A 48,211-nucleotide genomic window follows, 5' to 3' on the forward strand; every position below is an offset into this window, starting at 1 on the left:
TTCAACACCGAGACCGACATCGAGCAGCTCATCCGCACCGTCGCGTCGCTGGCCTAACTTTTCAGCGAAAAGTTACTCACCCACTTTGAGCACGACTTTTCCGGTGTGGGCGCCGGAATCGAGGTACTCGTGGGCCTCAGATGCCTGGGCGAGCGGGAAGGTCTTGGTCACGTTCGGCGCGATTTGGCCGGACTCGATGAGCGGCCAAACGTGCTCGACGGTGTCGGCGACGATGCGTGCCTTCATCGGGCGCGGGCGGGCGCGCAGCGTGGTGGCGTGGACGGACTGGCGGCGCGGCATCATCCGCCCCAGCGACAGGGTGCCCTTGGCACCGCCCTGCAGGGCGATGACGACGAGGTGGCCGTCGACAGCCAGCGACTTGATGTTCTGCTCCAGGTACGCGCCACCGACGACGTCCAGGATGATGTCGGCCCAGCCCTTGAGCTCCTCGGCGAAGTCCTGGGTGCGGTAGTTGATGCCGATGTCGGCGCCCAGCTCCCGGCAGTAGGCGAGCTTCTCCTCGCTGCCCGCGGTCACGGCGACTTCTGCGCCGAGCGCCTTGCACAGCTGGATGGCGAAGGAGCCGATGCCGCCGGCACCGCCGTGGATGAGCACCTTGTCGCCAGCCTGCAGCCCAGCGACCATGCCCAAGTTGGACCACACGGTGCAGGCGACCTCGACGACCGCGGCGGTCTCCTCCAGGCTCAAGTTCTTTGGCTTCGGTGTGAGCTGGCCTTCCGGGACGGCGACGTACTCGGCGTAGCCGCCACCGGCGAGCAGGCAGCCGACCTCCTCGCCTTGTCTGCGGTCCGTGGTGCCTGGGTCCACGATCACGCCCGCGCACTCCAGGCCGATGGTTTCCGGCTCGCCCTTCGGCGGCGGGTACTTACCTTGCGCCTGGACGAGGTCGGCGCGGTTGACGCCGGCGGCGGTGACGCGGACGAGCACGCTGCCGTCGTCAAGCGAAGGCTCTGGCGTGTCAAAGAGCGCGAGCGAGCGGGGATTATCTGGGTCTGTCAGTGCAATTGCTTTCATGCCCACCCAGGATAACGGAGTCGGTGGGCCTATACGGTAGACTTTGCTCCCGTTGGAGACGTGGCAGAGCGGCCGAATGCACCGGTCTTGAAAACCGGCGAGGGTCACACCTCCAGGGGTTCAAATCCCCTCGTCTCCGCCAACTACTTTAAAGCGCATCCAGCACGTCGATGAAGCGCTGGGCCGCGGCCTGCGGGTCGGCCCACTTATCCAGGCCGAACAGGCCGATGCGGAAGGTGGAAAAGTCCTCCGCCTCCCCAATCTTCAGTGGTACGCCCGAGGCGATCTGCAGGCCGTGGGGCTTGAACGCCGCGCCCGACTGCTGCTCAGGGTTGTTCGCGTACAGCACGACCACGCCGTTGGACTCGAAGCCCTCCGCGGCCACGGAGCGGTACCCGCGTTCGTAGGCGGCCTCGCGGACAAGGCGGCCGAGCGTCTCCTGGTTCTTCGCCAGCGTGTCTAGGCCGACCTCCACCGACTCCTTCATGACCTCCAGGTTGTGCAGGATCGTGTCGGTCGGCAGGGTGGAGTGGTAGCCGGCCTGGCCTGCGCGGTAGCCGTCGAAAATTGCGAGCCACTTCTTTAAATCCAGGGTAAAAGAGTCCGATTCGCTGCCCAGCACCGCCTCGCGGCCCTTCGGCGAGAGCATGACGTAACCGGTCGCGGGAGAGCCGGACCAGGACTTCTGCGGCGCGGACACCAGCACGTCGATGTGTTGCGCCGCCATGTCGGGGAAGGCCGCGCCCGCCGCGATGCAGTCGAGCACGAACAGCGCGCCGTGGTTGTGCGCAATGCGGCCCAGACCCGCGATGTAGTCATCCGGCAGGCTTAAGCCCGCGGCGGTCTCCGTGTGCGCGGTGACAATCACGTCGGGTGCATGCTTATCGACGGCACGCTGCACCTCCTCAAGCGCCGGCGGCGCAAAAGAAGGCTGCGCATCCTCGCTGGTCGGCTGGGCGTTGAGTACGTGGACGGTGTCGGTGAGGTGGCCGGCTTCGATGATCTGGCTCCACCGGAAGGTAAACAGGCCGGAGCGCAGGATGAGCACCTTCTTGCCGTGGAAGAGCTGGCGGGCCACCGCCTCCATCGCGCCGGTGCCGCCCGCGGGGACGAGTGTGGCCGAATCGGCACCGTAGGTAGAGGTCAGCAGCGTGAGCATCTCCTGGGCGGCGGAGATGAACTTCTGCGACATGTGGTTCAGGGAGCGGTCAGTAAAGACGACCGAGTACTCGAGCAGGCCGTCGGCGTCAATGTCAGGGCGGGGCAGATGTGTCATGCCCCACAGTCTAGCCGGGCTGAGAAGAGCTCTGGGGTGGTATGGAACTGAGGTGACAGCTCGGTGCCGCGTAGTTCGTCCTGCGCGCGCTTCACGGCTGCGCGCTCGACGCCGACGACGAACGCGACGTTTGTGAGTTTCAGCGGCGTGGCAGGGGTGATCGAGGCGTCGCCTGGGTGGCGCGGGTCGACGCCTTCTAGATCTGTGCCGGGGATCTGCCCGAGCGGGACGCCGAGCAGTAACGTGCCTGTGTGCAGGCGCTCGGGTGCGGCGTGTTTGGGGGAGAGGTACAAGGGAGCGTCGAGAAGCATGTGGGGCGAAAAGGACGCGATGTCGGCGAGGGCCCACACGATCCAATCGGCGCGGTTAGCGGCGGCGGGGCCCAGGTCACTGCGGGTAGCGACACCGGCGTTGAGGTCTGTGTTGAGCTTCATGCGGCCCACTATACGGGCCCTATTTGGAAGTCGCGGGCGCACTGGGTAGGATGAGCAAAGGCCTGGAGACGTGCCAGAGCGGCCGAATGGGGCTCCCTGCTAAGGAGTTGCCCTCTTTGCGGAGGGCCGCAGGTTCAAATCCTGTCGTCTCCGCCACTGCGCCCGTAGCTCAACGGATAGAGCATCTGACTACGGATCAGAAGGTTGGGGGTTCGAATCCCTCCGGGCGCACCAAACAAAACCCCAGCTCACAGTGTGTGAGCTGGGGTTTGTCGTCTCTTCGGACTACTGCTCCTCGGTGGGGGTAGCCTCTACGGTTGTTTCAGTCGGCACAACCGGGGCAGGCTTTGCCGAGCCGAGAGAGACCGCGGCACTGTCGACGTTCGGGATGCAGTTGCGTCCGCCTGCGATCGCGACGACCGCTGCGAACAGGCCAAGCACGCCGCCGCCGATGCCTGCGAGGGCCTCCGGAGTGGTGCCGGCGGAGCGAGCGACGTCGTTAAGCGCGCGGCTCAGCTGGTTGCCCGCAGCACCAAGGCCAGGCGTTCCGAGCTGGGTGGACAGTGCGAGCGGGATGAGAGCCAGCAGCGGCAGGCCCACGCCGATCAGCGTGGCGATGCAACGCGGGTCGGAAGAGCCGCCCTTAAGGCCAACGTTCGCGTCCACGGTCGGGCCGCCCTGACCGCCCTGGCCGCCCGGCTTGGAGGAGCCGCCGGAGGAGCCCGGGATGCCCTCGACCTGCACGTCCGGGTTGCCGTTGTTGTTGGCGTTGTCCTTGATTTCTGCCTTGGCGTTGTCGGTGATGACGACGGTGGCCTTGGCGTTGTCGGAGATCTTCACATCAGGGTTGCCGTTGTTGTTGGCATTGTCCTTGATCTCTGCCTTGGCATTGTCGGAGATCTTGACGTTTTCCGAAATCTTGACATCAGGATTGCCGTTGTTGGACAGATTGTCCTTGACCTCGACGGTCGCTTTAGCGTTGTCGGAAATCTTGACATCGGGGTTACCGTTGTTGGACAGGTTGTCCTTAATGTCGACGGTCGCTTTAGCGTTGTCGGAGATCTTGACGTTTTCCGAAATCTTGACATCAGGATTGCCGTTGTTGGACAGGTTGTCTTTGATGTCTACCTTGGCATTGTCCGTAATGATCGGGTTGCCGTTGTTCGACAGGTTGTCTTTGATCTCGGCCTTCGCATTGTCTGTGATGACGACGTTCGGGTTGCCGTTGTTGGACAAAATATTGATGCCCCCGCCGCCAGCGCCGCCGAGCGCACCGCCAGTGAGGCCACCAAGCAGCCCGCCGCCAATCTTGCCGATGAAGTCGGCCGCAATGTCCGCGATTGCGCCGCTCGGGGTTGCCGGGTTCTTCGCGCTGATGCGCAGAGTACGTTCAACTTCCGAGGTGCCGTCGCTGAAGACAACCGGAATAGTAAAGGTGCCGGGGATGAAGTTGTTGGGCGCGGAAACCTGAACCTTGCCACCCTGGGTAGCTACGCCCCAACCTGGCGAGCCGATCCCCTTCTTCTTCACCGATACGCCTTCGGGGAGCGTGAGTTCTTCGACGACCTTGGTCACATTGCCTTCAAAGTCCACGTCATAGATGCCGCCGAAGTCGGGCAATGCGTCTTCCCACTCAGCCTTCGGCATCTCATCAATCACCGAAAGGTTCAAGGTAGAGGTGTAGGACGAACCGTCACCGCGGGTGATCTTTACGGGGATGGAAACATCGCCCTTCTTAAATGCCGTTGCGGACTGCGGACGCTTCACCTTCAGGGTGCCATCTTCATTCTCAAAGTCCCAATTGAAGATGGTGTTTGAGGTGGGGGCAAAGGTGTAGCTCGGATCAACTTCCAAGTCCTTAACTGCAGCGGCGTCCTGGTTCCAGAAGTTTTCTGTCTCGTAGCGACGTGCGAGGTTGGGATCCGTTTCCCGAGCGTCCGCTGGGAGCTTGGCGACGTTGATCTTCAGCGTGTTTTTGATCTCCTGCCCATCTGGCATGGTGGCCGTCACCGCGACGTCCTTTTCCCCTTCGGTGAAGGAGACATCTGCTGATGGGCGGGACAGCACCACCGAGCCGTCCTCGTTCGCTTCAACCCCCCAGTTGAAGATGGTAGATATGTTCGCCACGATGGTTGAACCCGCTGGAAGCATGAAGCCCTCGACTACGGTCGGGGCATCGCCGGTAAACGTCACCTGGTGGCGCGAGTTCCAGTCGATGACAGTAGGCTCGGCGACCGGGCTGGTCGTCGTGGTGGTTTCAGTGGTGCTCAGATCCTCAGCAATGCCCTGCGGCACCACGATCGACGGAGCCACAAGGGCGAGGGCGAGAGCGCTTGCGGCGATGCCGCGAGAAAAAGTGGTCATGTGACCTTCCTTTAAGTGCCAATAAACGTAGGTGGGCAGCGAATGATGAACTAATGCCAACGTTCAATTTCGCTTACCTCAATGTTTTTATCACCTTATTGCCAATTTCAGTAGATGGATTGTGAGAAAATTTCTTCTCACGGTGCTCCTTGCCGAGCATCCTCTATGTGCGACTTGTTCTGCCCAAATCCATGTTGGGCTGGGGTTTTGGCGCATCTGTGGTTGCAGTGTAAAGTAACTCTTCGTTGTCAACGCAAGACATTGATGGCAAGCGCCCGTAGCTCAACGGATAGAGCATCTGACTACGGATCAGAAGGTTGGGGGTTCGAATCCCTCCGGGCGCACCGATTGAAACCCCGCTTCGGCGGGGTTTTCGCATGCTGGGGGCATTTCGGGTGGTGGAAAGTATATTAGCGCAGCCTAAGAGTGGACTTACGTACAAAAGTTGGCATACGCCTGTCTACGGCATTAGGCTCTATAGGGATTCTAAAGATTTTTCCCAGCTCTCATAAAAACCCTGAGTACAACCTTACGTATTGGAGAAAACTATGCGCGGAAACCCCAAGCCATCACGCGGGCTGTTTTCCGGAATGAAGAGGACCGTCATTGCTTCGGCGACGGCACTTTCGCTCGCAGTTGGCGGCATGGCCGTCCCTGCGCTTCCGACGCCGACAGGGGAGAGTGTTCTGCCTGTCGCGGCGGCGCAGGAGCTGGCTGCCAATGAGATGGAATACAAGGCAAATTGGAGACGTCCGCTCAATACCTGGCCCAGTAGGGATATCAATGCCTCCACTACTCCGGATGTGCTTCGGGAAATGCACCGGAGTGGGAAGATGGGCTGGAAAGCGGTGACGGTCACTGCGACAAAGACTTACACCGCCGACGAACTTATCTTCACAGCTACTACGGACGAAAGCAATAGTTTTCCCGAGGATAAGAAATACTTTGTTTGGGTTGAGAGGCATTACAGGGAGAGACACATTGCCCGCCGTGAAGTGAAAGATGGCAAACTTTACGAGATTGCGAAAGGGCACAGCGACGGAAGGTCCTTGAAGCTCACGCTTCCCGAGACCATTACGGTAGAGAGCGGTGACACGCTTGTTGTTTTTGGTGAAGGAGTTAGGGCCCCCGGGTCGAGTGGTTCGAGACCTGATGGCTCTGTGACTTTTGAAGTCACGCCAAAGCTGGGCACCGTAACGGGCAAGCTGAACGCACCCGTGAGCTTTGTAGGCGAGGCGCTAGTTGATCTCCTGGATGCAAACGGCAACGTCGTTGAAACTAAGACCGTGCGTCGCGGTCAGACGTTTACTTTCGCTGACACGCCAATCGGAGACTACAAGCTCAAAGTCCGCGACACCCGCGGCTTTACCGGGCAGACGACTTCGACATTTACGCTGAAGAACGATGCAACTGAGAACCGTGATCTTTCGCTGACTGCCCAAAAGGCATCGGCGTACGGCTGGGTGAAGGATGAGAACGGAGACGCAGTTCCCAACGCAAGGGTAACCATTCCGGGGGCCAACCTTGAGGGACGGACGAATTCCAATGGCTATTTCAGCATCACCAACATCCCTGACGGGCAGTACACCGTCGAGGTAGCGGCGACTGATCGGACTGTTGGCACCAATGCATCGGTGACCTTGAAGCCGGGTGACAACAAGAACCTGGATCAGATTTTTGTAAACCTTCACCGCCGCAACGCGACGGGCCGAGTGCTGGATGAGCAGAACAATCCAGTTAGCGGCGCGGAGCTGAAGCTCAGCGGTAATGGGCAGGCCGAAAAGACTGTGAAAACTGATGCGGAAGGCAACTACCGTTTCGAGGGTCTGAAGCCGGGTACCTACACCGTTGAGGTGAAGGGGTCTACGGCGTACGGATCCGGTGGCGGTCAGCTGAATGTCCAGCCGGAACGCGACGCCAATCAAGACTTCAAGGTAAGCAAGAACAAGGCGACCCTCTCTGGGTGGGGTTCCGTCGTAGGCTCCGATGAAAAACCTGCAAATGTCGAGCTTAAGCTTTGGGGTAAGGACGCGGACGGCAAGGAGAGGGTCGTCAGTACAGCGACGACCTCCGAGGACGGTACTTTCAGTTTTGCTGGCGTAGAGGCCGGAACGTACGCCATCGAAGTTGTCGAGAGCGACCGCTTCCAGGGCGGCCGGACAGACGCGAACATCGACGTCAAACCGGGTGAATCCAAGCGTTTCGGCCTGCAGATGGTCTACAAAACGGTGACGGCAACCGGCCTGGTGACGTTGGACAGGGAACAGCTCAAGAACGTCGACGTCACGGTGACGCAAAAGGCGACCGGGAAGACTTTCAGCACGAGGACCGATGGCCAGGGGCGCTTCACGATCATGGGCCTCGACCACGGTGCGTATACGGCTTCCATCGCAGCCAAGCCAGGTTCGTACAAGGAGAAGCAGTCCGCCGAGGTCAACATTGAGCCGGGCAAGACCGGCGACCTGAGCATCTCCCTGGCCAGCGAGCCTGGCAACGTAGAGGGCACGGTCACCGACAACTTTGGCAAGCCGGTTGCTGGCGCCAAGGTCACGGCGGGCAACAAGAGCGCGACCACTGGCAAGGACGGCAAGTACCGAATTGAGGGCCTGAGCAAGGGCAATGTGACGGTTACCGTCGCCCGCAGCGACCAGGAAAAGTACTCGAGTGCCTCGAAGTCAGTCGAGATCCAGCCTGAAAAGACTCGGACCGTCGACCTCCAGGTTGCTCGTGACAGCGGCACGATTATCGGCACCGTGAAGGACGATGGTGGCACGGTGCTTGCTGACGGCAAGGCCCGCGTCACCGGTCCCAACGGGTTCAACAAGGAAGTCACCATTTCCGGTGGCAAGTACGAGCTCGGCGACCTTGTCGCAGGCAAGTACACGGTGACGGTCGCGAAGACTGCGCTCACTGATGCGAAGAGCGAAGAGGTCAACGTTGCCCCGGGCCAGACGGCCACGAAGGACATCGAGGTGCGTCGCTTCCAGGGCGCATATCAGATCCGTGTCTTTGACGACCTGGGCAAACCCATCCAGGGTGCCACTGTCGAGGTCACTGGCAAGGGCTTCAAGCAGCAAAAGCAGACTAACGCCAACGGCGAGGTCAGCATAGAGAACGTCCCGCCGGGCCGCTACGCCTACAAGGTGCTCGCTGCCGACGAGTACGGCCAGGCATCCGGCGACCTCAACTCGATCGTGGAGGACAGCCGGGAAGCGCTGAACGTCGGCGTGCCGCCGACCGATGGCCGCGTCGAGGGCACTGTGCTTGACGACGCCGGCGCTCCGGTCGTTGGCGCGACCGTCAAGCTCGACGGCAACCGCCGCAGCGGTAACAAGGAAGTGTGGTCCGCAACCGCCACCACTGATGACAACGGTAAGTACGCTATTCCTGGGGTCCCACCGGGAACCTTCACTGCGAAGGTCGATGCGACCGATACTCGCGGTGGCGACTCCACCGAGGTGACGGTGCGTCCGAACGCAGCGTCGACAGGCGATCTGGAGCTGAAGCGCAACGACGGTTCCCTCGGTGGCCAAGTCACCGACGACACCGGCACGGCCGTTTCCGGCGCGAAGGTTGTGCTGAAGGACGCCGCAGGCAAGGAGATCGGCTCCACCGACACAAACGATGACGGCGTGTACGAGTTTGCGGGCATTCGCCCCGGCGAGTACCTCGTCGAGGTAGTCGGGACCGAGAAGTACGGTGCGGCGTCGGAAAACGCGCAGGTCGAACCTGCTGCGAAGGGTAACCGTGACCTCCGTGTCAGCCGCGCTGACGGCAGCGTGGAGGGCAAGGTTGTCGACGAAGAAGGTGTGGCTGTCGAAGGCGCGAGCGTGACCATCTACGGCGACGGCGTTGAGGAGAAGGTCACCACGAACGCTGAGGGCACCTTTACGGTTTCCAACCTGCGCCCGGGCAGCTACCGGGTCGAAGTTGCCCCGACCAAGGAGTACGGTGCCGCGGCCAGCGCGTTTACGGTCGAGCCGGGCGCGACGGCAACCGCGCAGCTCGAAGTGAACCGAAGCAAGAGCACGGTGACTGGCCAGGTGTCGGACGATGCCCACCAGGTCATCGAGGGCGTTGAGGTTAAAATCACCGACGCGCAGGGCACCGTAATTGCGACGGAGACCACGGGCGGGGACGGCACGTTCTCGGTGACGGATGTTAAGCCTGGCACGTACACCGCCGCCGTCGAGAAGACCGACACCCACGCAGGTGACTCCCAGGAATTCACGGTCGTGGCTGGCGAGTTCCCGGACCCGGTCACGCTGACCATGGGCCGCATGGCAGGCACGCTGCGCGGCCAAGTGGTGGATGCCGATACTGGCAAGGCCATCACCAACGCCACGCTGACGCTTGTCGCTGCCGGTGAGACAGAGGGCACGCCCCTTACGGTTAACGGCAAGGGCGAATTCCAGGTGTCGGTAGACGCAGGTGAACACACACTGCGCGTCCAGTCGCCGGAGTTCTACGAGCCGTACTCGGGCCAGATCTTCGAGGTTGGTGCGGCAGAGCGCGTCGACCTGGGCAAGATCGAGCTGACCTCCACCGTTGGCTCCATCGAGGGCACCGTGACCGATGGCGAAGGCAACGCGCTCGAGGGCGTCGAGCTGAGCATCCGCAACCTGGAAAATGGTGCGGAAACTCCCGCGACCACCAACGCAGAGGGTAAGTACCGCGCAGGTAACCGCACTGTTGGCCGCTACGAGGTCGCGGTGACCACGGTGCCGCAGGGCTACGACGCACCGGAGACGCAGGAGGTTCCTGTCGAGCGCAGCAAGACAGCAACCGCAGACTTTAAGGTCAACAAGACGCCGGAGGCACCGCAGGTCGGATCCGTGTCCGGTGCGGTGCTGGATACCGCCGGCGAGGTCGTCGACGGAGCGACGGTAGCGCTGAAGCACCGTGAGTCCGGCGAGGCCTACCCGGCGACCGTGAATGCGAAGGGGCGCTTCTCCGCGAAGGAGCTGCCCGCCGGCGAGTACTCCGTGATCGCCAGTGCTGACGGCTACAAGGCCGAAGGCCAGCCGCGCGTGAAGGTCGAGGTTGGAAAGAACCGCGACATTGGCCGGATCAACCTGGTCAAGGATGAGGCCCCACAGGGCACCTTCCGCGTGGTTGTCCGTTCCAAGGATCAGCAGAAGCCCGTCGCTAAGGCGGTCGTTGTGGTATCGCAGGGCGAGGATCAGCGCTCCTACGTCACGGACGAAAACGGTGAGGCCAGGGGCCAGCTGGCGGAGGGCACCTACTCGGTGCGCACCACGCCGCCTGCTGGTAGCGCCTTCATCGCACCGGAGCAGGACGCGACGGTCACGATCAAGCGCAACGAGCAGACGGATGCGTTTATTGACCTGGATCGACAGACAGACGCTCCGGAGGACGCGCCGACCGGGCGTGTCACCGGCAGCATCGCCGATGAAAACGGCGAGCCGGTAGAGGGCACGACCGCGAAGCTGTGCGGCGAGGACGGCACCATCATCGACATCAACGTTGATGAGAACGGCAACTTCGTCGTCGAGGACGTGCCGGAGGGCAAGTACACCCTCATCGTCACGCCTGGCGAGGGCCATCGCACCCCGCGTTACAAGACGGTTGAGGTCAACCGTGGTGAAACCACAGACGTCGGGCGCATTACGACCCCGTCGTCGGTGAAGAAGCTCGACGAGAGCGACAAGGGCGAGCCGGGCACGATCAACGGCTGGCTTGTCGACGAGAAGAACGAGCCGATCCCGGGCGCTACCGTGATCGTTCGCGGCAAGGGTACGGACACGGATCCGGACGGTAACCCGATCGATACCCTGCCTGCCGTGACCGTGGACGAGAACGGCCGCTTTACCACCGATGTGCTGCCGGAGGGCGACTACGAGATTGATCTCGAGCTGCCCGAGGGCTGGGACAAGCCGGAGGGCTGGCCGAAGAACGTCAACGTGACGAAGGACAAGCCGGAACACCAGGGCGTGATTAACGTCGTGGCTCCGCGCTCGGAGATCAAGGGTGCCGTCGTTGATGGCAACGGCAATCCGATCGATGGCGTGGTTGTGACGGTCACCGACTCCCACGGTGATACCAAGGAAGTTCCGGTGGACGAGAACGGCAACTACAAGCTCGATGTCATTCCGGGCGACGCTGTCGTCGAGGTCTTCACCCCGGAGGGCGTCCAAGAGGTGGATCCGATGTACATTCCGGTCCGCCCGAAGAACGACGTCGCACTGCCGACGGTGAACCTGACGGAGAAGACCCTGGACCTGAAGAAGCGCGTGCTGGGTTGGGACGCGGATACGCCGGAGGATGCTCCGGGTCTGCCGACGAACGAGGACCTGATCTACGGCTTCGTGGTGACCAACGACTCCGATGAGCCGGTGCACAACGTGAAGATTGAGGACCCCTTTGCAGGTCCTGCGATCAAGGCACCGGAGAACTGGGACGGCACGCTGCAGCCGGGCGAGACCAAGGTCTTTACCGCGGTGATGAAGCCGCCGTACGGCAGTGGCGCGTTCGCAAACATCGCAGTTGCCCGCGGCTTCCTCAAGAACGAGGACGGCTCCGAAGGTGCCATGGTCGCCTCCACCCCGGACGAGGCATACCTCACCTTTATGGACATGTCGCTGATGAAGAAGGTCAACGCGCAGATCGCGAACGACCCGAAGAAGGCAGTCCGCATGGCGGCTGAACGCGACCTCTACTTCACCTACGAGGTGGTCAACACCGGCTCCACCCGCATGGAGAACGTGAAGGTCACCGACATGATCTACGAGGGTGACAAGGATGACTTTGACCCGGACAACCCGGGCAAGGGCCGTCCGATGAAGATCATCCCGCCGAAGGGCTTCACCGGCACCCTGCTGCCGGGCGAGCGCGCCGTGTTCAAGGGTGTGCTGCCCCCGCTGAAGCCGGGCACCCGCCACCACAACGCGGCGGAGGCCTCCGGTGAGGCACCGCCGGCACCGAAGCGCTCCCGGATCTTCGAGGAGGAGCCGGACTACGGCGACGATCCTTCCGGCCTGCTGGTGATCTCCCCGAAGGAGAACATCGACGGCAACGCTCACATCGTGGTCGAGGAGGGCGCGGCTCTGCCTGCGGTCTCCGATCTCCTGGGCAAGCTGTACATCGACTCCAACAAGAACGGCAAGCTCGATGACGGCGACGCACCGTACGGCGGCATGGATATCACCCTGCAGTCGCGCGACGGCCAGCCATCGGTTGGCACCACGAGCCTGAGCGATGGCAGCTTCGAGTTCAAGGGCGTGCGCGAGGGTGCCTACATCCTGCAGATGCGCAACCCGGGTGGCGTGATTCTTGCGGAACCGCTGGATCCGGAGAAGAACGACAACAGCATCGGCGCGCTGCTGGAGACGAAGGAACTCAAGATCAGCGGCGACAACGATACGGAGAACGTCGAGTACCTCCTGCTCGATCGCCCGCTTGAGTTCCCGGAGGAGTCGCCGGCCGACGGCAGCTCGCTAGGCAAGTGCATCAGCGAGACCTCCTCGGTGTCCAACCCGGCGACCTGGTTGATCCCGATCGGCATCCTGATCGCGGCGATGGGCGGCGCGGCAGTGCTGTTCGAGGACCAGTTCAACGCTGCGGCAGCCGAGTTCAACAAGGCGATGCCGAGCCTGAACATCCAGCGTCCGGCGTGGATGAACCAGATCTCCCGCCAGCTGGCGGAGATCGACCCGGCCGTCCCGGCCGCAGTGCTGGCAGTCGGCATCATCGGCCTCGGTGCCCTGGCGCTCGGCCTGACCTACGCCGCCTGCGAGTCCGGCAAGGACCTGAGCAGCAGCAAGGGTGGCGGCAGCTCGGACAAGGACAGCAAGGACAAGGCCAGCAAGGACGAGGATAAGGACGGCGAGAAGAGCCAGGAGCTGACGACAGCGGCTGAGCCTTCCCCGGCCAACGCCTAGTTCTGTCCAGCCAGGGAGCACGTCTGAAAGCCCGTCGCTAAGCGGCGGGCTTTTAGCGTTTGTACAGCTTGAAAATTGGCGGCGTTGTGTATTGAGAACAGCTGCCAACACGGATACATTAGTAATGGTTTGGGCTGGATGCGCCCGATTGAGCCGTGCAAGAAAATTGCAGATCGTTGAGAGGTACCACATGACATTGAGCAAGCACACCGGCAAGCTGAGTTGCGTCGCGCTCGCGGCGGCGGTCGCTGGCACGTTCGCCATCACCCCCGTCGCTACCGCGCAGCAGCCGTCGTTGCTCTCTCAACTGGCGGACCTCGCGCCGAAGTCCGCGCCGCAGGACCCGGCCGGTTCTGGCTCGTACGCCGCGCACTTCGCCTCGGCGGGCTGGGCGTACACTGCACTCGCGCTCAACCCGGTCAACGACCGCGTCTACGCCCTGTCCAAGGGCGGTGCCGGTAAGCCCGCCGGCCACCTGCTGCGCATCCACCCGATCACGGGTGAGCTGCGTGATTTGGGCAAGGTGCTTGTCGACGGGGCGCTGGACCCCTCCACCACCTCCGCCGCCTTCACCCGCACCGGCACCCTCGTGCTGGACGCTGGCGATACGCTGCACACGCTCGATCTGTCGAGGGACGCATCCGGTACCCCCTTCGACGGCCCACTGAAGTTCGACTCCCAGGAGCTTGCGGTCAACGGCAAGACCGATGCGGAGTTGCCGCGCGCATGGGGCTCGATTAGCGACGGCGACGCGGACACCCTCTACGCGGTCAGCTCCGACGAGGCTAAGGGCGAGCCTTACCTGTGGACCCTGGACGTCGATTCCGGCCGCATGAGTGCCGCCCCGCTGAAGGTGGCGCGCGGCGTGGACGCCTCCAAGCTGGGCGAGCTGCACTACGCCTACACCAACCGCGCAGGCAACCTCGTCTTCGCGGACGATCAGGCTGGCACCGTCGAGGTCAAGGACGTAGACACCAACCCGCTGCTCGTGGCTACGGCCAAGGGAAAGAGCATTACGGAGAACTACCTCAACCTCGCGGGTCTGCGCGCGGGTGCCTGGTACCGCCCGTCCTCGCAGCCGCAGACCACGACCGCGGAGGCGAAGACGCCTGCCGCAGAGCCGTCCAAGGCCGCTGAGCCGAAGTCTCCGAGCGTGCAGACCAAGCCCGCAGAGGCCACCGAGCCGAGCGTGCAGCAGGCACCTGCTGCGCCGGCCGCTCCCGTTGCGCCGGTTGAGACCACTGAGGCCACCGAGGATACAGAGACGACTGCGGCCGCAGCCCCGCGCGACGTGCTCGTCACCGTTGCCGACGAGGAAGGCCGCGCCGTGCGCGACTACGACGTCATCGTGGACGAGGATCCGTCCATCTACGCCAAGACGGACCGCGAGGGCCAGGCGCGCCTGTCCCTGCCTGCAGAGCTCGGCGACGTGCAGGTTGCCGCCGGCGGCGAGCTGCACCCGGTCAGCGCGGGCGAGACCACGCTGCGCGTGCAGTTCCACGCGGACGAGGAGGGGACGTCGACGGAGACGCCGACGGATTCCACCGAGACCACTGATCCAACTGAGCCCACTGAGCCGACCGAGCCGACTGGGGCAACGACCACCACCACAACGCCATCCGGGACAACCCCGCCCACCGCAACCGATCTCGCGGCCGTGAAAGTCAAGATCAAGCTGGTGGACGCGGACTTCAAGGACCTGCGTGGCATCGCCGTGATGGACCAGAACAACGACAAGATCGGCGAGACCAACAGCAAGGGCGAAGTGCGCCTGACTATTCCGGAGGGCGAAGAGTCCATCCGCGTGAAGGCGAATGAGAAGGACTTGCCGTCTGGTTACGAGGCCGCTTACTTCACCGTGGATCGCTCCATGGACGGTGAAGAGATCCGCCTGCGCAAGGAGACCTCCAACGCCACCGAGTACCCGCGGAAGGACGTGCGCATCACCGTCGTGACCGAAGGCGGTAGCCCGGTCGGAGGTGCGGTGCTGATGGCGGACAAGAAGATCATCGGCATCACGGATGCGGACGGTGTCGCCACCGCGGAGCTGCCGCAGAGCACGGACCGTTACGTCTCCATCACCCTGGAGGAGGCACCGGATGGCTACAACAACGGTCGCCTGGTGTTTGACCGTTCGAACAACTCCGGCGAGCTCGTGTTGGGCCGCTCCAATTCCAACAAGGAGAAGACGAAGCCGCAGCAGATCCTCGAGGTGATGAAGGAGGTCGAGCCGATGCTGAAGACGTTCCTCGGCCCGGTTGCCGCCCTCGCAGGTGCTGGTGGCGCGCTCGGCGGCGCAGCGAAACCGGGCGGTGCGAAGAGCACGGGCACCAGCACCAGCGCCACGTCCAGCACGCCTGGCCCGAGCTACAGCCGCGCCAACATGACCGGCGGCGTGTCCACCGGCCGTTCCACCAGCGCTGCGGCGAAGAAGTCTTCCGTGGTTAAGCGGACGGTGAGCAACGAGTCGGGCGGCTCGGACTCCACGTCCGAGTCCAGCCGCGATGGTGATCTCGCCGAGACCGGTACGCCGATGACCACGGTAATCACCCTGGGCATCCTGCTGCTGCTCGCCGGCGGCGCCTACATCTTCCTCGGCCGCCGCCGCGAGAACGAGTAGGTTAGAACACCTCGACGCGGCCGCCGAGCGACTCAATCTGCTTGAGCTGCTGCACCCACCCCGGTGCGCCGGGGTGCAGGCGCATTACCGGGCGCGAGGAGATCTTGATGGGGGAGACCGACTCGCGTCGCGCGCCCGAGCGGGCATTCATACGCGTGAAGGCGCGGTGCCCGTTCTCGGAAAGCTGCTTCATTGAAGGTGCTGGGCCGGAAAGGTCCTGGCGCGCGGCTTCGAGTAGCTCGATGTACTCGTCAAGCACACGGACCAGGGATTCGGCGTTGGTCTCGCACATGTTGCGCACCAGGGCCGGGTCGGTGCCCGCGACGCGGGTGGCGCTCTTGAAAGAACCCGCCGCCAACGACTGGGCGAGCGTGCCGCCCTTATCGCCAACTAACGCCAGCGACTCGGCGAGCACGTGCGGCAGGTGGGAAACCCGGGCAACGGCCTCGTCGTGGGGGGTGACACGCACCGGGACGGCCTCCGCGCCGGTGGCGGCGGCGAGCTTGCACACCTGGGCGAACAGCGCGGACCAGCAGTCGGGCACGCGGTCGACGTCCAGGGCGTAGTCGTAGGTGACTACCCACGCGGCGTGAGAAAACAGGCCCTCCTTGGAGGCGACCCAGCCAGAGTGCTCGGTGCCTGCCATCGGGTGGCCGCCCACGTAGCGCTCGCCCATGCCGCGGGCAAGCACGAGCTCGTAGACAGGCTTCTTCACCGAGACCACGTCGGTGATGCCGCAGTCAGGCGCGTGGAGCTGGATCGCGTCGAGGATCTCGGCGACTGCGTCGAAGGGGACGGCGATGACGATCAGGGCGTCGTCGGTTTGGGCGCGCGTAAGGACGTCGACAAGCGAATTGCTCGCGTCGAAGCCATCACGCTGCGCGGCGCGGGTGCCGTTGCGCGAGTGGGTGTAGCCGTAGGCGGTGTGCCCCTGGGCGACGAGATCGCGCAGCATGGAGCCGCCGATCAGCCCGAGGCCGATGATGCAGACTGGTTTGAGGCGGGTGCTTTGGTTCACACGCTTCATTCTAATGACATTGTCTCCGCGTGCCGACTACTGTGGGCGAGCATGAGCGAGGATTACGCGGGCGGCTGGGCCGTCACAGTGGCGCGGCGCGAGGGCGCGTGGCAGGTCCGGGAGTATGAGGACAGGTTTGGGGACGTGGGGGCGTCGATAAGCGCGGTGCGCGCCCTGCGCAACGAGGGGCCCGCGTTCGCGATGCTCAACGTGGAGGACGACTATCTGGTGGTGGTGCGGCCCGGGCCTGCGCGGGCGCTGGTGCTGCTTTCCGACGCCACGATGGCCGTCGACGACGACTTCGCCGAAGAAGTGCTCGCCGAGGCGGGCCTGGACGTGCCGGACATCGACCCGGACGAGCTGGACATGGTGGACGCGTGGGCCGACGGCGACTTCGACCTCTTTGAGGACCTCGGCCTGTCCAGCGAGCGCCTCAGCGTGCTGCTCGACGAGGACGCGGACCCGGAGGATCTCGCCTTCATGCTGGCCGATGAGCTGGGCTTCGGCGACGAGCTGGCCGACGCGCTCGGCGATGACGACTAGCGCGCCGCAGCGTCGGGCCGAGGCGCGCATGCGTGCCGCGCTCGAGCTGGCCGCCGAGACCTCGCCGGGCGATGTGCCGGTCGCCGCGCTCGTCTACGCCCCCGACGGCCGGGTGGTGGGCCGCGGCGTGAACCGGCGCGACGCAGACGGCGACCCCACCGCCCACGCGGAGGTCGAGGCGATCCGGGCGGCGGCGCGCGAGCTCGGCACGTGGCGCCTCGACGGCTGCGAGCTGGTGGTCACGCTCGAGCCGTGCACGATGTGCGCCGGGGCGATCCTCGGGGCGCGCGTGAAATCGCTGGTCTTCGGCGCGTGGGAGCCGAAAACGGGTGCCGTCGGCTCGCTTTTCGACGCCCTGCGCACCCCCCGCCACCTCCACACCGTCGAAGTCCGCGGCGGGGTGTTGGCAGATGAGGCTGCCACACTGCTCGGCGACTTCTTCGCCGAGCTGCGGTAATTACGGATGCCAAATCGTTACACACGGCGAGCGTTGGCGTAGGTAGGGTGGGGCAAAGAACGAACTTTCTAATGCAAAGGAGCATTGACATGGGTTTTGATGAGAAGGCAGACCAGCTCAAGGGCAAGGCCAAGGAGGCCGCAGGCGAGGTAACCGATAACGAGAAGCTCTCCAACGAGGGCAAGGCTGACCAGCTCTCCGGCGATGTCCGCGAGAAGCTCGAGGACGCAGGCGAGGCGGTCAAGGACAAGTTCAACGAGGTCGCTGGCAAGGTCCAGGACAAGCTGGACGAGGACAAGTAAACCGGCCAAGGATTTGGTGCCGGGCGCGCCTAACCGTTATTCTGTTTGGCGGTAGCGTGTCCGAGCGGCCGAAGGTACTCGCCTCGAAAGCGAGTGAGGGTAAAACCTCCGCGGGTTCAAATCCCGCCGCTACCGCCAAATGCAGTGGCGCACCCCGGATGCCCGGGGTGCGCCACTTTTTCTTTAGCCTGCGTGCGCCGCCCACTATGATGGGCCGAGTACCTGCACGTGTTTTTAAACCTCAACACTCGAAGGGCCGTGTGATCTGTGGCGAAGCTTCTCTTCCGTCTGGGACGATGGTCGTTCCTGCACAAGTGGCGGGTCATTGTGGCCTGGCTGCTCATCCTCGGTGCCACCGCGGGCGGAGCGCTCTCGCTCATGCGCCCCTTTACCTCCGAGTTTGCGATCTCCGGCACCCCGGCGATCTCCGCGCTCGACACCCTGGAGGAGAACTTCCCCGGTGAGGGCAACGTCGCGACCGCGCCGGGCGTGAACCTTGTGTTTGCCGCCCCGGACGGCCGCACGCTGGATGAGCCGGAGTACATGGAGGCGATGGATCACACCGTCGGCTACATCCGCGACCACCTCGAAGGCCTGACCGGCACAGACCGCTTCGGCAACCCGGTGGAGGTCAACAAAGAGCTGCAGGACATGATCGTCGGCCAGAAGACGGAGATGGGCCTGCCGGAGGAAACCGCGCAGGTGGACGCGTACAACCTGCGCATGGTCTCGGACGACGGTCGGATCGGCTACACCACCTTCGAGTTCGGCGCGGAGTCCTCCATGTCGGTGGACCAGGCGGACCGCGACGTGGTCAATGAGGCGATGGAGCTCGGCCGCGAGGCGGGCCTCCAGGTCGAGGCGGGTGGCGCCGGCTTCGGCGACCCGATTGAGATCAACACGACCTCAGAGCTCATCGGCATCGGCGTGGCGTTCTTGGTCCTGCTGGTCACGTTCGGGTCGTTTGCAGCGTCGACAATGCCGATCGTCACCGCGATTGTGGGCGTGGGCATCGGCGCGCTGACGATCGTGCTGACCACCCACTGGGTGGAGCTCAACGACGTCACCCCGGTGCTGGCCGTGATGATCGGGCTGGCAGTTGGGATCGACTACGCCCTGTTCATCCTGTCGCGCTACCGGCAGGAACGACATACACTCCCAGGTCCGGAGGCCGCCGGCATGGCGGTCGGTACCGCGGGCTCCTCCGTGGTCTTCGCCGGCACGACCGTCTTCGTCGCACTCGTGGCACTCGTGCTCGCCGGGATCGAGTTCTTGTCCTGGATGGGCCTGGCTGCAGCCTTTACCGTTTTGGTTTCCGTGCTGGTGGCGCTTACGCTGCTGCCCGCGCTGCTCGGCCTGTGGGGCGATCGTGCCTTCGCCGGGCGCATCCCCGGTATCGCGGGGCACGCGGGCCCGGGCACACGCCCCGCCAAGGATTTGGACGCCAAATCCATGGGCCGCAGCTGGGTCAACCTCGTGCGCCGCTTCCCGGCCGCTGTCATGGCGCTCGTCGTGCTCGGCCTCGGTGCGCTTTCCGCCCCGGTGCTCAACCTGGAGATGGCGCTGCCGTCGGATAGCACCTCCAACGTGGACACCACGCAGCGCAAATCCGCCGACCTCATGGCGGAGGGTTTCGGCCCGGGCGTGAACGCCCCGTTTTTGATTGTGGTGGACGCGCATGCGGCCGACCCGGCGTCGGAAAGCTTGCAGCCCTACATGGACGCGATCCCCGACGACACGGGCGGCGCGGAGAAAGCGGCGCTGGCCTCGTTCATGTACGCGGTTGGGCAGGCGAATACGGTCAACGGGATCGAGCACGCGCAGCTCATCGGCGCCAACGAGGACATGACTGCCGCGCAGATCGTCGCCCACCCGCAGGGCGGCCCGGAGGAGGAGTACACCCTGGATGTGGCCCACGGCCTGCGGCAGACGCTGCACGAGGTCGAGGACGCCACCGGCGTGACGATCGGGCTGACCGGCCTGACCGCAGTGCAGATGGACATCACCGAGGAGCTCAGCGGGGCCATGCCGCTCTACCTGGCGATCGTGGTGGGCCTGGCGATCCTGCTACTGATGATCGTGTTCCGCTCGATCATGGTGCCGCTGGTCGCAGGCCTAGGCTTCTTGCTCTCGGTCGGCGCGGCCTTCGGCGTGACCGTCCTGTTCTGGCAGGAAGGGCTGTTCGGCCTGGTGAACACGCCAGGCCCCATCCTGTCGTTCCTGCCCATCTTCCTCATCGGCGTGACCTTCGGCCTGGCCATGGACTACCAGGTCTTCCTGGTCACCCGCATGCGCGAGCACTACCTTAAGCTGCGTCGCGCCGGCGACCCGGAAGCAGAAATCCGGGCCGTCCACGAGTCCGCCGTCGAGGGCTTCGCGCAGGGCGCGCGCGTGGTCACCGCCGCCGCAATCATCATGATCGCGGTGTTCGTCGCCTTTATTAACCAGCCGTTGCCGTTCATTCAGATCTTCGGCTTCGCGCTCGGAGCCGCCGTGCTTTTCGACGCCTTCTTCATACGCATGTCCCTCGTCCCCGCCACCATGTTCCTCTTGGGCCGCTCCACCTGGTGGATGCCGCGCTGGCTCGACCGGATCCTGCCGCACGTGGACGTGGAGGGCACCGGCCTGGAGCGCGAGTTCGAAGACAAAAGAGACACCCCCGAGACCGAAGTATTGGAGCCCGCCCGATGAGTACAGACCTTTCCTTTGACGTCGGCACCGAGCTGGGCCGCGCCCGCACCGGCACGATTCACACCCCGCACGGCGACATCCAGACGCCCGCGTTCATCCCGGTAGCCACGAAGGCGACGGTGAAGACGCTCACCCCGGAGCAGATCCGCGGCACCGGCGCCCAGGCCATCCTGTCCAACGCCTACCACCTGTACCTGCAGCCGGGGCCGGAGATCGTCGACGAGGCAGGCGGGGTCGCTGCCTTCGAAAACTGGCACGGCCCCACCTACACCGACTCCGGTGGCTTCCAGGTGATGAGCCTGGGCGTGGGATTCAAGAAGGTGCTCGCGATGGACGTCGCCGACCTGCACGAGAGCGACATCCGCGCCGCGAACAAGGACCGCATGGCCCGCGTCGACGACGACGGGGTCGACTTCAAGTCTTTCATCGACGGCTCCCTGCACCGCTTCACCCCGGAGGTGAGCATGCAGATCCAGCACCAGCTCGGCGCCGACATCATGTTCGCCTTCGACGAGCTGACCACCCTGGTGGACACCCGCGAGTACCAGGAGCACTCAGTGGAGCGCACCCGCCGCTGGGCGAAGCGCTGCCTGGACGAACACGACCGGCTCACCCGCGCCCGCACCGGCAAACCGCTGCAGTCGCTGTGGGGCGTGGTCCAGGGCGCGCAATACGAGGACTTGCGCCGCCAGGCGACCCGCGGCCTGCTCGAGCTGGACCGCGTCGCGCGCGAGGAGGGCAAGCGCGGCTTCGGCGGCTTCGGCATCGGCGGGGCGCTGGAGAAGGAAAACCTAGGCACCATCGTCGGCTGGGTCACCGACGAGCTGCCTGCGGACAAGCCCCGCCATCTGCTTGGCATCTCTGAGCCGGACGACATCTTCACTGCCGTCGAGGCCGGCGCCGACACCTTCGACTGCGTGGCCCCGACCCGGCTCGGGCGCCGCGGCGGCGTCTACACCCTCGACGGGCGCATGAACCTCGCCGGGGCCCGCTTCAAGCGCGACTTCTCCGGCGTGGACGAGGAGTTTGGCGGCTACGTCTCCGAGAACTACTCCCGCGCCTACATCCACCACCTGCTCAAGGCGAAGGAGTTTTTGGCAGGCACGCTGTGCACGATCCACAACCTGGAGTTCATGATCCGGCTCGTGGACAACATCCGTGCGGCCATCGACGCCGGCGACTATGAGGCGTACCGCGACGAGTTCATGGGGCGGTACTACGCTAACCAGCGTTAATAAACTTTTCGCCGAAAAGTTAGTCGGCGATTGCCTCCAGCGGCCCGGTGGCAGCGGCGCGCCGGGCCGGCCAGAGCGCGGCGAGCACGCCCACGACCAATGAGCCGAAAAGCACGATGCCGATCATGCGCGTCGGCACGATGATTGCGGACATGCCCTGACTCTCCAGCACGGTGAGGAACGCCCAGCCGAGTCCCAGCCCGAGGAGCACGCCGAGGACCGCGCCGAAGACGGACATCTGCACCGACTCGAGCGTGATCATGGTGCGCACCTGCCTGCGCTGCGTGCCGACTGCGCGCAGCATGCCGATCTCCTGGCGGCGCTCGATGACAGAGAGCGTGAGCGTGTTGATGATGCCCAGCACCGCGATGATTACGGCAAGTGAGAGCAGTGCGTAGAGGATGAACAGCATTTGGTCGATGAGCGCTCCGACTTCGCCGGCCGCATCCTCGGCGGAGCGGACCTGCACCACGATGTCGTGGCGCACTGCGTCCTCGAGGTTCGCGCGCAGCTTCTCAACGTCCACAGTGCCGTCACCGCCGACACCCACCATCAGGATCGTCTCCGCTCGCCACGTCGCCACCTTGGCGGCGGCCTGCGCGGACACGACGAAGGTCTGCAGCACGTTGGAGTCCTCGGAGATGCCGCCCACGGTCACCGTCGTCGTTTCGGTAGAGACGCCGGGCGCGGCGATCTCAACAGTGTCGCCGACGTGCCAACCGCGCTCGGCGGCGATGCGGGAAGGCGCGATCAGCGTGTCGCCGGTGAGATCCGCAGAGCCTTCCACCATGTTGAGCTGGAGCAGGTCGGCGGCGTCGCCGTGGATCAGGTCGGTGGCACCGACCTGTCCGAGCTGGTGGCCGTACTCACCATCCACCGTCACCGGTGCTTGGCTGTAGCTGGTGATGGTGCCGACTCCGTGGACGTCGGCAAGCCGCTCCGGCAGATCGCTGGGCACGGGGAAGGAGCCGAGGTCGGGGCCGTAGAGGACGTAGTCGGCGCTGAACTCGCTTTTCGCCATGTCGTCGAGCGAGTGCTTCATGCTCGCGCCCAGCATGCCGATCACCGTGACCAGCGCGATGCCCAGCATGAGCGCGAAGGCGGTGGTCGCGGTGCGGCGCGGGTTGCGGCTGGTGTTTGTCGACGCCAGCTTGCCGACGGCTCCGAAAGGCAGCCCGATCGCCCGCCCGAACGGCGGCACCACCGGCAGGCTGAGCGCGGGCCCAGCGAGGAACAGGCCGCTAATCGCGCCGAGCGCGGCCACCCCGACGAGCGCGGCGCGGCGCCCGGCGGAGCCGTCCTCCCAGCTCATGCCGACGGCCGCCGCGGCCACCCCGAGGACGACGAGGATGAGGCCGGCGATCGTGCGTGCCTTGAGCGGCTGCGGGGTGGCGGACTCGCTGGCGCGCATCGCCTCGACCGGGCGGACCTTGCCTGCGCGGCGGGCGGGCGTGAGCGCGGAGACGATGGTGACCGCGGTGCCGACGACCAGGGGCACAAGCACTGCTTGCCAGGAAAGGCCGAGGCCGGTATCGGGAAGCTCCATGCCGTGGGCGCGCATCGCCACCTTGATCGCGGCGACGAGCCCCACGCCGCCGGCCACACCGAGGGCGGAGCCGAGCACGCCGACGAGCGCGGACTCCAGCGCCACCGAGCGTGTGATCTGGCCGCGGGTCGCGCCGATCGCGCGCAGCAGCGCGAACTCCTTGGTGCGCTGCGCCACGATCATGGAGAAGGTATTGGCAATCAGGAAGGTGCCCACCAAAAGCCCCACCAGCGCGAAAGCGATGAGGAAGTAGCTGACAAAGCTCAACGCGTCGCGGATCTGCTTGCTGGTCTCCTCCGCGACCGATTCGCCGGTGTTGATATCTAAGTCGGGGTGCGCCGCACGCAGCTTCTCGACGAGCGCTTCCGGCTCAGTATCTCGCCCCGCGACCGTCAGCGCGGGCACCGTGTCGCCCTGCGTGTAGTACTCCGTATACGTCTCCGGGCTGACCCGGAACAGCAGGGAGGACTGCTGGGCGAGTTCGTGGTCGTAAAAGCCGGTGACGGTGATGTCCTGGCGGCCGTCCCTGTCGACGACGATGAGGCGCTCGCCGAGTTCGATGCCGTAGTTCTCCGCGCCGTTGCGGTTGACTACAGCCTCGCCGACCTGCTCCGGCGCGTTGCCGTCGACAAGCTCGGTAGGCGCGCCGACAGCCTCGTCTGGGCCGTAGTAGAGGCCCAGGCGGGAGGCACCCATCTTCATTTGGATGGCGGTTTCGTCCTCGTGAGCTGCGACAATGGACTTTTCGGCGAAAAGATTGGTCCGCGCCACCGCCGGGTCGTCGGCAATGGCTTCGGCTTCCTCTCGCGACATGGGGCCCTTGACTACCGCGTCAGTGCCGTCGAGGACCGTGCCCACCGCCGAGTCGAAGGTGGAGGAGAGCATGGAGGTAAACATCAGCGCTCCGGACAGGAACGCGGTGCCGAGCACGACCGAGAGGACGGTCAGGGCGAGCCGGAGTTTGTGGGCCGCAACGTTGCGCAGCGACACTTTCGTCATCGGGCGCATGCGTTAAACCTCAATCCCGGCCATGACCTGCAGGATGGTGTCCATGGTGGGGTGCGTGAGTTCGTCGATAATCGCGCCGTCGCGCAGGAAGATTACGCGGTCGGCGAAGGAGGCGGCGCGCGCGTCGTGGGTGACGATGACGACGGTCTGGTCATCGCTGTCCACCGCGGTGCGCAGGATGCGCAGGACCTCGGTAGAGGAGTTGGAGTCGAGGTTGCCGGTTGGCTCGTCGCCGAAGATGATCTCCGGGCGCGAGACTAATGCGCGGGCGCAGGCCACGCGCTGCTGCTGGCCGCCGGAGAGCTCGGCGGGGCGGTGCGTGAGCCGCTCGTCCAGGCCGAGTCGGCGCGTGATCTGCGCGAACCACTCCTGGTCGATGGTGCCACCGGCGATATCCGTGGGCAGCGTGATGTTTTCCGCCGCGGTCAGGGTGGGGACCAGGTTGAAGGACTGGAAGATGAAGCCGAGGCGGTCGCGGCGCAGGGTGGTCAACGCCCCGTCGTGAAGCGAGGAGAGCTCCGTGTCGCCGAGGAAGACCTCGCCGGAGGTGGCCGAGTCGAGCCCGGCCATCACGTGCATCAGTGTGGACTTGCCGGAGCCGGAAGGGCCCATGATGGCGGTGAACTCACCGCGGCGAAACTCCACGTTGACCCCGTCGAGCGCGCGCACCTGCGTGTCGCCCTCGCCGTAGGTTTTGACCAAGTCGACCGCCCGGGCGGCGGGCACTGCTGCACGATCCATGCTGCCCATTGTGTCATGGCGCAGTTAGTTCGGGCGCAACTCCAGCACGTTGATCATGCCGCGCAGGCCGATGTCCATGATGCGGGAGCTGACCTGGAAGCAGAACTCAGGGGTGTGATAGCGCAGCGCGCCGACCGTGACGAGCTGGGCGATGCCGTGCACGGCGGCCCACAGCGCCATCATCTGGGTGTAGAGGACCCAGGTGGAGCGCGGGCCCTCGGACTCGGAGATCGCGTCGCGCACGATGTTCATCAGGAAGGTGAAGGCCTTGCCCATGTCGAAAGGCTGGGACATCCCGCCCTCGTCGTCGAAGGAGACGGGGACGATCGAGCGGCTCGAGATCTCGATCAGCGCGACAAAGCCGACCGGGTCACTCAGCGCATACTCGACGTAGCCGAAGCCAGCGGCCTTGATGTAGGTCAGGCTCGGCGAGCCGTCGGGGACGCACGCCGCCTGGCGCATGATGGCCTGGGTGTTCGCCTCGTCGAGGTAGATCTCCAGTTCGCGGAGGAGGGCCTGGTCGCCGTCGAAAAGCTGGGTGGCAGTTTTCAGCGGAATGTCCGCGCGCTGTGCTGCGTCCTTCAGAGAGAAGTTGGTCAGGCCATCCGCCACAACCTCTTCGGCGGCACCGCGCAGGATGGCCTCGCGGATCTCGTCCTTGGTGCCGCGTGGCATGTCCTTGGCCAGGGTGGTCCAGGTTTCGGAGGCCGGGCCGGGGATGGTGCCCGGGTCGAAGCGGAGAATGTTGCCCTCGCTCATGGTGTTGCACATGCCGGAGAGCATGGAGTTCATGGCGGCCTGGAAGGTCTGGCGCTTCGCGGTCGGGGAGAGGTGGCGCATGATGCCGAAGGTGGCCAGGTGCGCCAGGCCGTGTGCCTCGGAAAGCAGGGCGAGCGTGCCGGTGATCAGGAGTTCTTCCTGGATCGGGTGGCCCAGCTCGTTGATCGCCTCGACGAGGAGGTTGAGCACGCGCGCGCTGACCTCGGGGAACGCGTCCGGCTTGAGGGGGCGTGTAATCTCGTCCTCGATGTTGGGGAAGTCCTCGGTGACCTTCGAGTGGCTGTAGGCCGCAAAGTAAGTCGGGTTGTCCAGCGCGGCGTTGAAGTAGCCGGTGGCGTTTGCCAGTACGCGCTTGATGATCGGCGTATCCTCCGGGAGCTTCGCCAGCTCGCGGTCGGCGTAGTCGCGCAGGCGGTCGTTGAGGAACTCGGTGACCCCGGCGAAGAGGGCGGCATCATCTGCGTAGAGCGCGCGGGCCTCGTCCAGCGGGATGTCGGCCTGGTTAGCGGCGCGCTCTAGCGTGAGCGCCTCTTTGTCGCCGCGGCCCAGAATCTGTGCGGCCGTGTCCAGGAGCCTGTGCTCGACTGAACCGGCGGCGGGCGCGGAAGTATCTTGTGCAGTCACGTCTATAAGTCTAGCTGCACTGAGAGTGATCTCCCAGCGCAGCGGGCATGTCTTGGGTCGTTCTGAAGCGGCGCTCAGCGCCGATTTATTGGGGGCTCAGCTCCGGGGCGAAAATCGTAAAAATCCCATAAATGCGCCGAACGGGTCCCACACTGTGGAAAGCGTGAGACCCGTTCGGGGGGAGAAGTTGGACGAGTGCTTACTCGTTCCCCAGCTTCTTATCCGCAGCTTCGCGGACCTGGTCAACCTTGTCGTGCTTGTCCTCGCCCAGCTTGTCCTTTGCGGCGTCAGCGGCCTTGTCCAGGCCCTGGTCCGTAACCTGCTCGGCCTTGTCGGAGTTCAGTGCATCCTTTGCCTTATCAAAAACGCCCATTGTGCTAATCCTTTCGTTGCGTATCTACTAATCGTTCGCCCCCTCGCGGGAACCAACGTGCCCCAACATAACGACGCATCGCGGCCGTGTCGACCAATCGCAGTGAGTTGTAAGGGAATCGTTATTTTGCCAGCTGGGCATTTCGCTTCTCGACGCCACGCACCCACGCAATCGTCGGATAGGTAACAGGCAACAAGATGACCTCCATTAGCGTCTTCCACACAAAGCCGACCAGGACATAGTTGATGAAGTCGCCCGGGGTGGCGATCCCGATCACGCTAGCGGCGATGGCGCAGAACAGCAGCGTGTCCAAGAATTCGCCGACCACGGTCGAGCCGATCAGCCGCGCCCACAGGTGCCCTGTGCCGAAGCGATCCTTCATCTTCTGCAGCACCCACGCATTCGACAGCTGCCCCACCACGTAACCGGCAAGCGAAGCCAGCACGATCTGCGGTACCAGGCCAAGTACGGCGGCGAAGGTGTCCTGCATATCGTAGAAACCGGCCGGAGGCAGCCAGATCGCAATGTAGAAGGAGACCACCGCCAGCACGGCGATGCCGAAGCCGGTGAAGATGGCGCGGCGGGCCGCCTTGAAGCCGTAGACTTCCGCGATCACGTCGCCGATGATGTAGGAGATGGGGAAGAGGAAGAACGCGCCGTCGGTAATCAAAGGCCCCAACTCCACGCCCTTCTGGGCCGTGATGTTGGAGATGAGAAAGACGGCGCAGAACACCGCGAGCAGCACCGAATACGGCGAGCGGGTGGCGGGCGGTGGGGTGGAAGGAAGTGTCACGAGTGAGTATTCAACCACAGGGGAAGTAGTCTCGGGGCATGCCTGCTGGAAGATACGCGCCCTCGCCGAGCGGCGACCTGCACTTTGGCAACCTGCGCACCGCGGTGCTCGCGTGGCTGTTCGCCCGCCAGACCGATCGGGCGTGCTACCTGCGCGTCGAGGACATCGACTCGGAGCGCTCCAGCATGGAATCCGCCGCGCGCCAGATCGCAGACCTGGAGGCGCTGGGCCTGGCTTTCGATCCGCCGGTGACCTACCAGTCCGACAACGACGAGCGCTACCGCGCCGCGCTGGCCACGCTCGACGTCTACGAGTGCTACTGCACCCGCCGCGACATCCGCGAAGCCGCCAGCGCCCCGCACGCCCAGCCCGGCATGTACCCCGGGACCTGCCGCGATCTTTCCGAGGCGCAACGGGAGGCCAAACGCGCGGAACTTGCCGAGCAGGGGCGCATGCCCGCCCTGCGGCTGCGCGCCGAATCTGCGGAGTGGAGCGTGCGCGACTTCTACGCCGGTGAGGTGGTCGGGGCGATTGACGACGTCATCCTCCGACGCGGCGGCAACCTCAACCAAGCGCAGGCCGGCGACTGGGCGTACAACCTCGCCGTGGTTGTCGACGACGGCGAGCAAGGCATCGACCAAGTCGTTCGCGGCGACGACCTGATGTTCTCCGCCCCCGCGCAGGCGTACCTGGCGCACTTGCTGGGATATGCACAGCCCGAGTATGTGCACGTCCCGCTCGTGGTCAATGCGGAAGGCCGCAGGCTGGCCAAGCGCGACGGGGCCGTCACGCTGCGGGAGATGCTGCGCGAGCAGGAGATCGGGGAGGTCGTCGGCCAGCTTGCTGCCTCCATTGGTTGCCCTGGTGTGGAGACCGTGGACGCGCTGCTGGCAGACTTCGACCCAGGGGCGCTGCCGCGCGAACCCTGGGTCTGGTCTGGCTAGTTGTGTCTGGCTAGTTGCTCGAGTCGCGAGCGCCGAGAGCGGAGTCGATGCGCAGGATGCCGGAGCCGTCCGTGCCGACGAGCTCGAGCTGGTCGATGATCTCGCTGACCGAGGACTCCTCGCTGATCTGCTCATCGAGGAACCAGGTCAGCAGGCTGCGGGACTCCAGGTCGCCCACCTCGTCGGCGACGCGGGTGAGCTGGCGAATCGACTCAGAGACCTTCTTCTCGTGCTCCAGCGCCGCCTTGAACGCCTCGACTGGCGAGGAGATCCGCAGTGCCTCGATCTCGATGCTCTTCAGCTCGACGCGCTCGCCGCGGTCCAGGAGGTGCTGGGTGAACTTCATAGCGTGGTCGCACTCCTCCCGTGCCTGCTCAGCGAACCAGGCGCTCATGCCCGGGAATGACAGAGCGTCCATCTCGTTGGCCAGGTGGCGGTAGAGGTACGCGGCCAGGTACTCGTCGGTGACCTGGTTGTTCATGACGTCACGAAGTTTTGCGTCCATGGTGGTTGTGCCTTTCGTTCGATGTAGTTGGGCGTTGGGACGTTGGGAACTAAGCCTACTCTAAGTCTAGTCCGCGAAGATTCGGAGTGCATGTGAGGTTGGCGTGAAAAATTTTACGTCTACACCTTTAGTGACCTGGGGGAATGGCTGCGGTTCGTCATTTGCATGTTGGATTTCTCACGGCTTTGGGGTTAAGCGACAAAATGTGTGCTTTTGTGCCGGGGTTCCCGGTGGCTTGCCGTGCGGTTGGTCGGTCTAGATGGAGCTAGCTCCATTTGGCTCTGGCGCGGTTGGAAAACGCCAGGTCGCGTGTCGGCGGTTCCTCTAAATGGAGCTAGCTCCATTTGGGTCGCGGCGTGGGCAACGGCCAGCAACGGCCAGAACATGCATCTTGGTTCGCCAAAAGAGGCGCGGAAATTACACACATCTAAACCCCGATCCCGATAAACCCCCACAAAAACTAAGGGGACCCCACGCACCTGCCAGAGCTCGCTGACCCTTGCTGCGTTCCCGCCCTGGGGGAGTTCACAAGATAAGCACCGCGTGGGATCCTGCCCAACACTGTAGCGAACGGGCCGCGCAAGCTCCAAACCTCTCAGGCGCGCACGCCTATGTGCTGCGGTTTTGGTGCGGTAGGGTGCATGCGCTAAAGTATTGCACCGACGCTGTGAGCGTTACTCATTGGAGGATTCGACTAGCGGCCTATGTCACACGCCTGGAACGCGTGCGGGTAGCAATACCCTCGTGGGTTCAAATCCCACATCCTCCGCCAAATCACCGGCACTCCGCAATCCTGCGGGGTGCCGGTTTTTGCGTCGTCCACGGTATGATCGCGGTCAAAACGTTATCGCCGACCCATGATTGGATGCGTGAATCGCACATGGCACACACGCCGCTGACCGAGCTTACCCAGGAACAACTTGCTGAACTGGCAAAAGACGTCCGCGAGCAGTACGCCGAGCTGCAGGCGAAGGGGCTGAAGCTGGATCTGACGCGCGGTAAGCCGTCGTCCGAGCAGCTCGATTTTGCCAACGAGCTCCTCGACCTGCCGGGGAAGGACAACTACACGGACAGCGCTGGCACCGATGTGCGCAACTACGGCGGGGCAGTGGGGATTCCGGACATCCGCAACCTGTGGGCGGAGGTGCTCGGCGTGGATCCGTCGCTGGTGATCGCGGGCGATGCGTCCTCGCTGAACATCATGTTTGACCTGGTGTCCTTCTCCTACATGTTCGGCAACAATGATTCGCCGCGCCCGTGGAAGGACGAGGAGAAGCTGAAGTGGATCTGCCCGGTGCCGGGCTACGACCGCCACTTCGCCATCACCGAGCTCTTCGGCTTCGAGATGCTCACTGTGCCCATGGGCGAGCACGGTCCGGACATGGACGCAGTCGAGGAACTGGCGAAGGACCCGCAGGTCAAGGGTATGTGGACTGTGCCGGTTTTCAGTAACCCCACCGGCTCTGTCTACTCGCGCGAGACCATCGAGCGCCTCGCGAAGATGGAAACTGCTGCGCCGGACTTCCGCATCGTGTGGGATAACGCCTACGCCGTCCACACGCTGACCGACGAGTTCCCGGAGAACCCGAACGTGCTGGAAATCGCCGCGGCGGCGGGCAACCCGAACCGTTTCTGGTACATGAGCTCGACCTCCAAGATCACCCACGCGGGCTCGGGCGTCGCCTTCTTCGCCTCCTCGGCTGAGAACCTTAACTGGTACAAGAAATTCGCCGGTGTGCGCGGGATCGGCCCGAACAAGGTCAACCAGCTCGCCCACGCCCGCTACTTCCACGACGCGGAGGGCGTGCGCCTGGTGATGCGCAAGCACGCCGGCTCGCTCGCCCCGAAGTTTGAGGCGGTCAACAAGGCACTTGAGGAGCGTCTGGGTGGCTACGACATCGCGACTTGGACCAGGCCCGAGGGCGGCTACTTCGTCTCCCTCGATGTGCCGGAGGGTACCGCGACCCGCGTGTGGGAGCTGGCCAAGGAGGCGGGCATCAACCTCACGCAGGCCGGCTCGCCCTTCCCGCTGCACAAGGATCCGCAGGATCGCACCCTGCGCCTGGCTCCCTCGATGCCGCCGCTGGACGAGGTCGCTGAGGCCATGGACGGTGTCGCACTCTGCGTCCTGCTCGCCGCGATCGAGCAGCGTGAGGCCTAACCAGGCCGCCGAGTGGCTCGGCTCGTTCTTTCCCGCCGAGCCCTCGCTTATCGACGCCCCACCAGCCCCCTTCCCAGCCCTCACCGCGCAAGGTATCGCCGCCACCTGTGGGTTCTCCGAGGTGGATACCGGCCTGGCTCTCGAGGGGGACACAGGCATGGATGTGCGGTGCGAGCTGGTGGTGCGTGGTGGCGTCGAGAAGCAACTGCTCGGCGCCACTTTGGGCGCGGCGGCGACGATGCTGCTTGAGCTCGGCGTGCCTGCACAGCCTGGGGTGGGGCTGGAGCACCTGCTCGACCGGGTGGAACTACCGGAGGGGGTGAGCGTGCGGCACGGGTTTCTGCGTGAGCCACGCCTGTTTGACCAGGGCACGCCGCTTGTGCGCGAGCCCGGACGGCTGACTTTGTTGCTGGAGCTGGCGCTGCTTACCGACGACGAGTTCGACATCGTCTCCGAACAAGGCGGGGACGTCCTCGAGCGGCGGATGCGCCGGCGAGGAGCCGCAATGGCCGACTGGCACCGCGATGCCTAGACTTAGACGGCGTGGCTCTATACCGGAAATATCGTCCCGCGACCTTTGGTGAAGTGATCGGCCAAGAACAGGTCACCGTCCCGCTGTCCACCGCCCTGGACAACGGGCGCATCAACCACGCCTACCTGTTTTCCGGGCCGCGCGGCTGCGGCAAGACCTCGTCCGCGCGCATCCTTGCGCGCTCGCTGAACTGCGTGGAGGGGCCGACCTCGACCCCGTGCGGGGTGTGCGAGTCCTGCCGCTCGCTCGCGCCGGGCGGCTCCGGAAACTTGGATGTGATGGAGCTGGACGCGGCCTCACATGGCGGCGTCGACGATATGCGTGACCTGCGCGAGCGCGCCATGTTCGCACCCGCGGAGTCGCGCTACCGCGTCTTCATCATCGATGAGGCGCACATGATCTCCCAGTCCGGTAACAACGCGCTGCTGAAGATTGTGGAGGAGCCGCCGGAGCACCTCATCTTCATCTTCGCCACCACCGAGCCGGAAAAGATGCTCGGCACGATCCGCTCGCGCACCCACAACTACCCGTTCCGCCTGCTCACCCCGCAGGCGATGCGCGAGTTACTCGAGGGCGTGGTGGCCGAAGAAGGCGCGAAGGTGGAAGACACCGTCTACCCGCTGATCATTCGCGCGGGCGGCGGCTCCCCGCGCGACACGCTGTCCGTGTTGGACCAGCTGCTCGCCGGCGCGGGCCCCGACGGGCTGACCTACGACTTGGCGCTGCCGCTTCTGGGCGTCACCGACCTCTCGCTTCTCGACGGCGCCATCGACGCCCTCGCCGCACGCGACGCCTCCGCGATCTTCCACACCATCGACAACGTCATCGAGTCCGGCCACGAGCCGCGCCGCTTCGCCCTCGACCTGCTCGACCGGCTCCGCGACCTGCTCGTGGTGCGTACCGTGCCCGACGCCTTTGGGCAAGGGCTTGTCGACGCCCCCGTGGACCGCGCCGACGTCCTCCGCGCCGAAGCCGAACAGTTCAGCCCCGCGCAGCTGTCCGCCCTGGCCACGGAGGTCAACGACCGCATCGCGGACCTGCGCGGTGCGACCTCCCCGCGCCTGCTGCTCGAGGTGATGATGGCGCACCTGCTTACCCTGGGCGAGAGCGTCGCAGCGCAGTCGAGTGCTGGCGCTGCTGGAGCTGCGTCGGGTGGAACTTCTGGCGGGGGCGCTGCAGCAGCTGCTGCGGCGGCCGCTGCAGCAGCCGCGGCTTCGGGCCAGGTACGCAGCAAGTCGACCCCGCCGCCGCAGCCGGCACCGCCGGTACGGAAGCCGGAGCCAGCTCAACCTGCTCAGCCAGCTCAACCTGCTCAGCCAGCTCAACCTGCGCAACCTGCACAGCCTGAGCCCGAGCAGCCGAAGCCAGCTGAACCGCAGCCGGAGCCAGTGCAGCCTGAATCTGAACGCGCACAGCCCGAGCCCGCTGCAAGTCAAGAGAGCACAGAAGGTACAGACCTGGACGCGCTCTACGACCGTGTGGTGCGCGACTGGACCACCCTGCGGCAGTCGGTGGGCGAGCGCAACAAGGTCGCCGAGATCATGCTCACCGAGGCGAAACCCCTTGGGATGGACGGCGAGACGCTCGTGATCGGCCACAACACCGGCGCGCTTGCCGAGCGCATCAACTCCGAGCGCAACAACGTCGACATCGTGGCGGTGTTTGAAGAAAAGCTAGGCCACCGGGTCGCGGTGCGCTGCGTAGTGGGCACCAGCCCGGAGGCGGCGAACGTGCAGCCTCGGCAGCAACCGCGCGCGGAGCAGGTGTGGAACCCGAACAAGGGCGCGGGATCGAACGAGCCCACGCCCGAGGAGCCTGCGGGGGCCAAACCTGAGGCACCTGCTCCACCTACAACGCCGCGGCCCAACCCCGGTGCGCAAGCCCGTGCCGAGGCCAACGATTGGAAGGCTGCGGCGCAGGCCGCAAGCCGAAAGGCTGCGGAGAAGGCGCAGCGCGAACGCGACGAGATTCCGCTGCCGCCCGAGCCGATGGACGACGAGCCCGACTACGACCCCTATGCCTCCGGGGCCGCACCCCTGCCGCAGGACCCGGCGGCTGCGCCGTACACGCGGGAGGAAGAGGAGCGCGATATGGCGGAGCAGGCCATCTCGGAGGAGGGCACGCTCGACCACCGCGACGCCACCGAGGTCGCCATGGAACTGCTGAGTAAAGAGCTTGGCGCGAAGCCGCTGTAACGCGGCGTTCGCTGTCAGCAAGCAGGGGCTTAATGGCGCGGAGATGCGGGTACACTAGTGCCTAAACATCGCCCGCGAGGAAAAACAAACGTAGAAAGGTTGCTCAACATGACTGAGCCGAACATGCCGACCGATATGCAGGACCTCATCCGCCAGGCAGCGGAGGTCCAGGCACAGCTGCAGCAGGCACAGCAGGAGCTGCTGGCCGCTGAGGTCACCGGTACCGCCGGTGGCGAGCTGGTGAAGGTCACCATGACCGGTGGCGCGGAGATCACCAACCTGGAGATCAAGCCGGAGGCCGTGGACCCGGAGGACGTGGAGTCCCTGCAGGACCTCATCCTCGCCGCGTACCGCGATGCGCACAACAAGGCTGGCCAGCTCGCGCAGGAGAAGATCGGCCCGCTGACCGGCGGCTCCGGCCTGGGCCAGCAGGGCGGCCCGACCGGCGGCCAGCCCGCAGGTGAGGGCGAGATCCCCTTCGGCGGCATTTTCTAAACCCGCGTAAAGCTCGTATAAGCGCCTGGCCGTGGGCCGGGCGCTTTGGCGTGTAAAGAGTCAAGGAGGCACCCGCCATGTTTGAAGGCCCGCTGCAGGACCTTATCGACGAGTTCTCGCGCCTACCCGGCGTCGGGCCCAAATCAGCCCAGCGCATTGCCTTCCACCTGCTCAAAACCGAGCCGGAGGATATCGACCGGCTGCGCGCAGCGCTGGCCGCGGTGCGCGACGGAGTGACGTTCTGCCGGATCTGTAACAACGTCTCCCGCGAGGAGGTCTGCCGCATCTGCGCCGACTCCGGCCGCGATGCCACGACCGTGTGTGTGGTGGAGGACGCCAAGGATATCCAGGTCATCGAGCGCACCGGCGAGTACTCCGGGCACTATCACGTGCTCGGTGGGGCGCTTGACCCGCTGGCGAACGTCGGCCCGAAGGACCTGGCGATCGCGCCGCTCCTCAAGCGCATTGGCGGCGTTCTGCCGGACCTCGAGGGGGAGGAGTCCCCGCAGGTCAACGAAGTGATCCTGGCGACCGACCCAGACACCGAGGGCGAGGCGACTGCCTCCTACCTGGTGCGCCTGCTCAAGGACTTCCCGGAGCTGACGATCTCTCGCCTGGCCTCCGGCATGCCGCTGGGCGGGGACTTGGAGTTCGTCGACGAGCTCACGCTCTCGCGCGCACTCAGCGGCCGGTTGAAGCTCTAAGCTACTTCAGCCGCTCGGCGCGCAGCCTGTCCACCACGTCCAGCTCGAGCGGTGCGAGCTCGGCCGGGTCCACGTCGAGAGCGCGGGCGAGCAGCAGGTCCGCCAGCTCCGGGTTGCGGGCCAGCACGGGACCGTGCATGTAGGTGGCGATCACGCTGCCCTGGACCACGCCTTCTGCCGTGCCGTCCAGGTTGCCGATGCCGCGGGTGACACGCCCGAGGGGCTGGGCGTCGAGGCCGAGCACGGTGCCGCCCATGTGGTTTTCAAACCCGGTCAGGGCGGCGGTAAGCGGTCCTTGTGGGGTGGTTGTGACTTCGCCGATGGCGCGGGAGGAAAGGGGGGTGGTGGTGGCGTCGAGAAGCGAGATGCCCTTGACCTCGCGGCCGCCGGCGTTGAAGGAGTGGCCGAGCACCTGCAGGCCCGCGCAGATTGCCAGGATCGGGGTGCCTTTGTCGGCGGCGCGCTGCAGGCCGGGGGAGGACGAAAGGCGCTCAGCGGCGAGGATCTGGGCGGAGTCCTCGCCGCCGCCGAGAGTGTAGACGTCGCAGTCGTCGGTGATCTCGTCGGTGAGCAGGAATGGGCGGATTTCGGCGTCGATGTCGCGCATGCGGGCGCGCTGGCGCAGCACGAGCGCGTTGCCGTCGTCGCCGTAGGTGCCCAAAACGTCCGGCAGAATCAGGCCGATTGTCAGTTGCTTAGCCACGGTAGTCCTCCTGCTTCGCCATATCCCGTTTCAGATCGCGGAACGCGGTGTAGTTCGCCAGCACCTCCACACGGCCCGGCGGGCAGGCGCGGATGGCCTTGACCACGTCGTGGACCAGCTCGTGCTCGATGCCCGCATATAACAGGCGGACCGCCAGGTCCGTGCCGCGCTCGCCGGCGGCCTTGACCGCGATGCCGTCGAAGTCCTCGAATTTTACGTCCCACAGCCAGGACACGTCTGCGCCGTCGCCCTGCTGGGCGTTGACGGCGATGACCACGCCGTCGGCGTCGCGGTCCAGCATGGTCAGGGCCTCCTGCCAGCCGGCAGGATTCTTGGCCAAAAGCAGGCGCACTTCGTGCTCGCCGAGGCCGACGGTGGCGTAGCGGCCGGCGACGTTGTCCACGCCCTCCACGGCGCGCACCGCCTTGTCCAGGGGCACGTCGTAGGCCTCGACCGCGGCGGCCACGGCCTGGGCGGCGTTGCCACGGTTGGCGCGCCCGGGCAGCGTCAGGTTCAAGGCCACCTCGCCGTGCGGGGTGGACAGGCTGTACTTATCGACGGTGTACGTCGGCTCAGGGCGGCGGAACTCAGTACCGTCGGCGAGCTTCTCAGTGGCGTACCAGTCGCCGTCCGGCGTGCGCACCACCGAGCCCGCGCCGCGCGGGTTGGTCACCGAATCGTTGACCCAACCGGCACCGGCGGCAACCCACACCACGTTCGGGTGGCCCCAGGCCACCGAGGTCATGAGCACGTCGTCGCAGTTGGCAATCACCGTCATCTCCGGGTGGGCCTCGACGCAGGCGCGCAGGGCGCGCTCGATCTTGTTGATCTCGCCCACGCGGTCGAGCTGGTCGCGCGAGAGGTTGAGCAGTACGAGTGCGTTCGGGTGGAGACTGTCGGCCACGTGCGGGACGTGTAGCTCGTCGACCTCTAAGGCGATGAGGTTGGCGTCTTGGCCCGCCATGAGCGCGGAGATGATGCCGGCGTCCATATTGTCGCCGCCCTCGTTCGTGGCCACGGTGTGGGTGGTGCGCAGCGCCTGCACAAGCATGCGGGTCGTGGTGGACTTGCCGTTCGTGCCGGTGACCAGCACTGCAGGGCGGCCACGGCCCAGCCCGTCCATGATGTTGGGGTCGATGGCACCTGCGACCAGGCCGCCGATCATGCCGCCGGCACCACGGCCGGTGGCGCGCGAGGCGGAAGTTGCAAGCTGTGCTGCTGCGAGCGCGGTTTTCGTGCGGATGCGGCTGAAGCGTCCTCTCGGATTCATGCGCTCTACGTTAGTCCACGCTTATTGCAGAACCCATCTCCTCCACGGCCTGCAAAAACTCCTCGCCGGTCAGGATCGGGATGTCCTTGCGGTGCCCGTGCATCGCCTTGCCCCGCAGCTCGGCACCCTTCGCCAGGGCATCCGAGACCACCAGGGAGCTTTCGCGGCTGAGCTTTTCGGTGTAGGTCAGGCCGGCGCGCACGGCGGCGTCGATAAGCGTGTCCGGCTCGAGCGCCACATCGTCGGTGACCACGACAACCATGCCCTTTTCCAGGCCGGATTGCTTGGTGTACTTGCCGGGGTTGTCTGCGGCCGCGCCGGCGTTCTCCGCGTCCACACGCACCGTGGAGCGCTGCAGGCCGAAACGATCCGGCGCGAGCTCGTCGGGAGCCCGGCCGGTGACCCCGCCGCGCTCGCGTAGCTGCAAGAACATCGCCACCAGCTTCAGCGTCTGCTCGCGGGAGAGCTCCGCCTCCGGGCGGCCAGCGCGCTCCACGGAGGCGACCGGGGACTCGGAGGCCACGCCGATCAGGTCCGCGACCGCGTTGATACGCAGGTCGATGGGGATCTCGCCTTGGCGACGCGCCACGGCGAGCAGGTCTACGATCTCCGTGGGGCGCGGCACGTGCCCCACGCGCTGGCGGCGGCGCCCGTTGCGCTTCTTCCGGGAGCGATTCGCGCGTGCGGCGGCGCTCATCGCGCGTCGCGCCTCGCTGACGATGAATCCCCAGGTGGTGGGGGCGTCGAAGGTGATGAGCGTGCGGTCGTCGAGAAGCTTATCCAGCGTTTTCAAAAACCGGCTGAAGCGCGTCGACTGCGCTACCTCGTGCGCGCTCAAACCGTGCGTGTGGCGGGGGCCCGGGTCGCAGCCGGGGTTGATCACGGTGTGGAATTCCTCGCCCACGCGCCCGCCATCATCAAAGGTCACGGCATCGATGGTGAGAATCCGCCCGGTCGACGGGTGGATACCCGTCGTCTGCGCGTAGAGCGCAACATAGGGGTAGGGATCATTCGATGTCATTGTTCAGAGTCTAGCGGGGCCGGGGAGCGGCGAAGCTACTCGGCCGGGGAAGACTTCGCAGGCACCTCTGCCTGAGCCTCCGCGACTGGGGACTCGTACGCGCTGTTGTCGCCGACCCACTGCGAGGAAATCGCGATCACGCCAGCGATGATCAGCAGGATCAGGATGGCACCCGCAGTCAGGCAGATCGGGTGCAGTGCATGCTTCAACTGCGCTCTCCGTTCTGCTTCGTCCTGCTCGGCCTGGGACGGGGGCTCAGGCGTCGACTCGGCGGCGAGCGCGGCCTGCGCGGCGTCCTGATCCGTCTTGAACTGCGCGTCCGGAGCAGTCACCGGCGGTGCCGCAGGAACCTCCGGGGCTTGCGCCTCGTGGTGCTCGGCACCGCCGACACTGGCAGCGGTGCTCGCACCGACGGACACCAGCTCCGGCAGGCGCTCGGCCTCCGCGAGCGGCAGGTAGGGCACAGGGGAGAGCGCCTGCGGGGCACCGAGCTCCTGGACGCCGTTGAGGTTGACCGTCAGCTCCGCGCCGCCCGCAGCGGGGGCGTGGTAGCCACGCACCACCATGGCCAGGCCGCGGCGCTCGAGGTTACGCAGCGTCGGGGTGATCTCCGAGGCGGTGCGGCTATCCAGACGTCCGACCGCGCCGTTGCCCAGGGAGGCGACGACGTCCCCGGCTTTGTCGAACTCGATGCACACGAGCAGGCTCATGCTGTCATCGACGTCGCGCTCGGCGGCGTCCTGGTAGTAGAGCACCGTCCGCGGGCCGTTGCCATCCAGCAGGGCCCAGGGCTCCAGCGGCGGCTCGTTCGCCGGGATGCACAGGCCAGGGAGGGGGAGGCGGAGGCTCAAGGCGATGCCGCCCTCGTCGAAACGCTCGGCGCGTGCGGTGACCTCCGGCGTGAGATTCGCCGCCGCGATGTGCGCGAGCTCCGGGTACTCCAGGGCCTCTTCCTCGGGGAAGGTGCTGAGGATGCTGCCGTTGTGCTCGACGTAGAAGCCGAGATCCTCGCCGCGCTGCAGGAGCGTGACCTGCACATCGGCGGTGTCTGCGCCAGCGTTATCCAACAACCGGGTCACCAGTGCAGTATCCACGTCAATAGTGGGAATGCTGTGCACTGCGCCGATTCCGTGGTCGGGGACCACGTAGTTGGGGGTCCGCATAGTTGGATGCCACCTTACTTCTCGCGGTTGGAACACTCGTGGGTGAAAATCTGCAGCTAAAAGTTGCCTTTTCCTGCAACTTCTGTGCTGTGCTTATGTTCAAGTATAGGTGTCGACGTTCTTCCTGCGAAGGGCGCGACGCAAGGAGATGTTGAACAGTCGATCAATGTTCTCGTTGTACCTGCGTTAATTGGCAAAACCATAAAAGTTCCCTGAGTGAGGTAGGTCACTTATGTGGTTTCGCCTGCGTCGACAAGCTAAGAGCTGTGCTTGGAGTCTGAGGAGAGCGAAACTGCCCCAACCACCCCCTAAAAGGGGTAGTTGGTGGCGGCTGTGTGCGGTCCGGCTAGCTTACACGCCGCCGGTCTTGCCCTCGGTCAGGCCGCGGTTGACCGCCGAGGTGATCGCCTTGAGCGAGGCGCGCGTGGTCGAACCGGCGATGCCCACGCCCCAGGCGGAGGTGCCGTCCACATCGGCGTAGATGTAGCAGGCGGCATCCGCATCGTCGCCAGCAGAGCGGGAGCGCTGCGAGTAGTCCTGCACCTCGAAGTCGATGCCCAGGGACTCCAGCGCGTTGGCAAACGCCGCGATTGGGCCGTTGCCGGTGCCGTGGATCTCGTGGCGCTCGCCGCGGTACTCCACGGTCACCTTCACTGCAGAGTCATCGTCCTCGGCCACCGCGCCGGTGACCTCGTAGTCCACCAGCTCCAGCGGGGTATCCAGGTCAAGGTAGGTGCCCGCGAAGATGTCCCACATGTTCTTCGAGTTGACCTCGCCGCCCTCGGAGTCTGTGATGGACTGCACGATGGCGGAGAACTCCGGCTGCATGGCCTTCGGCATGTTGATGCCGTGGTCGGTCTTCATGATGTAGGCCACGCCGCCCTTGCCGGACTGTGAGTTCACGCGGATGACCGCCTCGTAGGTACGGCCCACGTCCTTCGGGTCGATCGGCAGGTAGGGCACCTCCCACGTCGTCTCGCGGAGCTCCTCCCAGGACACATCGTTGGAAGAAGCGTTGGGGCGCACACGCTGCGCCAGTGCGTCCAGACCCTTGTTGATCGCGTCCTGGTGCGAGCCGGAGAACGCGGTAAAGACCAGGTCGCCGCCGTAGGGGTGGCGTTCCGGTACGCGCAGCTGGTTGCAGTACTCCACGGTCTGGCGGATCTTGTTGATATCCGAGAAGTCGATCTGCGGGTCCACACCCTGCGTCAGCATGTTCAGGCCCAGGGTGACCAGGTCGACGTTGCCGGTGCGCTCGCCGTTGCCGAACAGGCAGCCCTCGATGCGGTCAGCGCCAGCCATGTAGCCCAGCTCGGCCGCGGCGACACCCTCGCCACGGTCGTTGTGTGGGTGCAGGGACAGGATGATCGACTCGCGGTGTGCCAGGTTGCGGTGCATCCACTCGATGGAGTCCGCGTAGACGTTGGGGCTGATCATCTCCACCGTGGAGGGCAGGTTGATGATGATCGGGTCGGCCGGGGTCGGCTCCATGACGTCTACGACCGCGTCGCAGACTTCCTTGGCAAACTCCAGCTCGGTGCCCGTGTAGGACTCCGGAGAGTACTGCCAGCGCCAGTTGGTGTCCGGGTAGTCCTCCGCGATGGTCTTGATCAGCTCGGCCGCGTCGGTGGCCAGCTTCTTAATCGCCGGGCGATTCTTGCGGAAGACCACCTCACGCTGCAGCTTGGAGGTGGAGTTGTAGAAGTGCACGATCACGTTCTTCGCGCCCGCGCAGGCCTCGAAGGTGCGGCGGATCAGGTGCTCGCGCGCCTGCACCAGCACCTGGATGGTCACGTCATCGGGGATCATGTCCTGCTCGATGATCTCGCGCACAAAGTCAAAGTCCGTCTGGCTGGCGGAGGGGAAGCCGACCTCGATCTCCTTGTAGCCCATCTCCACCAGCAGGTTGAACATGCGGCGCTTGCGCTCCGGGCTCATCGGGTCAATCAACGCCTGGTTGCCGTCGCGCAGGTCCACGGCGCACCACTGCGGGGCGACCGTAATCTTCTTGTCCGGCCAGGTGCGGTCCGGCAGGGTAATGTCCTCGACCTCTTCGGCGAAGCTTAAGTAGCGGTCTACCGGCATCTGCGAGCCGCGCTGCTTATTCCATGCGGGCTGACCCTCGTTCTTCGGGCCGTCCGGGGTGCGGATTTCGCGGGGGACAAAAAATTCGTTTGGGTTGGTCATTAGGCTTCCTTCCACGTAGCGGGTGTATTCGGTGTGTGATCCACGGCCGGCAAGCACAAACTCCGCGACGGGGTGCCGGCCGTGTTAGTAGGTGGCCTGATTCCCGCCGCGGCGTAGAAGGAGTAGCTGCCGATGTGACATGCCAGACATCTTACACACCAGCGCGCGCGTGTCACGCGCATCACACATTTATATGCACTTCTGATCTATCTGCCGACTACTTGATACTGACTCGGGTGACCATCGCGGCGCTGAAAAGCATGCCCGCGATGGTCACCACCATGGCCGTCCAGCCGAGGAAACCGGTGAGTGCGAACTTTTCGCCCAAAAGTACAAGACCCAAGCTCAGGGCCACGAGCGGCTCGACCACCTTCATGGCGGGCAGGGTGGTGGCCAGCTTCCCGGCCCCGAACGCGTATTGCTGGACGACGGTGCCTAGCACTGCGGAGGCGAGCATCGCCCAGAACTGCCAGGCGCTGAGGATGCCGGTGATGCCGCCGTGTACGTAGGCGTCGACAGCCACTTTGGAAAAGACGGCGAGGTAGCCGAAAATCGCCCCGCACAGGATGCCAAAAGAGAGGCTTTGGAAGGCGGCGGAGCGGGAGCGGGAAAACGCGAACGTCGCAAAGAGCCCGGCGAGACCGAGCCCGACGGCGAGCAGCCACTCCCAGGTAGGTGGCGTGCGCTCGCCGGGGATGGGGCGGCCGACGACCACCACGATGCCCACGAAGGCGGTGAGCAGCACAGACCAGAAGGACGTGGTGGTGGAGAGGCGGCGGCGCTCGACCCGCGCGGACAGCAGCAGCGTGAGCATGAGCGAGAGCACGAGCACCGGCTGCACCACGAGTAGAGAGCCGAAGGCGAGCGCGACGGCCTGAAATCCGTAGGCGGCCAGCGCGAGCGAAAGGGAAAACCACCAGGCGGGGCGCTTGAGCGCGCGCAGCGGGGACTCGTTGACCTCACCTTGTTCGCGGCCGGCCCGCAGGATCTGGTGCCGCCACACGGTGCCCACCGCGATCAGCAGGGCGGAGGTGAACGCAAAGCCGATCGCGAGGAAGTTGTTGTGCACACAGAATGATATTAGTGCGATACCTCGTATCGTGGTTTTCTGCCCGCTATTGTTGGTACACGGACCTGGATCCACTTTTCTTAGAGCAAGAAGCACTATGGGCCGATACGGTTTCGGCCGAAATGGAAGGCGTAGACAGCAATGGCATTGATCGTGCAGAAGTACGGAGGCTCCTCCCTCGAAAGCGCGGAGCGAATTCGCGCCGTCGCTGAGCGCATCGTTGCCACGAAGAAGGCCGGCAACGACGTGGTGGTGGTCTGCTCCGCGATGGGCGATACCACCGACGAGCTGCTGGACCTGGCCGCCCAGGTCAACCCCACTCCGCCCGCGCGCGAGATGGACATGCTGCTGACTGCTGGCGAACGCATCTCAAACTCGCTGGTGGCGATGGCGGTGGCCTCCTACGGCGTGGACGTGCAGTCCTTCACCGGCTCGCAGGCGGGCGTGATTACCACCGAGCGCCACGGCAACGCGCGCATTATTGACGTCACGCCGGGCCGCGTCCAGGAGGCTGTGGATGCGGGCAAGATCGCCATCGTCGCGGGCTTTCAGGGTGTGAACCGCGATACGCGCGACATCACCACGCTGGGCCGCGGTGGCTCGGACACCACGGCGGTGGCGCTCGCGGCGGCGATGGGCGCCGACGAGTGCGAGATCTACTCGGACGTGGACGGTGTCTACACCGCAGATCCGCGCATTGTATCCGATGCGCGGAAGCTGGACAAGCTCTGCTTCGAGGAGATGCTGGAGCTGGCCGCATCGGGGTCGAAGATCCTGGTGCTGCGCAGTGTGGAATACGCTCGCGCGTTCAACGTACCTATGCGAGTTCGCTCGTCTTACAGTAACGACATCGGCACGCTGGTTGCCGGAGCATTGGAGGATATCCCCATGGAAGAAGCAGTCCTGTCCGGAGTAGCTACCGACGCTACGGAGGCGAAGATCACCGTCCTGGGTATCCCGGACACCCCGGGTGAGGCGGCGAAGCTCTTCCGTGCGCTGGCGGACGCAGAGATCAACATCGACATGGTGCTGCAGAACATCTCCACCCTGGAGGAGAAGAAGACGGACATCACCTTCACGCTGCCCATCCCGGACCGCCCGCGCTGCATGGACCTGCTGACCAAGCTGAAGGAGAGCGAGGGCTGGGGCGACGTGATCTACAACGATGACGTGGGCAAGGTCTCCCTGGTCGGCGCTGGTATGAAGTCGCACCCGGGCGTGACCGCAGACTTTACCGAGGCCCTGCGCGACGCGGGCGTGAACATCGAGATGATCACCACCTCGGAGATCCGCATCACCGCTGTCGTGCGTGACGCAGACCTGGCGGAGGCTACCCGCGCTATCCACGACCGCTTTGACCTGGGCGGCGACGAGCCCGCCGTCGTCTACGCAGGCACCGGGCGCTAGCGCCTTTTCGTCGGACACCAACTTTTTGCAGTAAAGGAGCTTTTGCAACATGACCACCATCGCTATCGTCGGAGCCACCGGTCAGGTTGGGCGCGTGATGCGCTCCATCCTGGCGGAGCGGGACTTCCCGGCGGACACCGTCCGTTTCTTCGCTTCCCCGCGCTCGGCGGGCACGAAGCTGGACTACCGCGGTACTGAGGTAGAGGTGGAGGATCTGACCAAGGTCACCGAAGACAGCGTCAAGGACGTTGACATCGCCCTGTTCTCCGCGGGTGGTTCCACCTCGAAGCAGTGGGCCCCGGTCTTCGCGGCCGCTGGTGCGACCGTGGTAGACAACTCCTCTGCGTGGCGCAAGGATCCGGAGGTGCCGCTGATCGTCTCCGAGGTCAACCCGGATGCCGCGAAGGAGCTGCCGAAGGGCATCATCGCAAACCCCAACTGCACCACCATGGCGATCATGCCGGTGGTCAAGGCGCTGCACGACGCGGCCGGTCTCGACACGATGCGCGTGGCCTCCTACCAGGCGGTTTCCGGCTCAGGTCTCGCGGGCGTCGATGCGCTCGCAGGCCAGGTCGCGGAGCTTGGCGAGCGCAACAAGGAGCTGACTACCGACGGCTCCGTGCTCGCCCCGGAGGACTTCGGCCCGTACGTCGCGCCGATCGCCTACAACGCGCTGCCGATGGCGGGCAACCTGGTCGATGACGGCACGGAGGAGACCGACGAGGAGCAGAAGCTGCGCAACGAGTCCCGCAAGATCCTCAGCATCCCGGAGCTGAAAGTCTCGGGCACCTGCGTGCGCGTCCCCGTGTTCACCGGCCACACCATGGTGGTGCACGCGGAGTTCGCCAAGCCGATCACGCCCGATGAGGCCAGGGCAGTGCTTGCCGACGCGCCGGGCGTCGCCGTCGTCGACGTGCCCACCCCACTCGCCGCGACCGGCAAGGACGATTCGCTCGTGGGCCGTATCCGCCAGGATCAGGCGGTCGAGGGCAACCGCGGGCTGGTGTTCGTCGTTTCCGGCGATAACCTGCGCAAGGGCGCGGCGCTCAACACGATTCAGATCGCCGAGCTACTGGTGTAGGTCACAGGTGGGGCGCCGAAAGGTTACGGTTTGGTAAAAGAACTTGCCCTTCCCTGAGGTTTAGCCAAGGATGGAAGACATGAGTTTTTCACGTCGACATTCGCCTGCCCAATTGGTGGCACGCAGCACCGTCGGCGCTCTACTCGCGGGGGTATGCGTGGCAGCGCCGGGGGCGATGGCTGCCGCAGATGCTGGGGATTGGGCAGATGCCACAATCTCGCCCGGCCAAACGCTGATCCTGGTGACAGCGGAAGGCAGTGGAGCGTCGCTAAGCATGAGCCCCTCCGATGCATCAACCCTGCCTGCGGGCTGGAGCGTAATCTCCCGCCCGGACGGGTTGCGCATGACCGCGCCGACGCGGGCGAAGGAGGGGGAGTTCGCCACCGTCCAGTTCACCGAGCGCGGAGAGGTGATTGATGAAATCCGGGTCTCGCTCGTGGAGCGCAGCGAGGCACCGCGAAAGAAGTCGACGGCGACCTCCACGGTCGCGCGCGTGGTCGAGTCTGTCGCGGAGCCCACCGTGCGCACCGCCGAGGAACAGCCGGTCGTGCACACCCCGGCCCCGCAGCCCAGCAGCAGCGCACCGACGCCGACGCCGACTGCGGAAGCTCCGCAGCCGAGCGCGGAGCAGGCCTCTGCGGATACCGGGTCCGGCTGGTTCAGCGGCCTGGTCGATAAGGTCAATACCTTCTTCGGCCGCGGCTAGCGCGCAAGTTACGTACAAAAAATGGCCCGCCTTGGTACAGGCGGGCCATTCTTCTGTTTCCGGAAAGACTACAGGCGGGTGCTGCCGCCCTCTTCTGCCTCCGGTTCTTCGCCCGAGGCGGCCTCCTCGGCTTCCTCTGCGGCGATCATGTCGTCGACTGTGGTGTCGTTCCACGGCTCATCCGGGTTCTTTTCGTACTCCTCCTTGGACTGCGGCTCCGTGTAGGAGACGTAGACGAGCTCGCCTTCGGGGTCCTCGGGGTCGTACTCGATCTCATCGTCGTCCATGAGCTCCTCGTTGACCTCTTCCTCGAGGGCTTCGACGAACTCGTCTTCATCGATGACGGACTTGGAGATCAGGTAGTCCAGCTCCTTTTCGTCGTTCTTGGTAAAGCGCTCGCGCGGATCCAGCTTCAGGTGCATGAGTTCAAGCGCGCGGCGGCGACGCTTGCCCTCCTTGCGCAGCTTCTGCGCGCCGCGCAGCCATGCGGCAGAGACCACGACGATCAGCAGGATGCCCAGGTAGCCCAGCACCGGGTAGACGTAGGCGACCAGGTTCTTGAAGCCCACAAACGACAGGACGAAGCCGACAAGGCAGGTCGAGATGAAGATGACGCGGTACTTGTCCTCGCGGCCGCGCGACAGGCGCTTGCCGAGGGCGTAGAACATGCCGAGCGCGGTGGCGAAGATCATGCCAAAGACCACGACCGCCATGATGAGGCCGAGCGTCGGGTTGATCTCGTTGATCAAGGTGAGCATCGGCATATCCTCGCCAGCGACCACGTCGATCTTGACCATGAGCGAGGTGGCCAGCAGCATCAGCATCACGAGGTAGCCAATGCCGCCCATCAGCCCGCCGAGCCCGGCGGCGCGGGTGTCCAGGTAGTTGCCGCCGATGACCAGCGCCATGGAGACCACGCACATCACGTTCAGGCCCGTGTAGTTCAGCGCCGCGATCCACCAGTTAGGCAGGGTGGAGTCCACCTGCTCGGTAGCCAGGTTGACGCTCTGCCAGTCAAAATCTGTGGTGACCAGGGTGTAGGTACAGCCGAAGATGACAAACGCGAGCAGGAACGGGGTCAGCGAGCCGATTGCGGCGGTCACCTTGTCCACGTCGAGCATGCCGAAGCCTATGACCAGCGCCAGCATGAGCACCGCGCCAATCCAGATGGGGATGCCGAACTGCTGGTTCAAGTTCGAGCCCGCACCGGCGAACATGACAAAGCCGATGGAGAACAGGGTAGTGATCGTGGCGATGTCGAGCACCCACGACACGATCTTGCCGGAGATGTTGCCCAGCACCTCCATGTGCTCCTCGGCCTGGAAGTAGGAGCCGAGCTGGAGGATGGACACACCGGCGATGATCATCAGCACGGAGCCCAGAATCGCTCCGTAGATTCCTTCGGTGCCGAAGGAAGCGAAGTATTGCAGCGCCTCCTGGCCGGACGCGAAGCCCGCGCCCACCACAACGCCGATGAAGGCGAAGGAGATACCTATTGCGTTTTTAAGCATGAAATCTTTCCATAAGAAATCAAAATGTTCAGAGAAACCTTTGCAATAGTATCGTCATTTCCTCTTAATGCCAGTTTGGCCGCTTGCTCTTGCATAGAGCAAACGGCCATGTGCTGGGAAAACGTGCGTTCTTAGGATTTGGTCACAATCGTGCTGCCGCCACCGTTTTCCGCGCCAGGCTCCTCGTCCTCAGCGTCCCCCGTCTCCCTCTCACCGAAGGCGGTAGAGACCTCGCGGTCGTCCTCTTCGTCGGCCCACTGCTCGGCGAAGTCCTCGTCGGTGGGGTTGTCCTTCCACGGTTCGTCCGGGTTCTTGGCGTAGTCCTCGCTGGACTGCGGGTCGGTGTAGGAGACGTAGACTACGTCGCCGTCGCGGTCTTCGGGGTCGTATTCGACCTCGTCGTCGTCGACAAGCTCTTGCCCGACCTCTTCCTCGAGGGAGGCTTCGAGCTCCTCGCTGTCCACGACGGAGGCGTCGATGATGTAGTCCAGCTCGCGCTGGTCGTTCTTGCTGAAGCGCTCGCGCGGGTCCAGCTTCAGGCGCATCAGGTCGCGGGCGCGGCGGCGGCGATTGCCTTCCCGGCGCAGCTTCTGCGAGCCGCGCAGCCAGGCCACGGCGAGCACGAAGATGAGCAGGATGCCCATGTAACCCAGGATTGGGTAGACCACGGAAACCAGCTGCTTGAAGCCGACAAACGAGAGGGCGAAGCCGATCAGGCAGGTGGAGATGAAGATCACGCGGAAGCGGCCCTCGTGGCCGCGGGAAAGGCGCTTGCCCAGGGCGAAGAACATGCCGAGCGCGGTGGCGAAGATCATG

Annotated in this window: 35 protein-coding genes, 6 tRNA genes, 1 other RNA gene and 1 pseudogene (1 of these 43 cut by a window edge); 23 read left to right on the plus strand and 20 right to left on the minus strand. The window is 64.8% G+C overall.

Annotated features, from left to right (window positions below):
* Positions 1-57 carry the 3' portion of an aminotransferase class V-fold PLP-dependent enzyme gene (locus tag HMPREF2550_RS01100; RefSeq protein WP_070789163.1) on the plus strand. It extends 1,155 nt beyond the left edge of the window, so the window shows 57 of its 1,212 coding nt (coding positions 1,156-1,212); the start codon falls outside the window, past its left edge; the stop codon is at positions 55-57.
* A gap of 15 nt (positions 58-72) precedes the next feature.
* Here HMPREF2550_RS01100 and HMPREF2550_RS01105 read toward each other — a convergent pair whose 3' ends face one another.
* Positions 73-1,035: an NAD(P)H-quinone oxidoreductase gene (locus tag HMPREF2550_RS01105; protein WP_070789273.1), complete on the minus strand. Its 963-nt coding sequence runs from the start codon at positions 1,033-1,035 to the stop codon at positions 73-75.
* 54 nt (positions 1,036-1,089) lie between these two features.
* On the opposite strand from HMPREF2550_RS01105, the gene HMPREF2550_RS01110 reads away from it, so the two are divergent.
* Positions 1,090-1,177, plus strand: a tRNA-Ser gene (locus HMPREF2550_RS01110).
* A gap of 6 nt (positions 1,178-1,183) precedes the next feature.
* Here HMPREF2550_RS01110 and HMPREF2550_RS01115 read toward each other — a convergent pair.
* Both HMPREF2550_RS01115 and HMPREF2550_RS01120 read right to left on the minus strand, forming a co-directional pair.
* Positions 1,184-2,311 (minus strand): aminotransferase class V-fold PLP-dependent enzyme, encoded by a 1,128-nt coding sequence (locus tag HMPREF2550_RS01115; RefSeq protein WP_070789166.1) that lies wholly within the window; start codon positions 2,309-2,311, stop codon positions 1,184-1,186.
* Positions 2,308-2,745: a hypothetical protein gene (locus tag HMPREF2550_RS01120; RefSeq protein WP_070789168.1), complete on the minus strand. Its 438-nt coding sequence runs from the start codon at positions 2,743-2,745 to the stop codon at positions 2,308-2,310. The genes HMPREF2550_RS01115 and HMPREF2550_RS01120 overlap by 4 nt, the downstream gene beginning before the upstream one ends.
* Positions 2,746-2,809: 64 nt before the next feature.
* Here HMPREF2550_RS01120 and HMPREF2550_RS01125 point away from each other — a divergent pair.
* Together HMPREF2550_RS01125 and HMPREF2550_RS01130 are read left to right on the plus strand one after the other, a co-directional pair.
* Positions 2,810-2,901 (plus strand) — tRNA-Ser (locus HMPREF2550_RS01125).
* 2 nt (positions 2,902-2,903) lie between these two features.
* A tRNA-Arg gene (locus HMPREF2550_RS01130) sits at positions 2,904-2,979 on the plus strand.
* Positions 2,980-3,030: 51 nt separating this feature from the next.
* Here HMPREF2550_RS01130 and HMPREF2550_RS01135 read toward each other — a convergent pair.
* Positions 3,031-5,109 carry a hypothetical protein gene (locus tag HMPREF2550_RS01135; RefSeq protein ID WP_070789169.1) on the minus strand — a complete coding sequence of 693 codons (2,079 nt, stop codon included), beginning with the start codon at positions 5,107-5,109 and terminating at the stop codon, positions 3,031-3,033.
* 271 nt (positions 5,110-5,380) lie between these two features.
* Here HMPREF2550_RS01135 and HMPREF2550_RS01140 point away from each other — a divergent pair.
* The 3 genes from HMPREF2550_RS01140 (at position 5,381) to HMPREF2550_RS01150 (ending at position 15,630) form a co-directional block, all read left to right on the plus strand.
* A tRNA-Arg gene (locus tag HMPREF2550_RS01140) sits at positions 5,381-5,453 on the plus strand.
* Between the two features lie 816 nt (positions 5,454-6,269).
* Positions 6,270-13,010, plus strand: coding sequence for a carboxypeptidase regulatory-like domain-containing protein (locus tag HMPREF2550_RS01145; RefSeq protein ID WP_070789171.1), 6,741 nt, complete (start codon positions 6,270-6,272; stop codon positions 13,008-13,010).
* A 190-nt stretch (positions 13,011-13,200) separates the two neighbouring features.
* Positions 13,201-15,630 carry an LPXTG cell wall anchor domain-containing protein gene (locus HMPREF2550_RS01150; RefSeq protein ID WP_070789173.1) on the plus strand — a complete coding sequence of 810 codons (2,430 nt, stop codon included), beginning with the start codon at positions 13,201-13,203 and terminating at the stop codon, positions 15,628-15,630.
* A 1-nt stretch (position 15,631) separates the two neighbouring features.
* Here the strand turns inward: HMPREF2550_RS01150 and HMPREF2550_RS01155 are convergent, their stop codons facing one another.
* Complete coding sequence (locus tag HMPREF2550_RS01155; protein ID WP_070789175.1) at positions 15,632-16,657, minus strand: prephenate dehydrogenase; 1,026 nt, start codon at positions 16,655-16,657, stop codon at positions 15,632-15,634.
* Between the two features lie 42 nt (positions 16,658-16,699).
* Here HMPREF2550_RS01155 and HMPREF2550_RS01160 point away from each other — a divergent pair, with 42 nt between their 5' ends.
* From HMPREF2550_RS01160 to tgt, 6 genes are all read left to right on the plus strand, one after another.
* A complete protein-coding gene (locus HMPREF2550_RS01160) occupies positions 16,700-17,191 on the plus strand; it encodes a tRNA adenosine deaminase-associated protein (protein ID WP_070789176.1) in 492 nt (163 codons plus the stop codon).
* Positions 17,181-17,648, plus strand: coding sequence for a nucleoside deaminase (locus tag HMPREF2550_RS01165; RefSeq protein WP_246819714.1), 468 nt, complete (start codon positions 17,181-17,183; stop codon positions 17,646-17,648). The genes HMPREF2550_RS01160 and HMPREF2550_RS01165 overlap by 11 nt, the downstream gene beginning before the upstream one ends.
* A gap of 89 nt (positions 17,649-17,737) precedes the next feature.
* Positions 17,738-17,950 (plus strand): CsbD family protein, encoded by a 213-nt coding sequence (locus HMPREF2550_RS01170; RefSeq protein WP_070762793.1) that lies wholly within the window; start codon positions 17,738-17,740, stop codon positions 17,948-17,950.
* 50 nt (positions 17,951-18,000) lie between these two features.
* Positions 18,001-18,088 (plus strand) — tRNA-Ser (locus HMPREF2550_RS01175).
* Positions 18,089-18,217: 129 nt separating this feature from the next.
* A complete protein-coding gene (locus HMPREF2550_RS01180; protein WP_070789180.1) occupies positions 18,218-20,641 on the plus strand; it encodes an MMPL family transporter in 2,424 nt (807 codons plus the stop codon).
* Positions 20,638-21,876, plus strand: a complete 1,239-nt coding sequence (tgt, locus tag HMPREF2550_RS01185) for a tRNA guanosine(34) transglycosylase Tgt (protein ID WP_070762791.1) — start codon at positions 20,638-20,640, stop codon at positions 21,874-21,876. The genes HMPREF2550_RS01180 and tgt overlap by 4 nt, the downstream gene beginning before the upstream one ends.
* A gap of 19 nt (positions 21,877-21,895) precedes the next feature.
* Here the strand turns inward: tgt and HMPREF2550_RS01190 are convergent, their stop codons facing one another.
* From HMPREF2550_RS01190 to HMPREF2550_RS01205, 5 genes are all read right to left on the minus strand, one after another.
* Complete coding sequence (locus HMPREF2550_RS01190) at positions 21,896-24,430, minus strand: ABC transporter permease (RefSeq protein ID WP_371441158.1); 2,535 nt, start codon at positions 24,428-24,430, stop codon at positions 21,896-21,898.
* Between the two features lie 3 nt (positions 24,431-24,433).
* Positions 24,434-25,171: an ABC transporter ATP-binding protein gene (locus HMPREF2550_RS01195; RefSeq protein WP_070789277.1), complete on the minus strand. Its 738-nt coding sequence runs from the start codon at positions 25,169-25,171 to the stop codon at positions 24,434-24,436.
* Positions 25,172-25,195: 24 nt separating this feature from the next.
* Complete coding sequence (locus HMPREF2550_RS01200; RefSeq protein ID WP_141760482.1) at positions 25,196-26,575, minus strand: TetR/AcrR family transcriptional regulator; 1,380 nt, start codon at positions 26,573-26,575, stop codon at positions 25,196-25,198.
* 199 nt (positions 26,576-26,774) lie between these two features.
* The gene (locus HMPREF2550_RS11725) at positions 26,775-26,948 is read right to left on the minus strand and encodes an Rv0909 family putative TA system antitoxin (protein WP_083316995.1); all 174 of its coding nucleotides are present in this window, start codon (positions 26,946-26,948) and stop codon (positions 26,775-26,777) included.
* A 121-nt stretch (positions 26,949-27,069) separates the two neighbouring features.
* On the minus strand, positions 27,070-27,741 hold the full coding sequence (locus tag HMPREF2550_RS01205) for a queuosine precursor transporter (RefSeq protein ID WP_246819715.1): 672 nt from the start codon (positions 27,739-27,741) through the stop codon (positions 27,070-27,072).
* A 38-nt stretch (positions 27,742-27,779) separates the two neighbouring features.
* Here HMPREF2550_RS01205 and gluQRS point away from each other — a divergent pair, with 38 nt between their 5' ends.
* Positions 27,780-28,685, plus strand: coding sequence for a tRNA glutamyl-Q(34) synthetase GluQRS (gene gluQRS / locus HMPREF2550_RS01210; protein WP_070789186.1), 906 nt, complete (start codon positions 27,780-27,782; stop codon positions 28,683-28,685).
* 10 nt (positions 28,686-28,695) lie between these two features.
* Here the strand turns inward: gluQRS and HMPREF2550_RS01215 are convergent, their stop codons facing one another.
* Together HMPREF2550_RS01215 and ffs are read right to left on the minus strand one after the other, a co-directional pair.
* Positions 28,696-29,190 (minus strand): ferritin, encoded by a 495-nt coding sequence (locus tag HMPREF2550_RS01215; protein WP_070789188.1) that lies wholly within the window; start codon positions 29,188-29,190, stop codon positions 28,696-28,698.
* A 457-nt stretch (positions 29,191-29,647) separates the two neighbouring features.
* Positions 29,648-29,746: signal recognition particle sRNA small type (ffs, locus tag HMPREF2550_RS01220), an RNA gene on the minus strand.
* Positions 29,747-29,873: 127 nt separating this feature from the next.
* Between ffs and HMPREF2550_RS01225 the strand changes: the two genes are divergently transcribed.
* The 6 genes from HMPREF2550_RS01225 (at position 29,874) to recR (ending at position 35,277) form a co-directional block, all read left to right on the plus strand.
* Positions 29,874-29,962: transfer RNA gene (locus tag HMPREF2550_RS01225), tRNA-Ser, on the plus strand.
* A 108-nt stretch (positions 29,963-30,070) separates the two neighbouring features.
* Complete coding sequence (locus HMPREF2550_RS01230) at positions 30,071-31,351, plus strand: aspartate aminotransferase type Ic (protein WP_070789189.1); 1,281 nt, start codon at positions 30,071-30,073, stop codon at positions 31,349-31,351.
* Positions 31,341-31,883 (plus strand): hypothetical protein, encoded by a 543-nt coding sequence (locus tag HMPREF2550_RS01235; RefSeq protein ID WP_083319710.1) that lies wholly within the window; start codon positions 31,341-31,343, stop codon positions 31,881-31,883. Before HMPREF2550_RS01230 ends, HMPREF2550_RS01235 begins: the two co-directional genes overlap by 11 nt.
* An 11-nt stretch (positions 31,884-31,894) precedes the next feature.
* Positions 31,895-34,078, plus strand: coding sequence for a DNA polymerase III subunit gamma and tau (locus tag HMPREF2550_RS01240; protein WP_070789191.1), 2,184 nt, complete (start codon positions 31,895-31,897; stop codon positions 34,076-34,078).
* 108 nt (positions 34,079-34,186) lie between these two features.
* Positions 34,187-34,573 (plus strand): YbaB/EbfC family nucleoid-associated protein, encoded by a 387-nt coding sequence (locus tag HMPREF2550_RS01245; RefSeq protein ID WP_070762783.1) that lies wholly within the window; start codon positions 34,187-34,189, stop codon positions 34,571-34,573.
* A gap of 77 nt (positions 34,574-34,650) precedes the next feature.
* Entirely contained in the window at positions 34,651-35,277 is a 627-nt protein-coding gene (gene recR, locus HMPREF2550_RS01250) for a recombination mediator RecR (protein WP_070789193.1), read from the plus strand.
* A 1-nt stretch (position 35,278) separates the two neighbouring features.
* Here the strand turns inward: recR and HMPREF2550_RS01255 are convergent, their stop codons facing one another.
* From HMPREF2550_RS01255 to HMPREF2550_RS01280, 6 genes are all read right to left on the minus strand, one after another.
* Positions 35,279-35,980, minus strand: a complete 702-nt coding sequence (locus HMPREF2550_RS01255) for a type 1 glutamine amidotransferase (protein WP_070762781.1) — start codon at positions 35,978-35,980, stop codon at positions 35,279-35,281.
* Entirely contained in the window at positions 35,973-37,250 is a 1,278-nt protein-coding gene (locus HMPREF2550_RS01260; protein ID WP_070789194.1) for a Mur ligase family protein, read from the minus strand. Before HMPREF2550_RS01260 ends, HMPREF2550_RS01255 begins: the two co-directional genes overlap by 8 nt.
* A 10-nt stretch (positions 37,251-37,260) precedes the next feature.
* Positions 37,261-38,271, minus strand: a complete 1,011-nt coding sequence (locus HMPREF2550_RS01265) for a DNA polymerase III subunit epsilon (RefSeq protein WP_070789196.1) — start codon at positions 38,269-38,271, stop codon at positions 37,261-37,263.
* 35 nt (positions 38,272-38,306) lie between these two features.
* Positions 38,307-39,434, minus strand: coding sequence for a hypothetical protein (locus HMPREF2550_RS01270; protein ID WP_070789199.1), 1,128 nt, complete (start codon positions 39,432-39,434; stop codon positions 38,307-38,309).
* A gap of 351 nt (positions 39,435-39,785) precedes the next feature.
* Positions 39,786-41,621 (minus strand): 2-isopropylmalate synthase, encoded by a 1,836-nt coding sequence (leuA, locus tag HMPREF2550_RS01275; RefSeq protein WP_070789200.1) that lies wholly within the window; start codon positions 41,619-41,621, stop codon positions 39,786-39,788.
* A gap of 217 nt (positions 41,622-41,838) precedes the next feature.
* A complete protein-coding gene (locus HMPREF2550_RS01280) occupies positions 41,839-42,690 on the minus strand; it encodes a DMT family transporter (RefSeq protein WP_070789202.1) in 852 nt (283 codons plus the stop codon).
* A 141-nt stretch (positions 42,691-42,831) separates the two neighbouring features.
* Here HMPREF2550_RS01280 and HMPREF2550_RS01285 point away from each other — a divergent pair, with 141 nt between their 5' ends.
* The 3 genes from HMPREF2550_RS01285 to HMPREF2550_RS01295 all read left to right on the plus strand — a co-directional run bounded on the left by HMPREF2550_RS01285 (position 42,832) and on the right by HMPREF2550_RS01295 (position 45,884).
* Positions 42,832-44,097, plus strand: coding sequence for an aspartate kinase (locus HMPREF2550_RS01285; protein WP_070789203.1), 1,266 nt, complete (start codon positions 42,832-42,834; stop codon positions 44,095-44,097).
* Positions 44,098-44,146: 49 nt separating this feature from the next.
* On the plus strand, positions 44,147-45,178 hold the full coding sequence (locus HMPREF2550_RS01290) for an aspartate-semialdehyde dehydrogenase (protein WP_070789204.1): 1,032 nt from the start codon (positions 44,147-44,149) through the stop codon (positions 45,176-45,178).
* A gap of 274 nt (positions 45,179-45,452) precedes the next feature.
* On the plus strand, positions 45,453-45,884 hold the full coding sequence (locus tag HMPREF2550_RS01295; RefSeq protein ID WP_141760483.1) for a dihydrolipoyllysine-residue succinyltransferase component of 2-oxoglutarate dehydrogenase complex: 432 nt from the start codon (positions 45,453-45,455) through the stop codon (positions 45,882-45,884).
* A 68-nt stretch (positions 45,885-45,952) separates the two neighbouring features.
* Here HMPREF2550_RS01295 and HMPREF2550_RS01300 read toward each other — a convergent pair whose 3' ends face one another.
* Positions 45,953-47,395 carry a YkvI family membrane protein gene (locus tag HMPREF2550_RS01300; RefSeq protein ID WP_070789208.1) on the minus strand — a complete coding sequence of 481 codons (1,443 nt, stop codon included), beginning with the start codon at positions 47,393-47,395 and terminating at the stop codon, positions 45,953-45,955.
* Between the two features lie 131 nt (positions 47,396-47,526).
* Positions 47,527-48,211, minus strand: a pseudogene (locus HMPREF2550_RS01305) (hypothetical protein); the annotation flags it as partial.

This window comes from Corynebacterium sp. HMSC074A01, assembly GCF_001831515.1.
Taxonomy (GTDB): Bacteria; Actinomycetota; Actinomycetes; order Mycobacteriales; family Mycobacteriaceae; genus Corynebacterium.

Bases quoted from the DNA above. Each gene is read 5' to 3' on its own strand.
- HMPREF2550_RS01295 (WP_141760483.1), top strand. From the start codon at position 45,453: ATGAGCCCCTCCGATGCATCAACCCTGCCTGCGGGCTGGAGCGTAATC.
- HMPREF2550_RS01120 (WP_070789168.1), bottom strand. From the start codon at position 2,745: ATGAAGCTCAACACAGACCTCAACGCCGGTGTCGCTACCCGCAGTGAC.
- HMPREF2550_RS01265 (WP_070789196.1), bottom strand. From the start codon at position 38,271: ATGACATCGAATGATCCCTACCCCTATGTTGCGCTCTACGCGCAGACG.
- tgt (WP_070762791.1), top strand. From the start codon at position 20,638: ATGAGTACAGACCTTTCCTTTGACGTCGGCACCGAGCTGGGCCGCGCC.
- HMPREF2550_RS11725 (WP_083316995.1), bottom strand. From the start codon at position 26,948: ATGGGCGTTTTTGATAAGGCAAAGGATGCACTGAACTCCGACAAGGCC.
- HMPREF2550_RS01105 (WP_070789273.1), bottom strand. From the start codon at position 1,035: ATGAAAGCAATTGCACTGACAGACCCAGATAATCCCCGCTCGCTCGCG.
- HMPREF2550_RS01270 (WP_070789199.1), bottom strand. From the start codon at position 39,434: ATGCGGACCCCCAACTACGTGGTCCCCGACCACGGAATCGGCGCAGTG.
- HMPREF2550_RS01230 (WP_070789189.1), top strand. From the start codon at position 30,071: ATGGCACACACGCCGCTGACCGAGCTTACCCAGGAACAACTTGCTGAA.
- HMPREF2550_RS01165 (WP_246819714.1), top strand. From the start codon at position 17,181: ATGACGACTAGCGCGCCGCAGCGTCGGGCCGAGGCGCGCATGCGTGCC.
- HMPREF2550_RS01155 (WP_070789175.1), bottom strand. From the start codon at position 16,657: ATGAAGCGTGTGAACCAAAGCACCCGCCTCAAACCAGTCTGCATCATC.
- HMPREF2550_RS01170 (WP_070762793.1), top strand. From the start codon at position 17,738: ATGGGTTTTGATGAGAAGGCAGACCAGCTCAAGGGCAAGGCCAAGGAG.
- gluQRS (WP_070789186.1), top strand. From the start codon at position 27,780: ATGCCTGCTGGAAGATACGCGCCCTCGCCGAGCGGCGACCTGCACTTT.
- HMPREF2550_RS01290 (WP_070789204.1), top strand. From the start codon at position 44,147: ATGACCACCATCGCTATCGTCGGAGCCACCGGTCAGGTTGGGCGCGTG.
- HMPREF2550_RS01150 (WP_070789173.1), top strand. From the start codon at position 13,201: ATGACATTGAGCAAGCACACCGGCAAGCTGAGTTGCGTCGCGCTCGCG.
- HMPREF2550_RS01160 (WP_070789176.1), top strand. From the start codon at position 16,700: ATGAGCGAGGATTACGCGGGCGGCTGGGCCGTCACAGTGGCGCGGCGC.
- HMPREF2550_RS01285 (WP_070789203.1), top strand. From the start codon at position 42,832: ATGGCATTGATCGTGCAGAAGTACGGAGGCTCCTCCCTCGAAAGCGCG.
- HMPREF2550_RS01115 (WP_070789166.1), bottom strand. From the start codon at position 2,311: ATGACACATCTGCCCCGCCCTGACATTGACGCCGACGGCCTGCTCGAG.
- HMPREF2550_RS01190 (WP_371441158.1), bottom strand. From the start codon at position 24,430: ATGCGCCCGATGACGAAAGTGTCGCTGCGCAACGTTGCGGCCCACAAA.
- recR (WP_070789193.1), top strand. From the start codon at position 34,651: ATGTTTGAAGGCCCGCTGCAGGACCTTATCGACGAGTTCTCGCGCCTA.
- leuA (WP_070789200.1), bottom strand. From the start codon at position 41,621: ATGACCAACCCAAACGAATTTTTTGTCCCCCGCGAAATCCGCACCCCG.
- HMPREF2550_RS01195 (WP_070789277.1), bottom strand. From the start codon at position 25,171: ATGGATCGTGCAGCAGTGCCCGCCGCCCGGGCGGTCGACTTGGTCAAA.
- HMPREF2550_RS01300 (WP_070789208.1), bottom strand. From the start codon at position 47,395: ATGCTTAAAAACGCAATAGGTATCTCCTTCGCCTTCATCGGCGTTGTG.
- HMPREF2550_RS01260 (WP_070789194.1), bottom strand. From the start codon at position 37,250: ATGAATCCGAGAGGACGCTTCAGCCGCATCCGCACGAAAACCGCGCTC.
- HMPREF2550_RS01245 (WP_070762783.1), top strand. From the start codon at position 34,187: ATGACTGAGCCGAACATGCCGACCGATATGCAGGACCTCATCCGCCAG.
- HMPREF2550_RS01135 (WP_070789169.1), bottom strand. From the start codon at position 5,109: ATGACCACTTTTTCTCGCGGCATCGCCGCAAGCGCTCTCGCCCTCGCC.
- HMPREF2550_RS01215 (WP_070789188.1), bottom strand. From the start codon at position 29,190: ATGGACGCAAAACTTCGTGACGTCATGAACAACCAGGTCACCGACGAG.